The 47,439-nt window shown below is 40.2% G+C and carries 39 protein-coding genes; 21 read left to right on the top strand and 18 right to left on the bottom strand.

Annotated features, from left to right (window positions below; all coding sequences use genetic code 11):
• The first annotated feature begins 410 nt into the window (after positions 1–410).
• From J5X91_RS13620 to cobU, 4 genes are all read left to right on the top strand, one after another.
• Positions 411–1,031 (top strand): histidine phosphatase family protein, encoded by a 621-nt coding sequence (locus J5X91_RS13620; RefSeq protein ID WP_225741021.1) that lies wholly within the window; start codon positions 411–413, stop codon positions 1,029–1,031.
• A 90-nt stretch (positions 1,032–1,121) separates the two neighbouring features.
• A complete protein-coding gene (cobT, locus tag J5X91_RS13615; protein WP_208835022.1) occupies positions 1,122–2,183 on the top strand; it encodes a nicotinate-nucleotide--dimethylbenzimidazole phosphoribosyltransferase in 1,062 nt (353 codons plus the stop codon).
• Between the two features lies 1 nt (position 2,184).
• Positions 2,185–3,009: an adenosylcobinamide-GDP ribazoletransferase gene (locus J5X91_RS13610; RefSeq protein ID WP_208835021.1), complete on the top strand. Its 825-nt coding sequence runs from the start codon at positions 2,185–2,187 to the stop codon at positions 3,007–3,009.
• The gene (cobU, locus tag J5X91_RS13605; protein ID WP_208835020.1) at positions 3,006–3,533 is read left to right on the top strand and encodes a bifunctional adenosylcobinamide kinase/adenosylcobinamide-phosphate guanylyltransferase; all 528 of its coding nucleotides are present in this window, start codon (positions 3,006–3,008) and stop codon (positions 3,531–3,533) included. Before J5X91_RS13610 ends, cobU begins: the two co-directional genes overlap by 4 nt.
• An 87-nt stretch (positions 3,534–3,620) precedes the next feature.
• Here cobU and J5X91_RS13600 read toward each other — a convergent pair whose 3' ends face one another.
• Complete coding sequence (locus J5X91_RS13600) at positions 3,621–4,148, bottom strand: sugar O-acetyltransferase (protein WP_011329619.1); 528 nt, start codon at positions 4,146–4,148, stop codon at positions 3,621–3,623.
• 158 nt (positions 4,149–4,306) lie between these two features.
• Here J5X91_RS13600 and J5X91_RS13595 point away from each other — a divergent pair, with 158 nt between their 5' ends.
• From J5X91_RS13595 to J5X91_RS13585, 3 genes are all read left to right on the top strand, one after another.
• Complete coding sequence (locus J5X91_RS13595; RefSeq protein ID WP_086993160.1) at positions 4,307–5,071, top strand: DeoR family transcriptional regulator; 765 nt, start codon at positions 4,307–4,309, stop codon at positions 5,069–5,071.
• 60 nt (positions 5,072–5,131) lie between these two features.
• Complete coding sequence (glmS, locus tag J5X91_RS13590) at positions 5,132–6,952, top strand: glutamine--fructose-6-phosphate transaminase (isomerizing) (RefSeq protein ID WP_208835019.1); 1,821 nt, start codon at positions 5,132–5,134, stop codon at positions 6,950–6,952.
• A 149-nt stretch (positions 6,953–7,101) separates the two neighbouring features.
• Positions 7,102–8,406 carry a DEAD/DEAH box helicase gene (locus J5X91_RS13585; protein WP_089368909.1) on the top strand — a complete coding sequence of 435 codons (1,305 nt, stop codon included), beginning with the start codon at positions 7,102–7,104 and terminating at the stop codon, positions 8,404–8,406.
• Positions 8,407–8,489: 83 nt separating this feature from the next.
• On the opposite strand, the gene J5X91_RS13580 is transcribed toward J5X91_RS13585, so the two are convergent.
• From J5X91_RS13580 to J5X91_RS13565, 4 genes are all read right to left on the bottom strand, one after another.
• Complete coding sequence (locus J5X91_RS13580; protein WP_172459242.1) at positions 8,490–8,735, bottom strand: DUF3297 family protein; 246 nt, start codon at positions 8,733–8,735, stop codon at positions 8,490–8,492.
• Between the two features lie 157 nt (positions 8,736–8,892).
• On the bottom strand, positions 8,893–11,142 hold the full coding sequence (gene rnr / locus J5X91_RS13575) for a ribonuclease R (RefSeq protein ID WP_208835018.1): 2,250 nt from the start codon (positions 11,140–11,142) through the stop codon (positions 8,893–8,895).
• Between the two features lie 271 nt (positions 11,143–11,413).
• Positions 11,414–11,623 (bottom strand): cold-shock protein, encoded by a 210-nt coding sequence (locus J5X91_RS13570; RefSeq protein ID WP_007377377.1) that lies wholly within the window; start codon positions 11,621–11,623, stop codon positions 11,414–11,416.
• Positions 11,624–11,810: 187 nt separating this feature from the next.
• Positions 11,811–12,020, bottom strand: coding sequence for a cold-shock protein (locus J5X91_RS13565; protein WP_011329603.1), 210 nt, complete (start codon positions 12,018–12,020; stop codon positions 11,811–11,813).
• Between the two features lie 439 nt (positions 12,021–12,459).
• On the opposite strand from J5X91_RS13565, the gene J5X91_RS13560 reads away from it, so the two are divergent.
• From J5X91_RS13560 to J5X91_RS13550, 3 genes are all read left to right on the top strand, one after another.
• A complete protein-coding gene (locus J5X91_RS13560; RefSeq protein WP_011329602.1) occupies positions 12,460–14,049 on the top strand; it encodes an alkaline phosphatase in 1,590 nt (529 codons plus the stop codon).
• A gap of 11 nt (positions 14,050–14,060) precedes the next feature.
• Complete coding sequence (locus tag J5X91_RS13555) at positions 14,061–15,854, top strand: alkaline phosphatase (RefSeq protein WP_197182236.1); 1,794 nt, start codon at positions 14,061–14,063, stop codon at positions 15,852–15,854.
• 134 nt (positions 15,855–15,988) lie between these two features.
• Positions 15,989–16,702 (top strand): hypothetical protein, encoded by a 714-nt coding sequence (locus J5X91_RS13550; protein WP_208835017.1) that lies wholly within the window; start codon positions 15,989–15,991, stop codon positions 16,700–16,702.
• Here the strand turns inward: J5X91_RS13550 and J5X91_RS13545 are convergent.
• The 8 genes from J5X91_RS13545 to J5X91_RS13510 form a co-directional block, all read right to left on the bottom strand.
• Entirely contained in the window at positions 16,677–18,569 is a 1,893-nt protein-coding gene (locus tag J5X91_RS13545) for a monovalent cation:proton antiporter-2 (CPA2) family protein (protein ID WP_192531613.1), read from the bottom strand. The genes J5X91_RS13550 and J5X91_RS13545 overlap by 26 nt on opposite strands.
• 283 nt (positions 18,570–18,852) lie before the next feature.
• Entirely contained in the window at positions 18,853–21,384 is a 2,532-nt protein-coding gene (locus J5X91_RS13540; RefSeq protein ID WP_208835016.1) for a TonB-dependent receptor, read from the bottom strand.
• Between the two features lie 291 nt (positions 21,385–21,675).
• Positions 21,676–22,518, bottom strand: a complete 843-nt coding sequence (locus J5X91_RS13535; protein ID WP_011329597.1) for a DUF4198 domain-containing protein — start codon at positions 22,516–22,518, stop codon at positions 21,676–21,678.
• Between the two features lie 51 nt (positions 22,519–22,569).
• Positions 22,570–23,079, bottom strand: coding sequence for a DUF2271 domain-containing protein (locus J5X91_RS13530; RefSeq protein ID WP_208835015.1), 510 nt, complete (start codon positions 23,077–23,079; stop codon positions 22,570–22,572).
• The gene (locus J5X91_RS13525; protein ID WP_208835014.1) at positions 23,079–23,711 is read right to left on the bottom strand and encodes a PepSY-associated TM helix domain-containing protein; all 633 of its coding nucleotides are present in this window, start codon (positions 23,709–23,711) and stop codon (positions 23,079–23,081) included. Before J5X91_RS13525 ends, J5X91_RS13530 begins: the two co-directional genes overlap by 1 nt.
• Before the next feature lie 127 nt (positions 23,712–23,838).
• On the bottom strand, positions 23,839–24,234 hold the full coding sequence (locus J5X91_RS13520; RefSeq protein WP_041454623.1) for a YbaN family protein: 396 nt from the start codon (positions 24,232–24,234) through the stop codon (positions 23,839–23,841).
• 183 nt (positions 24,235–24,417) lie between these two features.
• Entirely contained in the window at positions 24,418–25,737 is a 1,320-nt protein-coding gene (locus J5X91_RS13515; protein WP_182684139.1) for a porin, read from the bottom strand.
• Positions 25,738–25,799: 62 nt separating this feature from the next.
• Positions 25,800–26,279 carry a MarR family transcriptional regulator gene (locus tag J5X91_RS13510; protein WP_011329592.1) on the bottom strand — a complete coding sequence of 160 codons (480 nt, stop codon included), beginning with the start codon at positions 26,277–26,279 and terminating at the stop codon, positions 25,800–25,802.
• 451 nt (positions 26,280–26,730) lie between these two features.
• Here J5X91_RS13510 and J5X91_RS13505 point away from each other — a divergent pair, with 451 nt between their 5' ends.
• From J5X91_RS13505 to J5X91_RS13490, 4 genes are all read left to right on the top strand, one after another.
• Entirely contained in the window at positions 26,731–27,585 is an 855-nt protein-coding gene (locus J5X91_RS13505; RefSeq protein WP_197108499.1) for a D-hexose-6-phosphate mutarotase, read from the top strand.
• A gap of 44 nt (positions 27,586–27,629) precedes the next feature.
• Complete coding sequence (locus tag J5X91_RS13500; RefSeq protein WP_086993164.1) at positions 27,630–28,163, top strand: PH domain-containing protein; 534 nt, start codon at positions 27,630–27,632, stop codon at positions 28,161–28,163.
• Positions 28,156–29,691 carry a PH domain-containing protein gene (locus tag J5X91_RS13495; protein ID WP_011329589.1) on the top strand — a complete coding sequence of 512 codons (1,536 nt, stop codon included), beginning with the start codon at positions 28,156–28,158 and terminating at the stop codon, positions 29,689–29,691. The genes J5X91_RS13500 and J5X91_RS13495 overlap by 8 nt, the downstream gene beginning before the upstream one ends.
• A gap of 118 nt (positions 29,692–29,809) precedes the next feature.
• Positions 29,810–32,641, top strand: a complete 2,832-nt coding sequence (locus J5X91_RS13490; protein WP_208835013.1) for a hypothetical protein — start codon at positions 29,810–29,812, stop codon at positions 32,639–32,641.
• Between the two features lie 74 nt (positions 32,642–32,715).
• Here the strand turns inward: J5X91_RS13490 and J5X91_RS13485 are convergent, their stop codons facing one another.
• Entirely contained in the window at positions 32,716–33,891 is a 1,176-nt protein-coding gene (locus J5X91_RS13485) for a hypothetical protein (RefSeq protein ID WP_208835012.1), read from the bottom strand.
• 86 nt (positions 33,892–33,977) lie between these two features.
• The gene (locus J5X91_RS13480) at positions 33,978–35,111 is read right to left on the bottom strand and encodes a PepSY-associated TM helix domain-containing protein (protein WP_208835011.1); all 1,134 of its coding nucleotides are present in this window, start codon (positions 35,109–35,111) and stop codon (positions 33,978–33,980) included.
• Between the two features lie 283 nt (positions 35,112–35,394).
• Here J5X91_RS13480 and J5X91_RS13475 point away from each other — a divergent pair, with 283 nt between their 5' ends.
• From J5X91_RS13475 to J5X91_RS13450, 6 genes are all read left to right on the top strand, one after another.
• Positions 35,395–36,009, top strand: coding sequence for a PQ-loop domain-containing transporter (locus tag J5X91_RS13475; RefSeq protein WP_011329585.1), 615 nt, complete (start codon positions 35,395–35,397; stop codon positions 36,007–36,009).
• 73 nt (positions 36,010–36,082) lie between these two features.
• Positions 36,083–36,871: a PhzF family phenazine biosynthesis protein gene (locus J5X91_RS13470; protein WP_182678578.1), complete on the top strand. Its 789-nt coding sequence runs from the start codon at positions 36,083–36,085 to the stop codon at positions 36,869–36,871.
• A 346-nt stretch (positions 36,872–37,217) separates the two neighbouring features.
• Entirely contained in the window at positions 37,218–38,402 is a 1,185-nt protein-coding gene (locus J5X91_RS13465; RefSeq protein ID WP_208835010.1) for an efflux RND transporter periplasmic adaptor subunit, read from the top strand.
• 11 nt (positions 38,403–38,413) lie between these two features.
• Positions 38,414–41,539: an efflux RND transporter permease subunit gene (locus tag J5X91_RS13460; protein ID WP_208835009.1), complete on the top strand. Its 3,126-nt coding sequence runs from the start codon at positions 38,414–38,416 to the stop codon at positions 41,537–41,539.
• A 265-nt stretch (positions 41,540–41,804) separates the two neighbouring features.
• Positions 41,805–42,371 (top strand): chitin-binding protein, encoded by a 567-nt coding sequence (locus J5X91_RS13455; RefSeq protein WP_193038791.1) that lies wholly within the window; start codon positions 41,805–41,807, stop codon positions 42,369–42,371.
• A gap of 234 nt (positions 42,372–42,605) precedes the next feature.
• Positions 42,606–44,684 (top strand): S9 family peptidase, encoded by a 2,079-nt coding sequence (locus J5X91_RS13450; RefSeq protein WP_208835008.1) that lies wholly within the window; start codon positions 42,606–42,608, stop codon positions 44,682–44,684.
• Positions 44,685–44,788: 104 nt separating this feature from the next.
• Here J5X91_RS13450 and J5X91_RS13445 read toward each other — a convergent pair whose 3' ends face one another.
• The gene (locus tag J5X91_RS13445) at positions 44,789–45,262 is read right to left on the bottom strand and encodes a Dps family protein (protein WP_011329579.1); all 474 of its coding nucleotides are present in this window, start codon (positions 45,260–45,262) and stop codon (positions 44,789–44,791) included.
• Between the two features lie 340 nt (positions 45,263–45,602).
• On the opposite strand from J5X91_RS13445, the gene J5X91_RS13440 reads away from it, so the two are divergent.
• Positions 45,603–45,812, top strand: coding sequence for a hypothetical protein (locus J5X91_RS13440; RefSeq protein ID WP_011329578.1), 210 nt, complete (start codon positions 45,603–45,605; stop codon positions 45,810–45,812).
• Here the strand turns inward: J5X91_RS13440 and J5X91_RS13435 are convergent.
• Positions 45,809–46,414 (bottom strand): alpha/beta hydrolase, encoded by a 606-nt coding sequence (locus J5X91_RS13435; RefSeq protein ID WP_197182242.1) that lies wholly within the window; start codon positions 46,412–46,414, stop codon positions 45,809–45,811. The genes J5X91_RS13440 and J5X91_RS13435 overlap by 4 nt on opposite strands.
• A gap of 21 nt (positions 46,415–46,435) precedes the next feature.
• Complete coding sequence (locus tag J5X91_RS13430; RefSeq protein ID WP_058374423.1) at positions 46,436–46,972, bottom strand: YaeQ family protein; 537 nt, start codon at positions 46,970–46,972, stop codon at positions 46,436–46,438.
• Positions 46,973–47,439: the final 467 nt, after the last annotated feature.

Genomic DNA, 47,439 nt, shown 5'->3' with positions numbered 1-47,439 from the left:
ATGTGAAAGTAGGACATTGCCAGGCTCCAAATTGTAGAAAGCCCGACTAGAAATAGTCGGGCTTTTTTACGTCTGCAGAAAAGTGAAATGTGGGTGAATAATGTACACAAGTCTCCCGCGTAGGTTGGGCGAGCGTAGCGACACCCGACACTCAAATCATAAAAACATCACCACTAGCCAATGAATGTGGTGCATTTGCACTGTGATTTTCTACCGCTGTGGGCACTACGACATTTTACAGCGTTGTCGCTACGAAGTAGCGCGCCGACTCCAAATCGAGATAGCCCGATTGAAAATAATCGGTTTTTTTACGTCTGCAGAAAAGTAAAATTCAAGTCATTAATAAGTAAAACTCAAAGATAAAAAAATACTATGCTGATAAACTCAAAGTACATTTATTTTAGACTTGTATGAGCATGACAGCATTTTCTAGCCGAGTTTATTTACTGCGACATGGTGAGCTTACGACTAAAGATGTTTTAGCGGGGCATACCGATTTTATATTGAGTAAAAAAGGGTTTGAGCAGTTAAATATCGCCTGTGGCAGGTTAGCAAATATTGATTTAGTTACCTCATCGTCTTTAAAGCGCTGTAGTGAGTTTGCTCGGCAATTTTGTGATTTTAATAAAATACCACTGAATATAACCGACGATATTAAAGAGTTTAACTTTGGTGATTGGGATGGCCAAAGCTATGATGAACTGTGGCAGCATACTAAAACACCGACAATTGGTGACTTTTGGCAAAGCCCTTGGCTCGTGACGCCACCTAACGGTGAAAGCATGGCTCATTTTTATCAGCGCATAACAACGTGGTGGCAGCAATTATTAGTTAATACTATTTGCCAAGGTACTCGCTCACAACTTGTAATTACGCATGCAGGAGTAATAAAGCAATTACTCGCTATTATTTGTCAGGTGCCAAAACAGTTAAATTATCAAAATATATTTACTGTGGGTTATGGCAAGGTTATTTGTATCGATATATTTTTTGATGAAAATGGCCAAGCTTGGCCTAAAATTATTTTTTAAAAACGCCTGATCCTCTTTTATCACAACGATATCAGTTGTGGGATTTAGCAGTTATCTTTTTACTTTTTTGAAAACGTGAGTTGCTACACAATGTTTAAAATAGCCCCTTTGAATAATCAATTTGACCACCTTATTCACAATAAAATAAATAATAAAACCAAACCCCTAGGGGCACTAGGTCAGCTTGAACTGATTGCATTACAGTTAGTAAAAATACTATCTCAAACGATAAAGAGTGACGTTGAATTTACTGCATTTAAAGCTGAGATTTGTACCCCTACTTTAGTTGTTTTTGCTGGAGATCATGGGATTGCAGCGCAAGGAGTATCAATTGCACCGAGTGAAGTAACTGCACAAATGGTCGCTAACTTTGTCGCTGGCGGCGCTGCTATAAATATATTTTGTCAGCAACTTGGCTGGCAACTTGAGGTTGTTGATTGCGGTATATTAGAAAAAAGCCCTGCTAGCAAGGTACATGATTGCCGACTTGGTAATATAACCGCCCCGCTTAACTTACACATGGCCATGAGCACTGCGCAAGTAAAGCAAGGGTTTAGTAATGCTAAGTCACTGGTTTTACAGCTTAAACAACAAGGCTGTAATACATTGGCTATGGGGGAGATGGGAATTGGCAATACCACGAGTGCCGCAGCTATTATGGCAGCAATATTAAATTTACCTGTGACGCAATGTGTGGGTAGAGGCACTGGCGTGAGTGACGAATTAATTGCGCGTAAAATCAATGTTGTTGAGCAAGCATTACAACTGCATAAAGCACACTTGGCTGATCCAATAGCGCTGCTTGCTGCAGTGGGTGGCTTTGAAATTGTGCATATTACCGGTGCAATGCTAGCGGCGGCAGAGCAAGGTATGGCCGTTATTGTTGATGGCTTTATTTGTAGTGCTGCGGCTATGGTTGCGATTAAAATTAACCCTATAGTAAAAGAGTATTTAATTTTTGCTCATTGTTCTAATGAACAAGGCCATCAACAAATGTTAAGCAAGCTTGAAGTTAAACCCTTGCTACAATTAGATTTACGCTTAGGTGAAGGCACTGGCGCAGCATTGAGCTTACCTTTGCTACAAGCCGCTCTTGGCTTTTATAACCACATGGCAAGCTTTGCAGATGCCGGTGTTGAGCAGGTTGTATAATATGAGTGACAGTTCACTTTTAGATACCCCAAATAATAAATTACAAACCAAGGTCACGCAGTGGCAGTTAGTATTATTGGCGATTAGCTTTTTAACCCGCATTCCGGTTGCTTTGCGTTTTAATGTTACTAATACTCACCTTAATCAAGCCAGTCGCTATTTTGCATTAGTAGGTGTGTTACTTGGTGGGTTGTTGGCACTTAGTTACTGTGTTTTTCAGCTGTTGTTACCGCCGTCTTTAAGTGTGTTATTAATGATGGCTTTTGGCTTGCTATTAACTGGCGCGTTTCATGAAGATGGCTGGGCTGATGTGTGGGATGGCTTTGGCGGCGGTTGGCAGGTAGAGCAAAAATTAACTATCATGAAAGATAGCCGTTTGGGTACTTATGGAGCTGCGGCATTATTTATAATATTACTGATTAAGTTTCAGAGTCTAGTATTACTTAGTACTTCGCTCACAGCCATTATAACTGCGATATTGCTGGGTCAGTGTTTAAGTCGGGTAATAGCAACCAGTTTAATTGTGAGCATGGATTACGTGAGTGAGGATGCCACCTCAAAAGTTAAGCCTATAGCTATGCATTTGTCGTTTAACAGCTTAGCTATTTTAACGCTCACTGCAGTCATTTTATTACTGAGTTTAATTTTCTTAAATATTATTGTATGGCAAACAGCGGTGATTATTATTGCCGTGTTGCTCATTTTACGCAGTGTATTAGTACGCTGGTTTAAGCACCAGCTAGGTGGTTATACTGGAGATTGTTTAGGCGCGGCGCAGCAGTTATCTGAGGTGATTATTTACTTAACCTTAGTGGGCTTATTATGAGCAACAACCATGCACTTATTTTAGGCGGTGCCCGCAGTGGTAAAAGTCGTTTTGCTGAACAATTGGCAATGAAGAGTAATAAATCGGTGATTTATCTTGCCACTGCACAGCCTAATGACGATGAAATGCAAGCACGTATAACGCGCCATCAAAAAGACCGCCCAGCAAACTGGCAATTAGTTGAAGAGCCCATAGCGCTTGCCAAACTACTTAAAGCCCATAGTAAAGCTGATAACTGCATATTGGTAGATTGTTTAACGCTATGGCTTACAAACTGTTTATGCCATAGCGACAAGCATTGCTGGCAAACGCAAAAAGCTGAGTTATTAGCTCAACTTAATAGCTTACCAGGGCGAGTTATTTTTGTAAGTAACGAAGTGGGGCACGGTATAGTTCCGCTTGGCGAATTAAGCCGTACATTTGTAGACGAATCTGGCTGGTTACATCAAGCATTAGCTGCGCAGGTTTCCCAAGTTGAGTTTATTATGGCGGGTTTAGCGCTTACATTAAAAAATAAACAATAAACCCCTCCCTTAGAAACACACTGCTTAGTTATATATTGTACAACCTGCAGAGTAGGCTTTGTAGGTTGTTTTTAACGAATTACTGCTTCAAATATCTTTAACTTTAACCGCAGGATTTCCAACCACCACGGTGTTGGCTGCCACATTTTTTGTTACTATCGAGCCCGCTCCAATAACGGCATTATCGCCAATAGTTATTCCAGCTAAAATTATTACGCCTGCACCAACCCATACATTATTACCTATACTAATTGGCTGGCTAAAGTTTTCTTTACTTAATCTTTGCTGTGGATCTAGCGCGTGAGATACAGCTAGCAATTGTACATTAGGGCCTATTAAACAGTCGTTACCAATACTAATGGCCGACTCAGGTAGCGGAGAATCTAAAATGGTGCAGTTAATATTTATAAAGGTACGATCACCAATAATAAGTGTACTACCATAATCGCAGTGAAACCCTGCTTCAATAATTACCTCTTCACCGCAATCAAAAAATAAGCTTTTAATACGCTTTAAATTGCCCTTACTGGGGCTTTTATTAAATAAACGGCAGATATCGCCGGCGAGCTTACGCTGAGTTAAATATTCTTTACTGATACTATTAAATAATTGCATATACTTTACTTTATTCGGCTATTACCCCTAGCTTACCGTATTTTAAGTTTTATTATAATTTGATTAAATTGCTTTATTTTTGCTCGTTCACTTGCCATTTAACTAGTTTCGTTTAAAATTGCGCATCTTTCGAAACGAAACTTAATTGCATATCACTTATGACCAAACGAAACACCCAGCAACGACGTCACAATATATTGGCTCAGGTTAATGAGCTTGGTGAAGTGGTCGTGGAAAAATTAGCTGAGCAGTTTCAAACCTCAGAAGTGACCATTCGAAAAGATTTAACTGCGCTTGAAAAAAGTGGCCTGTTACTGCGCCGTTATGGTGGAGCTATTGCATTACCAAAAGAGATAGTAAGCGATGAGATTGATTCTAAGCGTAAAGTGGCTATAGCCAAGGCTGCAGCCGCACTGATCAAAGATCATAACCGCATTATTATTGATAGCGGGCGCACTACAGCAGCAATGATCCCAGAGCTTGCAAGTAAACAAGGCCTAGTTGTAATGACGAATGCTATTAAAGTTGCTAATCGCTTGCTAGCGCTCGAAAACGAGCCAACATTATTGATGACCGGTGGGACATGGGATCCGCATTCAGAATCGTTTCAGGGGCAAGTTGCAGAAAGCGTACTATGCTCTTACGACTTTGATCAGCTATTTATTGGTGCCGATGGCATAGACGTAAAGCGCGGTACTACTACCTTTAACGAACTAGTTGGCTTAAGCCAAGTAATGGCAAAAGCAGCACGTGAAGTTATAGTGATGGTTGAATCAGATAAAATTGGCCGAAAAATCCCAAATTTAGAATTACCGTGGCAAATAGTAACCACCTTAATAACCGACAATGGCTTAGCAGACGATAAACGCAAAGCAATTGAGGCATGTGGTGTAAAACTAATTTGTGCAGAGATTATGGAATAGCCCGTTAACTTGAATTCAGGTTATAAGCGGGCAAATATTTAAAAAATTAATGGAGACACTATGTGTGGAATAGTTGGGGCAGTTGCAGAACGTCCAGTAAATAAAATTTTAGTTGAAGGCCTTAAACGCCTTGAGTACCGTGGTTACGATTCAGCAGGCGTAGCACTGCTTGATGGCAACACCCTTAAAACTGTAAAAGCAGTTGGTAAAGTAGTAAACCTAGAATCGGCACTTGAGCAATCAGGTGTTAGCGGCCATACAGGTATTGCACACACTCGCTGGGCTACTCACGGTAGTGTAACTGAAGCCAATGCACATCCACATGTTTCAAGCGGCCAGCTAGCACTAGTACACAATGGCATCATCGAAAATCACGTAAGCTTGCGCGCCGCATTAAAAGGCGACGGTTACGAATTTTTATCAGACACCGACACCGAAGTTATGGTGCACTTAATTCACCAACTTCGTCAGCAACACAAAACCTTACTCGCATCAGTACAAGCTGCCGTTAAGCAATTTGAAGGTGCATTTGGTACAGTTGTATTTGATAAAGACAACAGCAACGAAATTATTGTAGCGCGCTCAGGCAGCCCACTTGTTATAGGTTTAGGGCTTGGCGAAAACTTTATTGCCTCTGATCAATTGGCACTACTACCGGTTACTCGCAGCTTTATATTTTTAGAAGAAGGCGACGTAGCACGTATTACACGTGACACAGTAGAAATTTTTGATGCCGATGGCAACGCTGTAGAGCGTGAAGTGGTTGAATCAAACATCACTCAAGATGCATCAGGCAAAGGCGATTACCGCCATTACATGCTAAAAGAAATTTACGAGCAGCCACTTGCTGTACGTAATACCCTTGAAGGGCGTTTAAACAACGACCGCGTATCAATTGACGCTTTTGGCGACAGTGCACAACAAATATTTAAAGATGTAAAACACGTACAAATTATTGCCTGTGGTACGTCTTACCATTCGGGTATGGTTGCACGTTACTGGCTTGAGCAATTTGCAGGCGTAAGCTGTAATGTAGAAATTGCCTCAGAATTTCGCTACCGCCAGTCGTTTGTACACGAAAAAAGCCTACTAGTAACTATTTCACAATCAGGCGAAACAGCCGATACACTTGCTGCACTGCGTTTAGCAAAGCAACAAGGTTACATGGCGTCAATGACCATTTGTAACGTACCTGGCTCATCACTTGTTCGCGAATCAGACCTTGCCTTTATGACCAAAGCCGGCGCCGAAATTGGCGTAGCATCTACTAAAGCGTTTACTACGCAATTAGTTGGTTTGTTAATGCTTACTGCGTCTATAGCACAAGAAAAAGGCCTTGATCAAAGCGCAATTGTTAATGCAATTAAAGTATTACCTGCGAAATTAGAAGAAACTTTACAGCTTGCAGATAGCATTGCCGAGTTAGCAGAAGAGTTTGCCGACAAGCAGCATTCACTATTTTTAGGCCGTGGTTCACAATACCCAATTGCAATGGAAGGCGCGCTTAAGCTTAAAGAAATTTCGTACATTCACGCAGAAGCCTACGCTGCAGGCGAGCTTAAACATGGTCCACTCGCGCTTATTGACGCCGACATGCCGATTATTGTTGTAGCACCTAATAACGAACTGCTAGAAAAACTTAAATCAAACGTAGAAGAAGTACGTGCTCGTGGTGGTATTATTTACGTATTCGCAGATAAAGATTCTCACTTTGAATCTGACAACACCATGCGTGTTATCAACGTAAATCACACTGACGATATTATTGCGCCAATTGTTTACACCTTACCATTACAGCTACTGTCGTACTACGTAGCGGTAATTAAAGGTACTGATGTTGACCAACCACGTAACTTAGCTAAATCTGTTACTGTTGAATAACAAGAAGTTAGTGTTATAAGATAAAAAAGACGCGAAAGCGTCTTTTTTTTGCCAGTAACTAAATGCGATTTAAATCACTAACCCCTACTTAATAAGCGTTAAATACGCTAAAATTGCAGGCTAATTTTTAGCAATGAGCCCACACCTTTATGACCTCAGCCACAAGCCCTAGCACTTTTAACGAACTTGGCCTTATTCCAGAGCTACTCGCTCGTTTAACCGATTTGGAATATACCCAACCTACGCCAATTCAAGCTAAGGCTATACCTAGTGTACTTGCAGGCAGTGATTTAATTGCTGGGGCAAATACAGGCTCAGGTAAAACAGCAACGTTTGCGCTGCCAATGCTACAAAAAATGTTCCTTGAACAAGGTAGTAAAAGCGCAGCCAGCAAAGGTAATTTTGTAACGGGGCTTATTTTAGTACCTACTCGTGAGCTTGCTACTCAAGTAGCCGATAGCGTTAAATCGTATTCTGCTAACTTTAATGGCGCAATTAAAACGATTGCTGTGTTTGGTGGTGTATCGGTTAATACACAAATGCAGGCACTTCGTGGTGGCGCTGATATTATAGTGGCAACACCAGGGCGCTTACTCGATTTAATCTCAAGCAATGCTATTAAGCTCGATAAACTAAATACACTCGTGCTTGATGAAGCCGACCGTATGCTAAGCCTTGGCTTTACCGAAGAGCTTGCTGAGTTATTAGCGTTAATGCCTGCTAAAAAACAAACTATGTTATTTTCAGCAACTTTCCCAGAGCAAGTTAAGCTATTAACACAAGATTTATTAAACGACCCTGTTGAAATACAAGTTCAAAGCAAAGACGAAAGCACTTTAGTACAGCGTGTATTTAGCGTTAATAAAGGCGAGAAAACCACTGTTTTAGCGCATTTAATTAAAACCCATAAATGGCGCCAAGCACTGATTTTTGTTAATGCTAAAAAAGATTGTGAACACTTAGCGCAAAAGCTTGAAAAGCGCGGTGTTAATGCACAAGTTTTTCATGGCGATAAAGGCCAAAGTGAACGTACCCGCGTAATAGAAAAGTTTAAAGCAGGCGAAATTGAAGTGCTAATAGCAACTGATATTGCAGCACGTGGTTTAGATATTGAAAAGCTGCCAGTGGTTATTAACTTTAATCTACCACGCAGCCCTGCTGATTATATGCACCGTATTGGCCGCAGCGGCCGTGCAGGTGAAGTGGGTTTAGCGCTTTCATTAGTTGATTATGAAGATTTACATCACTTTAAAATAATTGAGAAGAAAAACAAACTACGTCTTGAGCGCGAGCAAGTGGCAGGCTTTGCAGTGAACCAAGCGAATGTTGATGCCGCACAGGCGCTTAAAAACGAAAAGCCAATGGCAAAACCCGAAGGCACGGGCAAGAAAAAGAATAAAAAAGCAGATCTTGAAGACGATGTTTGGGCTGGTTGGCGAGGTAAATCTAAGTAACCGGAGTTCAAGTTAAGTAATTAGAGTAAACATTGATCTAAAAAGCCGACGTTACGTCGGCTTCTTTGTGCTGCATCAGTATTTTATTTATAAAATACGTCTACAGTACCTTTTACTTTTATAAGTAATGGTTGGCCACGACGATCTAGCGCTTTAGGTGCGGCAACTTTGATCCAGCTTTCGCTGATGCAGTATTCTTCAACGTCAAAACGCTCTTTGCCGTTCAGAGTTACACCAATTTCATGTTCGAATACTTCTTCTACATAAAACTTGCTGCGTGGATTAATCGAAAGTTGGTCTGGTAACTCTGGTTTATTTGTATCAGTCATAATTGTGATCTGCATTGAATAGATAGTGCGCTATTGTAGGCAATACAGGTGTTATGCTCAAGCACGACAACAATAAATGCTAATAAAGTTAGCTATTAAATTTCACAGTTAAGCGCGGCGGTTTAAATTAATAACTAACAGTGCAGCTTGTCTGCAATTAATGAAACGTTAAACTAGCCAGTGAAAAGCTCATTTTACGTTGGCGTAAGTCAATACTTTTTAAGGTCACATTCACACGCTCACCAATAGTAAATTTTTGTTTGCTGTTGCTCCACTGTTGTTTGGCAGCATTAAATACAAACTCACCTTGGCTGAAGCTACTCACCGCTACTAAACCCTCAACGCCTGTGCAGTCTAGCTCAACAAAAAAACCAGCGCTTGATACACCACTAATAGTGGCGGTAAATGTATCGCCAAGGTATTTTTCCATATAGCTACATTTTAAGGCGCTTTCTACTTCACGGCTAATATCGTTGGCTTTGCGCGATTGTGCTGAGCAATGCAAGCTTAATGTTTCTATACTTTCAAGGTTATAAGGGTATGCCTTTTTAGCTAACTTGCTAACGTTAGACGCTTTATTAGCAAACACATTTAAGAAGCTTATCGCCCGCTGTAAACCATTTTGCTGCTTAGCCTGAATTTTGGCGCGAATTGCACGATGGGTTACTAAATCTGCATAGCGACGAATTGGCGAGGTAAAGTGAGCGTAAGCATCGTATGCTAGGCCAAAGTGACCTTGGTTATTAGCCGAGTATTCGGCTTGCGATTGTGAGCGCAGTAATAAAGTACGGATCACGCTGGCATCGCTGCGCTGACTAATGTTATTTAGTAGTTTATTGTAATCGGCTGGCGTTGGCTTATCACCGCCGCCAAGCTGCAGTCTTTTTTCGGCCAGTAGCGCCCGTAGCGTTTGTAGCTTTTTCTGTTGTGGCCCTGCATGTACTCTAAATAATCCGGGGATTTGGTGTTTATCTAAAAACTGTGCGGTACACACGTTAGCGCACAGCATAAATTCTTCAATCATGCGGTGTGCGTCATTGCGCTCTATTGGATCAATACTGGTAATTTTTTGATTTTTATTCAGATTAAGCTTGAGCTCTTGCGTATCAAAGTCAATAGCGCCGCGAAGTTTGCGCGCTGCGCTTAAATCTAAATAAAGATAATGCAAATTTTTAATCAGTGGCGACACATCAGCATTCAATTCGGCTAATTGTTTAGCTGAGCTAGAACTAGGTTTAGCGATGACAGCATGTGCTTGTGTGTAGGTTAGCCTTGCATGTGAGTGGATCAGCCCCTCTGTAAAATTAGCTTGAGTCACTTGACCATCTTGGCTAATGGTCATATCACACACTAATACCAGGCGATCTTCATGTGGGTTTAACGAGCACAGGCCATTTGATAATGCTTCTGGCAGCATAGGAACAACTTGTCCCGGGCAATAAATAGAGGTGGCGCGTTGTTGCGCTTCTATATCTAACACATCATTGGATTTTACATAATGCGACACATCGGCAATAGCGACCAGTAAACGCCAGTTTCCTTGCTCTGTTCTTTCGCAGTATACGGCGTCGTCAAAATCTTTTGCGTCTTCGCCATCAATAGTAACAAACGGAAACAAGCGGTAATCTACACGCGCTAATTTATCTTGCTCGGTTACTTCATTACCAAGTGAACTTGCTTGTGCTAGTAAATCCTTGCTCCAGCTATCTGCAACACCATGACGACGCAGCGCAAGCTTTGTTTCCATACCTGCAGAGTGAGGCAGACCAAGTACTTCGGTTATTTGCACTTGAGTTGCATGGCGAAAAGTAGGGTACTGGGTAATTTTAGTGTTTACATACTGGCCCACACTGGTGTTTGCTAATTGGCACTGCGCTACTTGCACTTTTTGTGGGCATTTAGTGTTATTGGCTACTAGCACGTAGTCTGTGCCTTGGCGCTTTAATATACCGGCTAAATGGGTGGTTTTATGCTCAATAATTTTTATTAATTTATTGTTTGAGCGTTTATGACTAGCGGCTTCTTGTAGTATTTGTACTATATCGCCTTCAAATACGTGAGCTAACTGGTTCTTAGCGATAAATAAATCTTTTTCGCTGGCGCTATAATTAACGAAACCAAAGCCATCTGCATGTAGGGTAATTACACCACTCACAAGTAAGGCTTGATCAATAACTTGGTAACCTTTGTGTTGGCTAAACATAAGTTGGCCATCGCGTTCCATGGCGCGTAAACGCCTTCTGAGGGCTTCTTTTTGCTCAGCATTTTTTAGCTCTAAGGCATGCGCGATTTGTTCACGGTTAAGGTTTTTTTTCATTTTGCCAAAAAGGCTTAAAATAAATTCACGACCCGGGATCGGGTTGTCATAAATTGGTGATGATAATGGTGCGGTTGGGTTCAAATTCATAAAACTCTCTTAAATTCGCCCAGCGCTTTTACTGTGTATCTACAAACTAGGAATATAAAAGACTTAAGATTGATAAAGATAAGGTGGAATAAAGCATAAGGCGAGACTGACTCGAACAGTGAGTCGAAAATAAATTAAGCTGCATAGTACATACTCAATTTTAAATGTTTAGTAATACCAATTACTTAATGTAAGTGGTAAAAAATTAGCTCACAGACAAATTAATTATATGTGAGCTGTTAATACACTAAAGCGTATTATTTAACAGTGTTTATATACAAACAATGTTTTCGGCTTGTGGGCCTTTTTGACCTTGAGTAACAGTAAACTGTACACGTTGGCCTTCAGCTAAAGTTTTGAAACCGTCGCCAGAGATTGCACTGAAATGTGCAAACACGTCTGCGCCAGATTCTTGCTCGATAAAGCCAAAACCTTTTGCTTCGTTAAACCATTTTACTGAACCAGTAGTTGTATTAGACATAATATGTATCCTAAAAAATTAATATAAGTGTGCCTGAAAAGAGGCGATTGAGCCGGAAAAAATAGTTAACTTGAGGATAACGCGTAGGATTATTACTAAAACAACTCGGTACTAACAAATAAAACAGAACTTCTTTCAAACTAGTATTCTAAATGGGTTATTGCTAACCCATTAAATTGTTATGCAATTAGATGCAAACAATGTTTTCGGCTTGTGGGCCTTTTTGACCTTGAGTAACAGTAAACTGTACACGTTGGCCTTCAGCTAAAGTTTTGAAACCGTCGCCTGAAATTGCACTGAAATGTGCAAACACGTCTGCGCCAGATTCTTGCTCGATAAAGCCAAAACCTTTTGCTTCGTTAAAAAATTTTACTGTACCAGTTGTAGTATTAGACATAATAGTATCCTAAGAATTAATAAAAGTGTGCCTTAAAATAGGCAATTTAACAGGGAGAAAACAAGCATATAACTGAGGATAACGCGCAGGATTATTACTAATAACAACGTGGTACTTACAAATAAGCTGGGTTTTCAATCAACCCGATGCAGGCATGTTAGAGTAAGTTAAAACATGTAGCAAGCTTTATATAATTAAAAGTTATATAAAACGGCATGATTATTTTATATCCTTTTGTAAATTAAGGGTTTTATTTTTTAACTTTGTTTTGCATTTTTGATGTGTTTTGATTTTATAGTAGTTACATTCATAAATTTAGTCATTTAACTTTCATAAAAATTACCTTTATTAGTCATATCTATTTTTTATAGTGCAGCGGTTGATCTTTTTGTGGTCACACATTTTTTAAAAAATAATCACTAAATAATGGGAATTATGGATGAAAATTAAAAAAGTTGCTGCGGCAATAGCGCTAACATTTGCGTTTAACGCAGCTAGTTATGCCAATGTATTACCGCAAAGCCAAAAAGACAGCAGTTGGTATAGTGCTGCGCAAACAAAATTAACAACAAAAACTACCCAAGCGCAGAGTGTTAAAGCCACCAAAGCTAAAAACGTAATTTTATTTGTTGGTGATGGTATGGGGGTATCAACGCTAACCGCCGCACGTATTTTACAAGGACAACGCAATAACCAATCGGGGGAGGAGGGTTACTTAAGCTTTGAGGCATTTCCGTATTCCGCACAAGTTAAAACCTATAACGTAGATGCACAAACTCCCGATTCTGCGGGCACTATGACTGCGATGATCTCGGGTGTAAAAACCGATGTTGGCGTAATAGGTGTTGACGAAAATATAGAGCGTGGGATGTGTTCAACAGTTGCGGGCAACGAGTTACTAACAGCAACAGAGCTGGCAGAAATTAAAGGCCTAGCAACTGGGGTTATTTCAACAGCGCGAATTACCCATGCAACGCCTGCAGCAACGTATGCTAAATCGGCCGATCGTAACTGGGAAGATATTTCAGACATGCCAGAGGATGCAATTGCAGCTGGCTGTGAAGATATTGCCTCGCAACTAATTAACTTTGAAAAAAACCTAGAGGCGCGTTTTGTTGGTACTGATATAGATGGCCTTGATGTTGTTATGGGCGGCGGACGTCGGCACTTTTTACCCAAAAACGTAGCAGCTAATTCAACAGACGCAGTAAGCGCAATAGAAGGGGATCGTACCGATAATCGTAATTTGATTAGTGAATGGCAAGCGCAATACCCTACTGCAACGTATGTTATGGACCAAACCGGCTTTGATAATATTGCCGATGACGCTACTAAAGTATTTGGCTTATTTAACGAATCCCACATGCAATACGAAGCAGACCGCGCAAACGATATTGCTGGCGAGCCTTCACTTACCGATATGACTACTAAAGCAATTGAAGTGCTGGGCAAAAACGACAAAGGCTTTTTCTTAACCGTTGAATCGGGTCGTATTGATCACGCGCACCATGCGGGCAATGCCTATAATGCACTTAACGACACAATAGAGTTGGCCAAAGCGGTACAAGCTGCGGTTGATAACACCAATCCAGAAGAAACCCTCATTTTAGTCACTGCCGATCACAGTCATGTATTTACTATTGCGGGCTATCCCAAACGCGGCAACCCTATTTTAGGTCAAGTTGTGGCCGTGGGCGAAACAGCCCCCAGCCTAGCTGCCGATAACAAGCCCTATACCACAGTTGGTTACGCCAATGGTTTAGGGTTTAGAAACTTAGGTGATGAAACAGATGCCGATGCAAGCTATGCAAGTGCTGCTGTGGCAGGGCGCGTTGAGTTACAAGGGATTGATACAACAACCCCTGGTTTTCATCAAGAAACAACAGTGCCATTGGCCTCGGAAACACACGCAGGTGAAGACATTTCATTGCATGCAACAGGCCCCGGTGCTCAGCTTGCACAAGGCGTAATTGAGCAAAATGTAGTGTTTCATATAATTAATCAAGCTCTTGAACTAACTCAGCAATAATGGCGGCTAACATGAAAAAATTAACGGTACTTTCTTTAGCAGTAACTCTTGCACTAACGGGTTGCTCAAGTGACAGCGATAAAAACCAAAATAGTATATTAACTGTCAATAACGTAATTGCTGTCGGGTCTGAGCAATGTGTTAACGGCGGAGTAACAACACAAACAGGCGAAGATACCAACGGTAATGGAATATTAGAAAGCAGTGAGGCTACATCAAGTAACTTAGTATGTAATGCACCAGCTACGTCGCTTAGCAGCGAGCAGTTAGCATCGCTTACTAGTAATGCTTGGTTTAGCGATGCACAAACCAAGTTAGCAACCACAAAAACAGCAAATGCGAGCATAGTGACTGAGTCAGGCAAGGCTAAAAATATTATTTTATTTGTTGGCGATGGTATGGGAATTTCGACAATAACTGCAGCGCGTATTTTAGCCGGGCAGTTAGAAGGTGAAATGGGTGAGGAGCATCAATTAAGCTTTGAAACTATGCCGTATTCAGGTTTTGTAAAAACCTATAACGTAGATGCACAAACGCCCGATTCGGCCGGCACTATGACCGCAATGGCCTCAGGGGTTAAAACCGATGTGGGTGTTATTGGTATTGATGAAGCGGTTGAGCGTGGTAATTGTGTGTCGGGCAAAGGACATGAGCTAGTTACCTCACTAGAGCTTGCTGAAATTGCGGGTAAAGCGACCGGTATTATTTCAACTGCCCGCATTACTCATGCAACACCTGCGGCTATGTACGCAAAATCGGCCGATCGTAACTGGGAAGATATTTCTGATATGCCCGCGAGCGAGTCAGCTAATTGTGAAGATATTGCATCGCAACTGGTTAACTTTGAGGCCAACCTAAAAGCGCGCTTTAATGGTGTTGATGTAGATGGCATTGATGTTGTTATGGGTGGCGGGCGTCGTCATTTTTTACCAAAAGATGCTGCGTTTAATTCAGCCGATGCAGTAAGTGCAGTTGAAGGGGATCGTACTGATAATCGTAATTTAATTAGTGAATGGAAAACGCAATATCCAAATGGTACTTACGTAATGGATCAAACCGGTTTTGATGCAATTAGCGATGATGCTACTAAAGTATTTGGGCTGTTTAACGAATCTCACATGCAGTACGAAGCAGACCGCGCAAATGATATTGCTGGCGAGCCTTCGCTTTCACAAATGACCGAAAAAGCCATAAATGTACTGGGCAAAAACGACAAAGGGTTTTTCTTAACCGTTGAGTCGGGTCGTATTGATCACGCGCACCATGCGGGTAATGCATATAACGCTTTAAACGACACCATTGAATTGGCAAAAGCAGTTAAAGTTGCGGTTGATAACACCAATCCAGAGGAAACGCTTATTGTTGTAACAGCCGATCACAGCCATGTATTTACCATTGCGGGTTACCCTAAACGCGGTAATCCTATTTTAGGTAAAGTGGTGGGCGTAGGCGAAACAACGCCAAGCCTAGCGGCCGATGATATGCCATATACAACGCTAGGTTATACCAATGGTGGTGGTTTTAGAAACCTCGGTAGCGAAACAGATGCTGACGTAGGTTATAACTTTGCACCAGTAACAGGGCGGGTTGATTTAACCAATGTTGATACTACTACCCCTGGTTTTCATCAAGAAGCGCTGGTACCAATGAGCTCAGAAACACACGCAGGTGAAGATGTTGGCGTATATGCTATAGGCCCTGGTGCGCACTTAGTGACAGGCACTAATGAGCAAAGCTTTTTATTTCATGTAATGGACTTTGCCGCAGATTTAGTTAAAACAGCAAACGACAAAGTGGCGCAGTAGTAAGTTTATAATTTGTGTGTGCAAAACAACTCGTACTCTGTGCGGGTTGTTTTTATATTATATTTTGTCATAAAACAGCCATTATTTTTAGCTATGTTAAAAGCATAAATTAGAGCATTTAAAAAGAGTACCCAATGAAAAAAGCATTATTAATGATGACCGTATTATTCAGTAGCAGCGCTTTTTCCCAGCAATGCAATGTTAACCCAGCGCTATTAAAAGCAACTTACACTGTAACCAACAATAAAAATAACGAGCCAACAACTCAAGCGCTAACCCTGTGGCGAAACCAGCAACAAGTAGCGCATCAAAACGAAATAACGACCGAACTGTGGCAGCATTTAACTAATAAGCAAATACGGCCAATTCGTTACTTTAATGCTCAGCAGCGGGGTATTGAATACCAACCGTCAGAAGTACGTGGAGTACAAAACTGGAGTGCAAAAAACCAGCTGGTGGATGCGCATTTAATAGCAAAAATGACGTTAGTAAATACTCAGGGTACAGGTTGTGATGAAGTAAAAAACTATGTGTTAAACGAAGCTGAAACTGAGTATAAGCTGGCTTTATTTACACAGTCAAAGTTGGTTAAAACATTTAGTGTCAGCAGTAAAAAAGGCCAAGTAAGCACCTTACTCAGCCTTAATAATGTAAGCCGTAACGAGCAAGCGATAGTTGCTCAGTTTGCTAAATGGGATAACTTTCAAACTACTGACTATGCCGATATAGGCGACAACGAAAACGATCCCTTTTTAGCTAAAATGATTAACCTTGGTTTTATTGAGCATAGCGCCACTGGCTTTTATAACCAGCAGGGGCAAGCTATCCAAGGTGAGCATTATCATTAGATTTTTTGGGCTTGGCAGCGTCCTCTGTTAAGCCCGCAATATAGTCGTTGTCGTCGCAGGTATTTAAATCTTCTTGTGCTTGTTTGTCTTGTTGCAGTACTTGTTTTAAATCTTCCATACGCTGGCGTACAGCTACACCGTAGCTAATATCGTCGCCCCATAATTTTGCTAACTGTAATACACTGGCGCGGTCGTGATCTCTAAATAGCTTACCAGCTCGCTCGGCATCGGGTTTATTGTTACCTAATAACTCGAGCGCTTTAACTGCAAGGCTGATGGCAGAATCAACAGTTTCACGATTAAAGGCATCTACTTTTAAACTAAGTAATTGATAAGCGTGACGACGGTCGATAGCACGTGCAACAATTTTTAACTGCGGGTAGTTTTTTTGCGCAAGCTTAATAATTTCTAATGTTTTATCGGGGTTATCTATAGCCACTACCAGCATTTGCGCTGTTTTTGCGCCTGCGGCTTCAAGTAACTCCTGACGCCCAGCATCACCATAAAATACCGTTTTACCAAAGCGGCGTAATAATTCAATTTGCGTAGGGCTATGATCAAGTACTGTTATTTCGTAACCCTGGGCATGCAGTAAACGCCCCATTACTTGGCCAAAGCGACCGTAGCCCGCAATAATGACATGTTTAGCGCTGCTAATATGCTCGGGTTTATCAAATTCAGGCTTTACGCTGCTATCGCGTTTTTGCAGTTGCTCGTAAAACATTAATAATAAAGGGGCTATTAACATAGAAATAGCCACCACTAAGGTTGTTAATGCGGTTTGTTCGGGCGTTAAAATGCTTAGCGTACTAGTTACACTTAATAATACAAAAGCAAATTCGCCTCCTTGTGCCAAAGCCAGTGTAAATAATAGTTGCTGCTTTTTATTTATTTTAAAGGTAAAAGCCAGCGCAAATAAAATACAGGCTTTAATTACTATCAATAAAACAACTAAGCTAATCACAGTGCTAAATTGATTAAAAAACAGTTCAAAGTTAATCGACGCGCCCACAGTAATAAAAAATAGCCCTAATAGCAGACCTTTAAAAGGCTCTATGTCGGCCTCTAACTCGTGCCTAAATTCACTTTCGGCAAGTACTACGCCAGCTAAAAAGGTACCCAGCGCAGGTGATAAGCCAATACTTTGCATAACTAATGCAATAGCAACCACTAAAAAAAGCGCAAAAATGGTAAATATTTCACGTATATGTGTTTGCGCTATATATCTAAAAATGGGGGCCGATATATATTTACCGCAAACAATAATGGCGGCAATAACAGCAATCGATGCACCTACTTGTTGCCAAACCGGCCAGTTGGCAATAATTGAATCACTAATCTCGGCGTTGCCACTCAGTGGTGCAAATGCGAGTAAGGGTAATAACGCTAAAATAGGAATAATAGCGATATCTTGAAATAGCAGTACAGAAAAAGCATTTTGCCCAGCTTCTTGTTTTAGCCAGCCTTTTTCTTCTAGGCTTTGCAGTACAATAGCGGTAGAGGAAAGCGCCAGCATTAAACCAATGGCAAGGGCTGTTTGCCAATGCATGGCAAACAGCCAATAACAAGATGCAAAAATAACGGCTGCGGTTAACACTACTTGTAAACCACCTAACCCTAAAATTGAGTGGCGTAATGTCCATAAACGTGAAGGTTGCAGCTCTAAACCAACTAAAAATAGCATCATTACTACGCCAAATTCGGCAAAGTGCATTACATCGGTTTGATCGCCAACCATAGCTAAGGCATAAGGGCCAATAAGTATGCCTGCGATTAAATAACCCAGCACCGATCCGAGTCCTACTCGTTTGGCAATAGGCACAGCTACAATTGCTGCCGCTAAGTAAATTAAAGCTATTTCTAACACGTGTTTTTCCTAGGTGAGTTTTTAAACCCAAGTGGTTTGCGTATAAATAGAATGACTGACACGCTTATAAAATACAATAATTTAAGTGGCTAAAAATGCTGTTTTTTTTAAAATTTTACAGCCTTCAAAGTATTATTAACGCTGACATACCCTAGCTCTGCTTTAATCATAATGAGATTTTTTTCAGGATTAACGCGAATGTTACTTAGATCAATCGTTAAGCAGCAAAAAAAGGATGCGTAATGCATCCTTTATAACTTTCAACTTTTAGCTAGCACTTTTATTAAAAGCGGTAAGTAATATTACCGTATAAAAAGCGGCCATCTAAACTGTATGGCACGTAGGGGGTGTACGGGAATATTTGACCAAAGTTAGAGTAACCAATGTTATCTACAGTTGCTTGTGGGTACTGATCAAACAGGTTGTTAGCGCCTACGGCAAATTTCCATTCATCGTTAGGGCTATAAGCCACTTCAAGATCGGTTATCCATTTTGCATCTAGGTATTCATCTCGGTCGCTGCTTGTAGAAATATCAGCAACTTCGCCATAACGCGTGGCACGCAGTGTAGTTTGCCATTCGTTAAAGCTCCAAACAGCCGATAAGTTTAGTTTGCTATCTGGTGTGCCTTCTTCAAAACGGCCCACTTCACGCCGAGCAAATACAACATAGTCATCACCTAACGAATTGAGTTCTTCAGGGTTGTCGTCTATATGGGTGACTTTAGTGTCGTTAAAGTTAACCGCTGCGTTTAAGCGTACGTCGCCTAGGTTATCTAGTTCCAGTAAATAAGTTGCAACTATGTCTACACCTTGCGTACGTGAGTCTATTGCATTGGTAAAGTAGCGTACGCTTTCGGTGTTTAGCTCACCAGCGTTTGCTAAAATTTGCGCAACTGCTGCACCGGCTAGGTTTTCAGAGAGTACAATCCGGTCATCAATATCAATACGATATGCATCAACCGTTAGGCTAAAATTACCTTGAGTGTAGACAAAGCCAGCGGTTAAGTTTACAGAGTCTTCAGCGTCTAGTTTTTTAGCGCCTAATGCTTGTGCTGCTGGAGAGTCACTTGGAAATAAACCTACTTCAAACGCTTGGTTGTTTTCAAGTATGGTTGATATTTGACGATACGAGCTTTGTGCTAGCGATGGCGCGCGAAAGCCGGTACTTGCTGCACCACGTAACGATAAGTTATCAGTAATACTGTAACGCGTTGCTATTTTTGAGGTGAATGTGTCGCCAAAGTCGCTGTAATCTTCATAACGGCTGGCTAAAACCACATTCCACTTTTCTGTTAGGTAGGTATCAAATTCAACAAAAAGTGCTACGTTGTGGCGGCTTTCGTCGGTAACACTTTGCGGACCAAAACCAGATAGTACCTGTGCACCACCTGCTGCAATTGGGTTGCCGTTACTATCAAGCGCGGTAATATAAGAAGCTTCTTCGCCTTGTTCTATTTTGTAGCTTTCGTGGCGGTATTCAGCACCTATAGTAAAAAATACGTCATCTGGTAAACCTAAATCAAATGCTGTGCTGGCATCTCCATTAACAATAAATTGGTCATAAACCAATGCGCCGTTATCAAATTCGGTTTGGCTGGTGGCACCTAAAGATGTATTTAAGCTATTTACTACGCCTAATGCAAAGTCGTTGCGGCCGTAGTTGGTACTTACATCCCATGCCCAGTCGCCTGTTTCACCTTGTAAACCAAGAGCGAGAGAGTAATCTTCTACGTCGGTTTCAATTTGTGGCAAAAAGCCATTAGGGTAAACGTCTAAAATGTTATTTTTATCTACAGCTCGGCGATAAAATCCGCCTGAGTTGCCTTCACGCTTAGAGTAGCTACCAAAAGAGTATAAGTTTAAGCCGTTATCAAAGTCGTAGCCCATGTTGTAAAACAGTGCATAGTCTTCAAGCTCTGCTTTACCAAAGCGGTGATTGTAACGATCGATAGTGAACTCGCGTGGATCTAGGCTACCATCATCAAGGCGGCTATATTGCTCGCGAGGGTCAAAACCAGAGCGCTGGGTAGAGTCGTTATCACGATATTCAATAGACACGTTTACAAAACCGTTATCAGCTAACGAAAAACCAGAATTAGCACTAATAGTACGCGTTGCGCCATCGCTCATTTTACGATCGTCGCCAGTATTAAATGCTAAGTTGCCGTTTGCATCTGCGTACACGCTTTCAAGCTGAGGTACTCCGGCCATTTGAGTATCATATTGTCCGTAAGTTACGCTTACACTGCCGCCCTGCGCTGCATCTTTAAGAATTATATTAATAACCCCTGCAATAGCATCTGAGCCGTATTGCGCTGCGGCACCGTCGCGTAATACTTCTACGCGCTTAATTGCCGATGTTGGGATCATATTTAAATCAACAGCTGTTGAACCACGCCCAACTACGCCAGCTAAGTTTAATAGCGCACCTGAATGACGACGCTTACCATTAATAAGCACTAGGGTGTGATCGGGGGCTAAACCACGCAAAACTGCAGGTTTAGCATGGTCTGTACCATCGCCCATTGTTGCGCTTGGGTAGTTAAAGCTTGGCACTTGGTTTGCAAGTACTTGGCTGATTTCAAGCTGGCCTGTACTGGCCATATCGCGACTGGTAATAATATCAACAGGTACTGAACTTTCAGCAATACTGCGTAAGCTGCGACGAGTACCCGTTACCGAAATTACTTCGATATTTTCTTGTGCTTGACTATCTGGCTCTGCGGCTACAGCTACTGAATAAGGCGTGCTCAATGCAGTAGTAACGGCCAAGCTAAGTGCTAATTTTTTCGCTGAAAAGCGCTGTATGGTCATGTGATCCCCCAAGGGCTGCTATTGTTGAGTCTAAAAGCGCCGCATCTTAAAGAAGCTAATAGGATAGTGCAAAGATCAAAACAAACTAAGTTATGCAAATAGCTAAGGCTGGTGTTTACTTTGCGCTGAACGTACTAATTTAAATAGGTGTGCTTGTGTTGAGTAGTTGCAACCACAGGGTGAATTGAGGTGTTTTTTAATACAATTAATTTAGTAAATGTAAATAAAAAAGGCCAAGTAAATTACTTGGCCTCTTTATTGTTTTTAATGTTTTAATTCAAGAATTAAGTATTACTCTGGCGCAACGTCTAATGTAGTAAATAACGAGTAACGCACGTTATCTATGCCTTTTTCAGACGACTCTTCGCTCACGCTTGCTTCAATTAAGTATAAACCCGGGTGCTGCCACGTTGTGCTAAAAAAGCCGTTTTTGTCAGTGGTTACTTTAACTTCGCCACGTTCGTTACGGTAGCGTGTATCACCTTTTAATATTGCCAGCTCAACGTTTGCTGCCGGCTTACCAGCTTTGAGCAACTGAAAACGCGCTTGTTCACCAACAAATAAATCGTTAGGGTGAGTTGGGCCGCTAATCTCTAAACCTTTACCAAGTAGTGCAGGCTTAGATGTGCCGTTACGACTTACAAACGTATCAACGGTAGAAAATGCTTTGGTTGTTTTAATATCTGTAGCGTCTGCTGGAATATCTTTACTGTTTTTGCCACCAAAAACACGACGACGCTCACCTTTTGCATCTTTATAAAAGGTCATTAAACGTGGTTCACGTTTCATTGCAATATGGTAAGTCCCTTCGTTGGTTAATTTAACTGCCGCAGAGTTTTTACGCTGTAAAAAGTAAGCGCGAATATTATCGCTAATAGGTTTGCCGTCAGGGCCGATAGCCATCAGTAAATTGTCGTCGTATTGTGCGTCTTTCTCAGTTGGGCGGTATGCTTTGTCGGGAGCAAAAATTTCATTAGAAATACTCGCGTCAATCATTACATAATGCGCTTTATCGCCAGATAAAGAAGTATGCGATGGTACTAACCATTGTGCATGGGCGTTAGCATAGCTTGATGCAAGTGCAGTGACTGTAAGTGCGCCAATTAATGCACTTTTAAGTAAATTGATTTTCATAATCGTTCCTTTTTAAATGGTTTTAGCGGATGCTTTATTTGCTGCTATGTATTACTTGGCAATAATAGTGACGAAGCTTTGTGAAAATTCATTGGTACCATCAATCGTGATTTTACCCTCTTGTGTTAGGTCTATTTCGACACGGCTGTAATCTCGGCCGCCTTCTTCGCGTACCACTTCAATATTAAGTAAGTATTTACCCGGTTTTACTGGGTTACCGTCTAAATCATTGCCCTGCCAATTAATGGTGTAAGATCCAGCTCGTTTGGTTGCGCTGCTTATGCCATCGAAGTTAAGGTTACTTTTACCGGCTTTACGCCACCATTGGCGTAAGTCTTTAAACCATTCGGCTTTTTGTACCCAAAGTGCCAGCGTAGTAACGTGTTTGCGCTCGCTTGTTTCTAGCCAAACTGCAACATAAGGGCGGTGATACGGTTGTACGTCTAATTCGGGTAGGTTTAATTCAATTTCTAATTGTGCAGTTTGTGCATGCGCAGTCGCTTGAAAAAACGTCGCAACTAGCAGTAATGCTGCGCTTATAAACACTTTAAATTTAATCATTAATACACTCCTTTTAATTGTGGAACCCAACATAAATAAATAACGACAGGCGTTGCTATGCCTAACACCGTTATCCATATTCCTGCTAAGCGTTTTTTTTTGTTTTGAAATAAAATAATCATGCCGGTAATGGCAAATAAGATCATTAATACAGCTGAGATATCTATTACCCAACTCCATGCTTCGCCACTATGTCGGCCTTTATGTAGATCGCCAATTAGGCTTAAAAAACCACCTGTTTGGTAATCAAGGTTTAGTGTGCCACTTATAAAGTCGAGCTCGGCGTAGGCAAACCCCGCGGGTAATGGGTAGTCGAGCATTACCAGTGCGTCCTCTTTTTCCCATTCAATGCATTTTACGTTAGTGAGCGCATATTGCTTAGCTAAGTAAGCTTCTATTTCGGGGTAGAGTGTAGGTAAGGCACTTAACTGCGCATTTGCTTTGGCAGCCAATGCACTTGGAATTGGAGTTGATATTTGGCCATTATTTTTATCATTTTTAAGCCAGTCAACATGGTTAAGTACTATGCCGCTAACACAAAATAAAATAAGCAAAAAAAATAGCGCTGTAGAAATATAAATGTGTAAAGCCCGGCTGGTGCTATATAAAGCTCGTTTGTTAATAAACGCCATAATAACTGTAAACTAATCAATATTTACCACATGATAATGATTTGTATTAGCTATTACAAATATACTTACTAAACTTTACATTAAGTTTTTATAAACAGCGGGTATTTACGTTGTTAAAGCGGGATATTCAACTTTTTGGTATGGAAGAGGGTCTTAAAATTAAATAAATCATTACAGCCACTTCAATTATGGCAACTAAAAAAATAACCCAAACAGCAGGAGATGAAGCCAGTAAAAATATAAAACCAACCAGCATACCCAAAGCGGCGCAATATTTGGCTTTAACAGGCACTACTTTATGTGCTTGCCACTGGTGCAGGGTAGTGCCGTATCGTGGATGATTTAAAAGCCAATGCTCAAGTGCAGGCGATGAGCGAGTAAAGCAGGCCAGAGCTAAAATAAAAAAGATGGTGGTGGGCATAACCGGCAGTACTATACCTATAATTCCAAGTACAACTAGCATTAAGCCAAGTACTTTAAACCATACCTTTTTGTAATATATATAGGTTGTTTTTATATTCACTTAGGTTAGTTTTATTAAATTATAGTTAGTTTGATTATAGAGTAATTAATGCCGTAATTTAAGCGCAATTGCAGTTACTTAATACGTGGACATAAAGGAATAAGTAAAATTAGCGCAGCAAAAAGGGCAAACAAAGTTGCCCTTTATAAGTAACTAATTAACTAGCTAATTAACTTACTTGGCTTAAAAGTAATAACCAAGGTTAATATTAAAGCGGCTTTCTGTTTCGCCGTTACCCGCGATAGAACCGCCTACAAATGGCTGATTACGCGCATGTACATAATCGATGTAAGTAAATAGTCCACCGGCGGCAATCGATACACCCGTTACGTTCATCCAGGTATTTGCGCTGTTGTCTGATTTATTGTAAATAATACCGTAGTCGTTATAAAACTGTAGGTTGCTTACCGGTCCCCACTGTACTGGTACGCTATATGCTACGTTAAAGGTGCTGGTAGTAGCATCGGCGGCAATTGAATCATAAAACCCGTATGCGCCTACAGCCATGCGATCTATATTATCAACATTGTAGTTATACTCACCGTGTTGTAGTTGAATATTCCAGTTATTAATATGGCTATTTAAGTGCAGTGCCCAAGCATTGTAATCACCCGCACGATCGGTCCCATCATGTAAGCCACCCGCAAGTGCTGAAATACCTACTTCAGTGGTTATGCCTTCGCCGTGTTCAAAATGGTATGCATAACGACCTGTAAAGGTATTGTATTCGCCAAGCTGTTTTGCAGGCTCTGCGTAAATACCTTCACCGACAGGGCGGCTTCCAACAATATCGTACGAATAACGATGGCTACGATCTTCTACATAACCGTCAACACCACCAAGTTCATCATTTTTGAAAAAGCCAAGGTCTAGTTGCCAGTTATCGCTAACTTTACGTTTAAACATAATACCTAGATCGTGATCATCCTCTAGGCCAATATAATAGTTAGTACTAAAAAAGTAATTATGTGAGTTATACGGGTCGTTACCAAATGGTACTTTAGTAATACCTGCTTGTACTTGCCACTCATCATTAAGTTGATAACCAGCCCACGCCGACTTTATAACGGTCATGTAATCAAAAAAGCGAATTTCACCGCCTAAAAGTACACCACCAACTTCACCTGAGAGGTTTAAACGAAAAATATCAAAATCAAAGTCACCAAGGCGGTCTTCATTACCTTCACTATACGAGGTAACACTGTAGTTAGTACGAATAGCACCACCTACGGTTATACCAGCAGATTCTTTCTCTTCAGCTTTAGTGGCAGCAACCACAGTTGTTTGTTCCGCTTTTTTACTTATTTGAGCAACTTGTTGTTCGTGTTGCTCATTAATTTTCTGTTGTTTGGTTTTTTCAGCTGCTAATTGCTGCTCTAGCATCTGCATTTGCTGTTTAAGTTGCTTAAGCTGAGTTTGAAGCGTGTCTAGATCTGCGGCGAATACATTGCTCGACGCACCAGCTAGCATGAGGGCAAGTGTTAATTTCGAAAGTTTAGTCATAAATTGCTGCTCAGATTTTGATTGAAAATTTAAGATGTAAAAGCACATCCTGTGTAAATTTATTATTTAGGAGCTTGAGTAAGCGCACCCACTTCTAACAGAGGCGATGCATCAAGTTTATCTGCATCCATCATTGCGGCAATGCGCTGCATTGACGACAGTAATAGGCTCTGCTCCCACTCTGCAAGTGCCGAAAACTTAGCAATAAAATGCTCTTGTAGTGGTTGCGGTGCTTTATCAAGTAACTCCTTTCCTTTATCGGTGAGGTATAAACTCACTCGACGCTTATCCATTTGGCTACGTACCCGAGTTACTAAGTCTCTACCTTCTATCCTATCAAGAATATTAGTAACGGTTGCCGGGCTTAAATTTACATTTTGAGCTATACGGCTTGCTGTTATCCCATCTGTATGGGAAACCTCTTGCATTATAAGCAGTTGTGGCCCAGTTAAGCCTGAAGTTTTATTCAGTTGCTTAGAGTGTAAATCGATCGCACGAATCACTTTACGTAAAGAAACCAATAACTCGTTATGTTTTTGCATTTAGCTAATCTCGTTAAAAGGGCGCAATGGTTTGCCATAATCGCGAAATGTTACACATCAAGTAAATTGAATTCAAATGATATATTGCATTTTAGCCTGCTTTTTGTGGTTTTTATTAGTTTGAGCAGTAATTAAAATTTGTGTTTTTTAATTTTTAATCTATGTCTGTAGTGTTTTATTCGCCAATGGCTGTAGTATACCTTTAAGCCTATAGAGTATAGATAATGAGTTTTTTTTATCAATTTATAAGTATTGCTAATTTACTGAGGGTGACATTTATAAATAAGTATTAGTACAAAGTAATTATTTATAAATACCTCGCAGGTATTACCGAGTGAAAATAAAGCGATCGATATTTAAATTATTTCGCTTATCATGTAGATGATTTATAAGCTTACTTGACTATTTAGGTGCACATTTAACACTACGTGCCAGCATTATAGGAAATAATATGAAGTTATCACCTTCCGTTAGTATTTGTCATACTGATACCGGTTTAGAATTTATTAATATAAATAGCAGCCATTGCGATGCAAAAATATTTTTGCAAGGCGGGCAAATTACCGAGTTTACCCCAAAAGGTAAGCAGCCATTGTTATGGGTATCTCAAGAAGAAACATTCCAAGAAAATGCCAGTATTCGCGGCGGTATCCCAATTTGTTGGCCTTGGTTTGGAGCACACGATAACAATGATTTTCCGGCGCATGGTTTTGCTCGAACGAGTTTGTGGCAGGCCGATGAAGTGCATGAAACCGAATACGAAGTTATTGTTAGCCTTAAATTACCCATGAAACTAGTTAATCTTGATTATTGGCCGCATCAATCAAGCTTACGAGTTGAGTTTGTACTAAACGAGCAGTTACAAGTGCGCTTAACAACCACAAATTTAAGCAATACACCGTTTAGCTTTTCGCAAGCGCTGCATACTTATTTTCCAACATCAGATATTAACAATACCAGCGTTGATGGTTTGCAAGGTGCGCAATATACTGAATTTGGCGAAGCTCCAGTAATGCAAAGTGATGTGGTTAGTTTTGCCCGCGAAACCGACATGGTTTATACCCAAGCAGCGCCAGTGCAAACCATTAATACTCCCGAGGGTATAATTAGTGTGGGCCGAGAAAATTCCAGCTCTTGCGTATTGTGGAATCCATGGATAGAAAAATCAAAGCGTTTATCTAACTTTGCTAATACTGAATATAACAACATGCTTTGCCTTGAAGCAGCCAACGTATTAAATGATGCCGTTACGCTCGCGCCAAAACAAAGCCATACCTTAATTACCATCATTAAATGGCTGAGTTGAGCCTTGTATTTATATAAGTAATAGTGAGTTTAAACAATAATATGGTGTTTAATAATCAACAAATAACCAACTTACCACAACATAGTAATATTGAGTTTAAGCCATTGGCGGCTAACGCTTTGCTGCATGTGCAACTTAATTGGCTGGCGTTTTATATCCCTTTAATAACCGGCTTAGTGGTGGCGTGTTACTTAAATGCTGCTTTTGCTAATCTAGCGCAAACGTATTTGTTGATTGGCATGCCAATAATTATCATATTATCAATGTTTTATAATGTAGTGAGTATAAAGCTGCAAGGGGTAGCAATGCGCACCCACGATATCGCGTTTAAAAAGGGAATTATTTGGCAGCAAATAGTTATTTTGCCGCTAGCGCGAGTACAGCATATTGAGGTGCACCGCGGGCCAATTGAGCGCAAACTCGGCTTAGCGAGTTTAAAGCTATACAGCGCTGGTGGCATGAGCGCCGACCTGCAAATTAGCGGCTTAACTCACGACGATTGTAAAAATATGCGCCAGTTTGTACAAAACTACCGCAACGACGATAACATCGCACAAGTAACCCCTGCAGATGAGTAACGCTGGTAGCGCAAGTAGTTTACATTGGCAAGCTGTATCGCCTTGGGCGTTAGTGTATTTTGTTGTCCATTTTATGGTGCGAGTTATAAGAGATGGCATATTTAATTTGCTACCTATTACGATTGTGTTTGTAACTCAAGTTGAAAACAAACTATTTTGGGGACAAATTGCCGGAGCCGTCGCGCTTGTTGCTTTGCTTATTTACTCTTTTTTATATTATAAAAGCTTTCGTTTTTGTATTTCTGAAGAACACGAAATTTTACTCAAAAAAGGCGTATTTAAAAAAGAGCGTTTAACCCTTAAATTTGCTCGCGTACAAAACGTAAATATTGCTGAGCCGTTTTATTTTACCCCTATTAACTTAGTAAATTGTATTTTTGATGCCGCAGGTAGCGTAGCGCAAGAAGTGGTACTGCCGGGAATAACCAAAGAACACGCACAACAAATGCGTAAACAAATTTTTGCTTACAAAGCCCAGCAACAAGATACTGTAACTGACAATGTAGATCACCAAGTAACAGCACAAAGCAGTCTATTTATTAGCAATAAAGAAATTGCTAAGTTTGGTTTAATATCAAATATGGCTATTTTAGCCTTTGCAGCTATTGCGCCATTTATAAATGTTGTTATCGATTTTTTAGAGCAAAAGCTGATTGCTAAAATGGAGGGCTTTTACCAGCAAGAGCTAGGTATAGTGGCCAATGCTGCCATGTTTGCGGTGATCACCTTAATTGTTTTGTTGGTTATTATTGCGGTGTTGTTGTCGGTTGGCATGTCGTTGATTCGGTTTTATAACTACGAGCTGTATTTTAAAGGACAAAAGTTTAAACGCATTGCTGGCTTATTAGAGCGCCATCAGTTATCTATGAGCTTAGATAAGGTGCAATCAATTGTTATAAAACAAAACTTAGTTGCCCGACTATTAAAACGCTTTACCGTTGAATGCTTGCAAGCGAGCAGTGGTGGTATGGTAGCAGGCGTTGCTGCTAAAAATAATAAACAAACCTTGCTCTTACCGGTATTAAACGCGGCACAAGTAAACAGTGTTTGCCAATGGATTTATCCTTGGTTTAATAGCAAAAACCTCGCATTTACAGGCGCAGAGCGCGCACTACTATATAAAAACTTAGTTTTTTATGCGCTTTTACCGAGCATATTAGTATTTGTTTTTTGCTTAGTAGCTGAGTTTAATATGTGGCTTAGTTTAGGTGTATTTGTTGCATTTGCTGGTTTAGTTACCTTGTCGTATCAGCGTTATGGCTATTACTTACATGAAGATAATGGCCGATATTATATGGTGGTGCGCAAAGGCTTGATTGGCGTACATTATCGGGTGTTTGAACTGTATAAAACACAAAGTGCCCGTAGTATAAGTACCTACTTAATGCGTCGCTCAGGGTTAAAAAGTGTGTATATACAACTCGCCTCAGGTTACGCTTTTATGCCCTATATAAAGCAGCAAGATGCTGACTTTATAATTGATTTTACACTTATGCAGGTTGAATCTGATCCCCGTAGCTGGATGTAGCTCTACTAAAAGCATGTGTAGTTTATAGTTGCACATGTTTTATTACACTTTATTACTGCCAACTAAAAGTAATTAGTAATAACCTAGGTGCAGTTAAGGGATCATCTAAGGGACTATAATGAAAAAAACACTTATCGCAGCGGCTTTATTACTTACCGCGCCGAGCTATGGCAACGACTGGCAAACCATTCATACCGAGCACTTTAATGTGCATTACAGTATTGAGCATACCGACTTTGCCAAATCGACTGCTGTAGAGCTCGAAATAGTACGTACCAAAGTGCTTGAGCAACAAAACCGCGCACTCGATAAAACTGTAGATGTAGTGGTGTTTGATCCCTTAAATGCAGCGAATGGTTTTGCGCTACCTACCTCAAATAACCCGATAATGGCACTTTTTACCACGCCGCCACAATCAGATACTGTTATATCAAATACCTCAGGTTGGCAGCAGTTATTGGTATTGCACGAGTACATTCACTTAGTGCATTTAGCGCAGCCAACACGTAATAACTGGCAGCAAAAAATACGCAGTCTATGGGATCTATACGATTTAACTTACAGCAATACCCCTCGTTGGGTTGCCGAAGGTTATGCCACGTTAATTGAATCTAAAATGACCGGTCGTGGGCGCTTATTTGATAACTACTCAGAAGCAATATTAGTAGAGTTTGCCCAGCAAGGAGCGTTGCCCAGCTACTCACAGTTAAATAGTGCCGAAGGTGGCTTTATGGCCAGCTCCATGGCGTATTTAATTGGTAGCCGTTTTTTAAATTGGTTAGAGCAAAACTATTCAGAGCAAACGCTCGATAGCGTTTGGACACGCATGCAAGGCGTAAAAGTGCGTGATTTTGATCAAGCATTTAGCGGCGTGTTTGGGCAAAGTGCCGCTAAGCTGTACCGCCGTTTTGTAGCTGAATACACTTACAAAGCTATGGCCAAAGAGCAATTAGAACCTAAGCTTAATAGTGAGCTGTGGCTACAGCTTAGTTTATATGCAAGCAACCCTGCGCTTGCAAAAGATGGCAGTAAGCTGGCCATTGTAGAGCGTGATAAAAACGATAACACTAAGCTTATTGTGTACAGCACAGAGCAAAATACTAAAGCCGAAAATAGCTTTAATAAAGCACAAAAAAAGCTATTAGAAAATGATCCCCTAGATATTGCTGACACTGCACCTGGTGTATTTAAGCGTGAGCAAAAACAAGTGCTTAACCAAATTAACCGAGCAGGCATAGCTAACCCACAATGGATTAATAATACCACGCTTTACTTTAGTGCTTTTAGTACTGAGGAATCGGGGAGTTATAATCGTGTTTCTGATGTTTTTAGCTACAACACTGAAACCGGCAATATAGAGCAGCTTACCGAGCTTGCAGGTATTCGCCGTTTTAGCGTAACCAGCGATGGTGAAACCTTATATGCTGAGCAAGTAAGAGGTGGTTACTCAGAATTAGTGAAAGTAAATTTAACCACTAAAGTCGTCACTGAGTTATTTAGTAAAAGTTTAAAAACGGCGTATGACTACCCAATATTAAACCCTGATGAAACTAAATTAGCTTACTTATCAGCATCTTTAAACGAAAATTGGCAATTATATATACAAAATACGGATGGTGAGCACCGTCAATCAGTGGCTATGCCAAACGGGTATCAATATTTAAGCCAACCAAGTTTTAGCCAAAATGGAGAGTCGCTTTACTTTATTGCTGGCTTAAATAGCGCTACCGATATTTATAGTTATCATATTGCAAGCAAAACACTCACTAAACTAACTCAAGGGCAAGAAGCGGTTGCACATCCCATTGAAATGACTGATGGCTCATTACTTTATTTCTCGATTAGCGCAGATGGCCCCAATGTAAAACAACTAGCGAAAACACACCAAGGGAATATGGTTAGTGATATTGCAACCACTAAACATGCGCCACTGCTTATGGTTAATCAACACACACTTCCAAAAGCTAACATTTACACTAACCAAGTAGGCACACAAAGTAGCTACAATGCACTTGAGCAACAAGCCACTTTTGCACTAGGCGCGCAGTATTATTCGGCTGCAACCAGTTTGTTGAATTTAGGGGTTAAAAGTAGCGATTTATTAAAACAGCTCGACTTACAGGCAGGGTATAGCGCCGACTTGCACAATGGTGCTTTGCATGGTGGTTTTGTGCAGGCAAAATACAGTGCATTACCAGTAAAATTCAAACTTAGCGTGTTTGATTATAATTTAAATACAGCACGCCAATATAAATCCTTAAATCAAACAAGCTTAAGCGCCGATATTACTGCGCGCGGTGGTTTTGCTGCAATAAGTTACCCTCTTAAATTTGGGCAGTTAAACTTAACGCCAGAGCTTGCTTATAATTACACTGACTACAAACAAAACCATAAAAACTGGACGCGCTTAGGCGTTACTCAAAGCTGGCAATATGACCGCCAAGACTTTGTTATAGGCCAAAGTACTTATGCGAGCTGGTACGATGGCAGCAGCAAAAGTAATAATTGGCAAGGTTACGATTTAGCCGCCCAAATTTTTGGTAAAGCATTTGGTATTCCTCTTTATGCAAGCCTTGAGCAAAAGCAACGTGATGATGGCAGCCTTGCATTAGGTGGCTTTGGCTCAAACCTGATTAATCAGCAACAAAGTAGCGAATTTGTACTTTCATCTGAGCTGCCTTTTTACAGTGCAACTGCAAAGCGTTATCAAGGTTATGGTGCTGGGTTTAGCTTTAAAGAGGGGTTACCTTGGCTTTATTACAAGCAACACCAACTTGATAGCATGGTATATGCACAAAGTTACGGCTTAAAATATCAAGGTGATCTTAGCTTTGGGATGGGGCCTGCAGGTGTAAACGATTTAACGTTTAATTTGGGCTTATCGCGCGTAGAAGGCGATAGCTTTGCAGATGAAATGCGCGCGTGGTTAAGTTTTTATTATTCGCTTTAGCGTTTTTAAAAGCAAAGGTAAAAATAATTAATAACGGGGTTTGAGCGGCGATTTAAGTGCCGTAAAACCCACATTTACTTTGTCATACTTAACGACAGTAACTTAGCTTGATACACATTAAGCTTTTGTTTGTCGCGTTCAAGTTCGATGGCTTTTTCAAGTAAGCTTTGTGTTTGTTGAGTTTTACCTTGCTGAAAGCGTATTTTCGCCAGCTCTAAATACAGATCGGCTATATACGGTGCTTTTACTATTGCTTGCTCAACATGTTTGTTAGCGCTATAAATATTTCCTGTTTGTAACTCATTTTTAGCCAGTACTAATAACTCATAAGGATCTTTTTCTATATTTATTAGTTGTAAAGATAACTGCTGCGCAAGCTGAGTATCACCAAGCTGTTGAGCTAATAATTGATAGTTACTAATTAAATTTATGCTCGCATAATTGTTATTTAATGCTGCTTGATAAATATTTTTCGCGCTTTGTAAGTCGCCAGCATGGCGGTGTAATATGCCTGCTAAGTTAAATAGCTCAGGATCTTTAGGGGTGTAGTTATTAGCTTGCAAAATAAGAGAATATGCCATGTTTAATTGTTTGTTTGCTAATGCGCTAGCGGCTAAATTGCTATAAAACTTAGCGAGTAAGTCATTATGGTTAGCACTACCTGAGTAAACACTGTCTCGAGTTGGGAAGTAGTCGATTAACGTACCTGCGCGGGTTGTTATTGTGCTTATTGGATTTATGTTTTTAGCGGTACCTATTTCTTTAGGGGCATAAACCATAGTTCTAAAATGGTTAGCTACATACACTAAGTTACTTTCTTTTGCGTAAACAGGCTCGCTGGTCATTTCTTGAAAACTCGTATCTAAACCAAGAATGCGAGCATAGCTTTGGGTAAGCACCGCTAGGCTAATACAGTTTCCTTGCGCTCGATTAACTGTTTGTGTAGAAGTGAGTGTATCGCCGTGATATGTAAAGTTAGTTAGTTGGTTTTCAAGGTAATTATAAACAACTCTATCGGTACGAATCCCAGATAATAGCTGTTTTTTGGCATACGCTAAAAACTGCTCTGTCTCGACCTCAGACAGCTCAAAAATAGCTTGTTCAGATAAAGTGGGTTGCTGGCTAAATAAAGCATGATTAATTACTTGTGTAAGCGGTATAGTTTGCAGTATTTGCTTTTGATTGTTAGTACTGCTGCAGCCGGTTATTAATGAAAAAATAGTAATTATCACAAGCGTATAAAATTTCATAAACTCACTCCATTGATACAAAAGTAAGTAGCTTAAATAGAGTTAATTACTACTTTACCTAACATTATAATGAGTTTGTTTTTTAATCAAGGGTTTGCTGTGCGGCGTTTATTTAAACGGTTTTGTCGTGACTGCTTTTTGCGTGCACGTCGGGTAAGCCATAAATAAAAGCCAGTACCTGCAAGCCATACAGGGCTTAAGCCAATAACAGCCCACAGCACCTTACTTACAAGCCCTGCAAAGTAGCCAAAGTGGAGCTTTCTAAAGCTATCAATTACTTGCCAGCCAATCCCTACTTCGCGAATATCCCAGTTAGCCATGTGTTCGCCAGTTAGCTTACTGTAAGTAATTGTATTGGCGTATTCACTAGCCAGCGGATTGGTTGTGCTTACTTCACCAAATAAGGTAATGTTTTCGTCTGGCTCTAATGGCAAAACTAAAAAAGTACCGTTAAAAGTAGAGATTTGTTTTTTGCTGTCATCGAGTATTTGCTGCAACGAAGTGTCGTGACTGTATAAGGGGTTGGTTAGTACATAATGCTCTTCTTGTGCGTGTTCTATCACTTCGTGATACCACACAGCCCAGTTAAAGTAGCCGCCAGTAATGGCTAAAATAATAATAATGGGTGAGCCTAACACGCCGGTCATTTTATGAATGTCGCTAAGCACTATTTGTAGTGTTGCACGCCAGCGTACGCTAAATAAGCGTCGCCAAAATTTGCGATAAATAATCAGGCCGCTAATACCCAATACGAGTAAAAACACCGCAAAAAAGAACCCTAATACAGTGCCCGTTTGCCCTGGTAAATTTTTAAAATCGTTAAGTAAAAAGGTGTAATGCAGCTCTAAAAACCAATCGGTGAAATAATGGCTGGTACCCACAGGCTCTGACAAAATATCACCTGTGTATTGGTTTAAATGTAACTTAGCCCATTGCTCTGTACCGCGCTTTATTAAGTAAACCCGATCAGCAGTATCATCGTTAAATATTTCCCAACTAGCTACTATATAATTAGGGTAAGTACGCTCTGTTTTAGCGATTAACTTATCAATAGGTAGTCGCTCAGGTAATGCTTTTACCACAAAGTGGCTATTTGGCATTAGCAGGCCATCTATTTCGCTTTTAAATACTAAAACACTCCCTGTAATGCTAATAACAATAAGGGGGATGATAGCAATAAGGGCAACCCAGCTATGAATTTTAAACAGTGTTTTTCGCATATATAAAACAAGAAAAGATGATAAGTATTGCGCATGATAACAATTATCAATTGCAATTCAAGTTTTGCAGATGGTTATGCTAAAAACAGCAAAAGCGTGAACTCAAGCTAACGATTTTTGTATAGCTAAGTTGCCAGCTGCTAAAAAAATATTTTCAATTTAGTTGAGTAAAATCTAGTCGCCACTACAATGCCGCTATAATATAAAATCCTTTAAAAACATATGTTTATTATATGTTTCCATTTTAATTCCTATTAACACTTACGTAACGAGCGAGGTTGCTTTGGCACATTTTCTGCCTGTATTGTCTTCATTTATTTTAGTCTTTAGTTTTTTACCACTGCTAAATAAAATTCGTAAAAATCGCAGCGTGTCGGGTTTATCGCTGTTGATGATGACCTTTGGTGTTGCACAAAGTACGTACTTTATTGCCTTTAATCTGTATTTTGAGCGCTTTTATATGGCGCTGCCATTTATAGTAACAGGTATATTAAGTGGTTCTATTTTATACTATTTTGCGCGTTATAATGCTGAACGAAAAGAGCGTGTTCAGTTACTGTGTATGTTGGCTTTTTCGCTTATTCCATTTACGTTATTAGCTAACCCAGTACTTGATACAGCTAAGGTACTAACGTGGTTAACCTTTGTTGGTTTGGTAATGAGCTCGGTGCGTGTAATGCCACAAACGTATAAAACTATTCGCAGTGGTGATATTAGTAATTTAAGTGCACGTTATTTTAGCTTGCAGTTTGTGGCGGGTATTTGTGGTTTATTTGCCGAGTTTGCTATGGCTACGCAAAGTATTGCGCATATTTTAACGTTTGTGATGATTTTACTCACCAACGCTGCGCAGCTTGGTTGCATTCAATATTATAAAATGCGCCCTAATACGGTATAACGTTTAAAATAGTAGTGATAATTTAATTTAACTGTGGCAGGTTTAAGCTATTCGTAATTATAAAGTTTAAACCATGCAATTAACTATTCATCAAATAGATGCGTTTACTAATGAATTATTTAAAGGCAATTATGCCGCAGTGATCCCCCTTGATACGTGGTTAAACGACGATTTAATGCTAAAAATTGGCGCAGAAAACAACGTGTCCGAAACCGCTTTTACTTGCCAGCAAAGCGATGGCAGCTTTGCTATTCGCTGGTTCTCACCTTTGATGGAAATTGACTTTTGTGGCCATGCCACACTGGCAGCTGCTTATGTGCTTTGTGAGCAGCATAATTTAGCGCAAGTGCGTTTTTATGCTGCTGCCGTGGGCGAGTTAGTCGTTAATAAAAATAGCGATGGTAGCTTTGCCATGACCTTTCCAAAACAAGCACCGGTTGTTGTATTAAATGCCCCTTCTGCACTGCTAAATGGTTTATCAAAAGCACCCACAAAAGTGCTAAAAAACCGCCAAGCTTACTTTGCTATTTACGATAATGAGCAAGATGTAACTCAGCTTAAAACCGATTCGCAGTTACTAAAAACATTATTTCCGCTCGATGTGGTTGCCAGTGCACCTGGAGATGAATACGACTTTGTGTCTCGCTACTTTTGGCCTGCAAGCGGTGGCGATGAAGATTATGTAACAGGCTCTATTCATACCGGCCTTGCCCCTTATTGGGCTCAGCAATTGGGTAAAACTACGTTAAGCGCTTATCAGGCTTCGAGCCGCGGCGGGCAGTTACTATGCGATGTTGGTGATACATATGTAACGATCACAGGGCATGCGGTAAGGTATTTAACCGGCACTATTTTTATTTAGCAAAGCGCTGCATACTTTCTAAATTGTGTATAAATAAACCATGCTATTACTCTTGCGCTGCGAATAAAACGCTTTTATTTAAAAATATAATTTTTGAAAGTTAGCACAGGCGACGCAGCCGCCACTATATACTTATTACTCCAAACCGCGCCTCTATTATTTATTCTTGTTTAAAGTTATTGATTTATAAACTTAAAAATTACAGCTTTAATTTCTCTATAGTATTACTTGTTATTCTTTTTATTAATTGAGAGTTATTTTAGAAATAGTTACTTACAAATGCGTCGTTAATATTTGGTTAAGCTCTGTTATTATGTTGTTAGTGAGTTTTTGAGGTAATTAAGTTATGCAAACAAGAATACTTAAATGGGTTTTTCCTTTTGTTGCACTTGCCATTGGCATAGTGAGCTTTATGGGAATTAACGCTATTGCAGAAGAATCAGCAGAAAAAAAACCAGTAGATACACGCCCTACCGTTAAAGTGGAAAGTGCTTTGGCAAATAATCATCAGGTTATTATTAATAGTTACGGTGAAGTAAAGCCGCTTGAAAATACCCAATTGTCGGCGCAGGTGTCGGGTGAGGTATTAAGTTGGCATCCTAACTTTATTGCCGGTGGTGTAGTTGGCCGTGGCGAAACCCTATTTACTATTGAAAAAGATAATTACCAAGCAGCCGTTTTAATGGCTGAAGCTGAGCTTGCACGCGCACAAGCAGGCTTAATTGAAGAACAAGCACAAGCGCAAGTAGCAGCAGACGAAGCAACACGCTTTCCTGGTAAGGCCCGTACAGATTTATTTTTACGTAAACCACAAGTTTTGAGTGCACAAGCGTCGGTTAAATCGGCGCAAGCTGCCTTAAAACGTGCGCAACGTGACTTAGAAAATTGCGAAATAACTGCGCCATACGATGCGCTCGTTATTAGTCGTAATATTGGTGTGGGTCAGTTTGTATCTATGGGTTCGCAAGTGGCCGAAATTAATAACATAGAAACCGCAGAGGTGATCATTCCTATTGCCGGCTTTGATAGTATTTTTTTACCAGAGCGAATTAAAGGTATTACTGCAACAGTGATTCAAAAAGGACTAAATAGCTTTACTCGTGAAGCAGTAATAGACCGCGATTTAGGTATTGTAGATAGTGCTACCCGCATGAGTAGTTTAGTAGTGCGAATTGACGACCCTTACGGTTTAAAAAGCAAACAACCAGCAATTAAATTTGGCAGCTACGTACAGGTAAGTTTTGCAGGCGCTATGCTCAGTAACATTTACCGTTTACCGCAAGCATTAGTGAATAATCAAACGGTATGGATAGTAAATGAGCAGCAGCAACTTGAGCCGCGCAAAGTAACGGTTATTAGAGAAGAAGGTGAGTTTTTTTATATTAACAGCGGTTTAAATGCAGACGATAAACTCGTTGTTACCTTGCCAGAGTATCCGCAAAAGGGCATGGAAGTAAAAGTGGCTGGTACTAGTACTAACAGCGCAACTGAAAGCTCAGAGACAAGCAACTCTAATACTCAGCAGTTGTAAGGCAGCAAAATATGAATGAACCAATAGAGCAAAAACAAACGGGTATTATTGCCTACTTTGCAAAGAATTCGGTAGCTGCCAATTTAATGATGTTTTTTATCATTGTAATGGGGATTATTAGTTACTTTACTATTCAGCGCCAAATGTTTCCTAATGTAGAAATTAACTACATTAATATTGAAGCTAACTATCCAGGTGCATCGCCACAAGAAATAGAAGAAAGCATTCTCATAAAAATAGAAGAGTCGCTTAAGGATGTAACCGAAATTAAAAAAGGCGTGTATCGTGCGTTTCGTAATGGTGGCCGTGCGAGCTTAGAAATAAATACTGACGTTAAACTTACCGACGTGCTCGATAAAGTAAAACTTCGCGTAGATGGTATAGCCACGTTTCCTGGCGGTATGGAGCCGGTAACAATTAGCCAAGTAGAGTTTAGACAAGACGTAATAGGCATGACCTTAGTAGCCGACCTGCCACTGAGCGAGCTTAAGCCAATTGCAAACCAAATAGAGAGTGAGTTATTGCAGCTTTCTAATGTATCGCTAGTTGTTAACGATGTGCCACTTGATGAAATAGCCATTGAAATTGAACCCGATACGCTGCGCCAATATAACTTAACCTTAAGCGATGTAATGAATGCAGTACGCAGATATTCAGCTAACTTTTCGGCAGGGCAGCTAAAAACTGACTCGGGGGTTATTTCGGTACGCGTAGAAAATCAATTTTATAGCGGCGAAGAGTTTCGAAAAATACCGGTAAAAATTGGCGAGTACGGCGCAAAAGTATTATTGCAAGATATTGCCATAATTAAAGACCAATTTACTGAAGGTGAGCGCTACTTTAAGTTTAATGGGCAAAATGCGGTGTACCTTTCGGTTAAAGCAACCCAAGAGCAAAACATGATCCCGGTTGCCGAGTCGGTTAAAGCATTTATAGAACAAAAAAATAATCAGCTGCCGCCCAGTATACGGTTAGAGCCATTAATGGATATGACTTACTATCTAAATGCTCGCCTTGATATGATGAAAGCTAACTTGTTTCAGGGCGCTATTTTAGTGGCAATTATGTTGTCGTTATTTTTGCGTTTTAAACTGGCGTTGTGGGTAATGCTAGGGCTGCCAGTGTGCTTTTTAGGTGCAATGATGATGATGCCGGTATTTGGTATTAGCATTAATATTATTTCGTTATTTGCGTTTATTATGGTGCTGGGAATAGTGGTGGACGACGCCATAGTCATAGGAGAGAGCGCCTACACCGAAATAGAAAGAAGTGGTGGTGGTGTTGAAAGCGTAGTGCGCGGCGCTAATCGTGTTGCAACGCCTGCGACCTTTGGCGTATTAACCACAATTGCAGTGTTTGCACCATTTACCTTATCGAGCGGCCCAGAAAGCGCGTTTTTTTACGGTATAGCGGTAGTGGTAATGCTGTGCTTAGTATTTAGTTTGGTTGAATCAAAACTAATTTTACCGGCGCATATTGCTCATACGCACTTTGCACCTATTAAAAAAGGCAGTTGGCGCGATCGCTTTAATACTCGTTTTTTTGGCTTTGTAAATGGCCCGTATAAACGCTTTATAGTGCGCTGCGTAGAATGGCGCTGGACGGTGATGTTTGCATTTATAGCAATGCTTATTCTTAGCGTTGGGTTAATTACCTCAAACAAAGTACGTACTGTACCCACCCCTAAAGTACCGCACGACTTTCCACAAATACGCGTAGAAATGAATGATAATGTTTCAGACATACAAACCATTGCAGCTATTCGCGACATTGAAGCTATGGTGCTGCAAGTTGATGAAGCAACCGAGCGTGAATTTGGTAAAAAAATGATCCGCGATATCTTGGTATTTAACCAAGGTAGAACAGAGTCACAGTTATTAGCGCCATTAGTTGATGAAGACTTGCGTCCGTATAACGCCTTTGAGTTATCGCGTCGTTGGCGTGAGGCTATGCCAACCATAGCTGGCGTTAAGTCGTTAACTATTCAAGATGATGCTGGCGGCGGCGGTGCCAACGGTAATGGTGAGTTTGGCTATTTATTGTATGGCTCAGACATAGACACGCTAAATAATGCAGGGCGTCGTTTTATTCAATTACTGCAGCAACAAAAAGGTTTGTTTGATATTAGCTCGACCATTGATCCTGCTAGTAAAGAAGTGCAAATGAGCTTAAAACCGGTTGCTTACGACTTAGGTTTAGATCTTTCGAGTGTTGCCACCCAAGTAGGTGCTAGCTTTTATGGTGGTGAAGCGCAGCGCGTGATCAGAAACGGCGAAGAAGTACGTGTAATGGTTCGTTACCCTAAGCTTACTCGCGAAGCATTTTCATCACTTAAACATGCAGTGATCACCACACCACAAGGGCGTGAGGTATTACTCGGTGATGTAGTTGAGCTAACCGAAACACCAGGCATTAGTTATATTCGCCGTGAAGGAGGCTATCGTACAGTTTATGTATATGGCAACATCGACGAAGAACAAATAGAGCCAGGCGAAGTAGTTAAACAAGTTAAAGAGAACTTATTACCGCAGCTTAAAGATGAGTTCCCTACAGTTAAATCTGAGCTTGGTGGCGCAATAGAGGAGCAACAAGCGCAAGCAAGTGAGCAAATGATGTTTTTTATTGGCGGCATGATCCTCGTTTATATTTTACTGGCCGTGCCATTAAAAAGTTACTCGCAACCGCTTATTGTTATGTCGGTTATTCCGTTTAGCTTAACGGGGGCTATTTGGGGGCATTATTGGTTTGGTTTAGATATTAGTTTAATGTCGGGCTTTGGTTTAATAGCCGCCGCAGGGGTAGTAATAAACGACTCCCTAGTTATGACCGATTATGTAAACCAAGTGCGCCGTAACGGCGTAAGTATTAAAGATGCCGTTATTGAGGCAGGCTGTGCGCGTTTTAGAGCTATATTACTCACCTCAATTACTACCTTTGCAGGGGTATTACCTATTATGTTTGAAACCAGCCTACAAGCTAAATTTGTTACCCCAATGGCAGTGGCGCTGGGCTTTGCTGTCATGTTTGCTACTTTAATAACACTGATTTTAGTACCGTGTTTATATATTATTTTAACGGATATAGGCGCGTTATTTAAACGCCCGTTTAGTAAAAAAACCACTAAAGCTACAATTTAAAATAGCATTGTTAGTAAGCAGCAAAGTAAAAAGCCAACCGAATTAGGTTGGCTTTTTTGTTTTATATAGAGCTTAAGTATTAGATTTAAATTCTGGTTACATTCTTTTGTTTGATTGTTGCAAGCTTGCGAATTATAATCTTCATCTTATTAATAAACTGAGCTAATATTTAGTTTACATTTGTTTGTTTATTGCTCTAAATGTCTTGACTGTGTATTTGTGTATTACCAATGCAAGGTTTGGATTTTAAGGTGTTGCTGTGTTTATGCATACGTCATTGGTCTGTGGAAAATGGACACCAATAGGTTGCTTAAATCAGGATGTCCAATTATCTATTGGCGATTCTGTAGTAGTAACCTTTTATGACATGCAAGGAGAGCTAGTCGATTTATCATTTAGTTATGAAGTGACGGTATCTGAGCAGGGAGGGCCTAATGCGTGGCCGCGCCTAATAGCAGAATATATTAATGTGCATGTTCCCTTAGTTAGCGCAGGGCGCATGACCGATACAGGGCTAGTAGTTGCTTATCGTTATAATCAAATATTTGCACTAGAATCAAGCGGTATTTGTAAAGCGGATGTTAGTTTTAATTGTTTGACTAAACGCAATGTGTCGGTAATAGAAAATAGCGCAGAATACGATAGCGTTTATCCCGCTGGTGGCGATAACTATAATGCGGGCATAAAAGTATTGCAGCCCAAAACAGGGCATATTTATCAGTGTAAAGCATGGCCATTTAGTGAATATTGCCGTGTTAATGGTGAGCAAAGTGCCATGTTTGAACCCGGTGTGGGTAAAAGCTGGGCTATGGCTTGGCAGCAAGTAAAATAAATAGCTTGTATACAGTTTTGAATTGGAATTATTTCTCAAGGTGTTTTTCTTAAGATATTCTTCTTGAGGTACTCTCTTCCCAAGGTGCTCTCTTCCCAAGGTATAAAGACAACAATAAAAATTGCAGAAATTTTAGTAATTGTACTTATACCGTTTAGCCCGCTCAGCAATGAGTGGGCTTTTTTATTTTTATGGTAAACTGGCAAATATTGTTATTTTTTAATCGGTTTATTTGTGTCTACTTCTGATTTTTCTTTGGCCTTGCTGCCAAGCTCCCCTATTGCTGAAAAGCAAGCCTATACCCTTAACACACACGATAAAACACGTATCGATAATTACTATTGGATGCGTGATGACGAACGTCAAAATAAAGATGTATTAGCGCATTTACATGCTGAAAACAGCTATTGTGAAGCGCAATTAGCGCCAATGCAGCCATTGCAAAACACTCTTTTTGAAGAGCTAAAGGGCCGTATTGTAAAAGACGACAATACAGTACCGGTTAAAGATGGCAAATACTGGTATCACTCTGAAGTGCGTGGCGATGACGAATATTCTCGTCATTATCGCAGTAGTGATATGAGTACTAGCGATAAGCAAATTTTATTAGATGTAAATAAGCTAGCGGCCGGATTTGAATTTTTTGAGCTAGGCGAAGTAGCACTGAGCCCGTGTGAGCAATTAATGGCGTACTCAGAAGATACTGAAGGGCGTCGTATTTATACCGTGCACTTTAAAAATATAACCACTGACGAAATGCTCACCGATAAGTTAGAAAACACCGAAGGCCAAGTGGTTTGGGCTAACGACAATAAAACAGTTTTTTATGTTAAAAAAGATCTAAAAACATTATTAGGTTACCAAGTATTTAGGCACGTGCTGGGTACAGAGCAAAGCCAAGATGTAATGGTGTACGAAGAGCAAGACAGCAGCTTTTTTATGGGGCTGGGCAAAAGTCGCGACGAAAGCCTTATTATTATTGATTTAGCCAGCACCGAAACTAACGACACTTGGGTACTTGATGCTGACCAGCCAAACGGCGAGTTCAACGCATTAATGCCACGCGAAGAAGGCCATGAATTTGACGTTGATAAGCTTGGCGATACTTTTTACATAGTGACGAATTGGCAAGCCAAAAACTTTCGCTTAATGACCGCAACCAGTCAAACTATTGCCGATAAAACCCAGTGGCAGCAGCACACAGCTCATCGCGATGATGTACTGCTTGAAGGTGTTGAGTTATTTAACGACTTTTTAGTATTAAGTGAGCGCGAGCAAGGGCAAGCCCGTTTTGTGGTTGTTAATAAACAAGGTGAACGCATGACATTAGCGTTTGAAGATCCTTGCTACTACGCCGCCATAGCAATGAATCCAGAGCCAGAATCACGCAGTGCCCGTATTTACTACTCAAGCTTAACTACGCCTGGCTCGCTATACGATGTTGATTTAACTACAGGCGAAAAAACCTTACTAAAACAACAGCAAATATTAGGAGACTTTAACGCCGATAATTATCAGTCAGAACGCCTAATGATAACTGCACGCGATGGCGTAAAAGTACCTGTATCTGTTGTTTACCGTAAAGAGAGTTTTAAAAAGGACGGTACTAATCCGTTGTTTCAATATGGCTATGGTGCTTATGGCTATACTATTGATCCTAGTTTTTCGAGTACATCATTAAGCTTACTCGATCGCGGCTTTGTGTACGTTATTGCGCATGTGCGCGGCTCAGAAATGTTAGGCAGGCAGTGGTACGAGCAAGGTAAAAAACAACATAAACAAAACAGTTTTAACGACTTTATAGACGTTACTAAAGCGCTGGTTGAGCAAGGTTACGGCGATAAAAATAAAGTATTTGCATCGGGTGGCAGTGCGGGTGGTTTATTAATGGGAGCCGTGGTAAACCAAGCACCTGAGCTTTATTGTGGCGTTGGTTGTCATGTGCCATTTTTAGATGTGCTAACCACTATGTTAGATGAAAGTATTCCGCTAACCACCAACGAATACGACGAGTGGGGTAACCCTAACGATGCGCAATTTTATGATGTAATTGCAACCTATTCGCCGTACGATAATATTTGCGCGCAAGAGTATCCGCATATGCTAATAACCACAGGGCTGCACGACTCACAGGTACAATATTGGGAACCGATGAAGTGGGTAGCTAAAATGCGCGAGCTAAAAACCGATAATAATATTTTAGTATTTAAAACCGATATGGATGCCGGACACGGTGGCGCATCTGGGCGTTTTAAAAGCTTAGAAGAAAGAGCGCTCGAAATGGCCTTTTTTATCGCCTTACTAAATAATTAGGCAACAATTAAAAAGTGCACAAATAAAAACATCGCCACTGTAAAGTAGGCGATGTTTTTATTTTATAGCTGCTTAAATACAGCGGTTAATGCATTTAACTTTTATTAATCTAAGTAAGCTTTTAACATCCAAACAAGTTTTTCTTGCTCTGAAATATAATCACTCATTAGCGCGGCTGTACCTTCGTCGTTTGCATCGGCTGCTTGGCTTAAAATTTCGCGCTGCATTTTAATCAACACACTGTAACCTGCAAGTAAGTTCTCTACTGCAGCTACACCGTCGCTAATACCTTTAGCTTCTTTAATTTTACTTACTTCTAGGTAATCTGAAAACGCATGCAGTGGCGCACCATCTAGCGTTAAAATACGCTCAGCAACTTCATCTACTTTTAAAAGCAATAAGTTATAAATTTCTTCAAACTTAATGTGTAGTTCAAAAAAGTTACGGCCTTTAATATTCCAATGAAACCCACGTGCGTTCATGTACTGAATTTGATAGCTGCTCAGTAGCGAGTTTAATGACTTAATAATGTCTTCACTTTTTGCACTGTTTAAACCAATAGCATTTACCTGTGACATAGCTTGTTCCTTAAATAACCGTTAATAACGTTAACTGCTAATGAGTATTGCCTATCATCAGCCGTTAGTAAAATAATTTAAATAGATGGGATTAATAGCTTAAATAAATCGTGTACTTACATTACTTATAAAAATAATAAATAGATCATTAATAGTAATGGGTCGGATTAATTAAAATACCACCCCTGAAGGGAAAATATATCTTCAACACTACAAATCATGATCCAAAACAAGCTTTAAACAAGTTAAGTGCGCCGCTGTCGCATTAATTGATTTAGGTCAAAAATCATTCGACTTGATAACGCATAATAAGGAGGTAGCAATCATTAGGAGAAATAAAGTGAGCACAAAAACAGCTAAACAACATAAAGCTGAATTGATCGTAACGGGTATCGCCGTGGTAGTGTTTTTAATTGGCGTAATAGCGCATTTAGCCAGTGCCAGCTTTGCTAACTTTGATACTTTTGGTTATATAGCCGCACCTATACCACTAGTATTAGGTATTATATTTTTAATTAGTTATAAAATTGCAGCAGCGGCAGAAGATTAATCGTCTTCGTTTAAGCGCTCTAAAATATAATCGAGTACTTGGCGAGAGTAAATCATACTGGTATGGCTTAAATGAAACACTTTATGTTCGGCCATACCTTTGAGCTTGGTTTCATCAAGTAATACAGTGCCATCAGAGCAACTGCCTTTAACAATAAGCGGCATAAGCCCTATGGGTAAATCACCAGCAATACTGTAAAGTTTGGCTTTAAAAGGCCAATTACCGTTTTTAGAAAGTAAAAACTCTACGCTATTTTTTAAAAAAGATTCAAACCCTTTTTGCTGCATTTTTTGCGCAATATGGCTGCCTTTATGTGGGGTGCCTAAAGTAATTACTTTTTCAACATGTTGGCTTGCAGGCGAGTTCGCCTCAAGATACGCACGAGCAACAAGCCCGCCCATAGAATGGCAAACAAAAGCCGAAGGCTGATCGCCTATAAACTCATCTATTTGCGCAAAAATAGTATCGCGATTAGGAGTGAGCGTATTGTAAGTTAGGTTTAACACTTTTACGCCAGAACTTTTTAAGCGAGAGCACAACGGGCGCATCACAAAGCCAGACATATATAAGCCGTGTAAAACAATAACCTGCTTAACCTTCATACGCCCCTCACCTTGGTGTTATCACATTAACTGCTGTGGTTTTATTTCAATATTGGTCGTGTCGGTATTAACCCACATCTCGCCATCTTGAATAGTAATAGCAAGCTTTATATTACGATCAACCAAATTGGCCAAAGCTTGGGTAACACCATAATCTAAACTAAATATACTAAGATTTTTAAAATCACGTAATTTAGGCTGCTGTTTTTGCCACCAAATAGCTTGGTTGTTTTCGCCATAAGTGTAAAGCACCACTTTTTTAGCTTTATTACAGGCTTTTTTAAGGCGCTTTTCGTCAGGTAAACCCAGCTCTATCCACAGCTCTATTTCTTCACTGTAGTTTTTATGCCACAGCTCGGGCTCATCGTCAGAACTTAACCCTTTGGTAAATTCTAAACCATCACAGCTATTGAGTGCAAAAGCGAGTAAGCGGATCATCAAACGTTGTTCGGTTTCTGAAGGATGCTGGGCCAAGGTTAAATTAAAATCTTGGTAAACGTGACGGTCCATATCGCTAAGCGACAACTGCACTTTCATAATGGTGGATTTAAGAGCCATAACTACTTATTTGAAAAAATTTGCGCCAGTATAGCGCAATTAAATGAATTGCCTGTGAAAATAGCAAGAAATTTACAATAGTGTTTAACTGCTGCCATATCAATTTACTGAGTAAGATTAATAATTGTTAGTTATGTTTTATAGAGGTTGATTGGGTTTTATTCATGGGATTGAATTTTTTGTTTTTAGTTTGTATTGGGCATGAGGTTATTTTATTAGTTGTATACCTTATAGGCTGAAAAATAAAGAAAATTTGCTCAATGTAGCCACATACTTTTTATCCGAGCGTAAATAAGATATTTTTCTATCAAAGCTTAAGCGCGATAGCATGATTAAAATTTCAACGGCTAGTTTATTTTAAGAAGAATTAAATCCTCTTTGTGTAGTAAAGTAAGCGCGTAATTAGCCCCACATACCAATGTTAATGGCACCTATGCATAATTTACTCAGCATATTAACCTGAGGTA

Origin of the sequence: Pseudoalteromonas sp. K222D, assembly GCF_017653575.1 — a bacterium.
Lineage (GTDB): Bacteria > Pseudomonadota > Gammaproteobacteria > Enterobacterales > Alteromonadaceae > Pseudoalteromonas > Pseudoalteromonas nigrifaciens.
This window is presented reverse-complemented; position numbering and strand designations above follow the sequence as displayed.

Excerpts from the sequence above, each read along its gene's own strand:
- J5X91_RS13620 (WP_225741021.1), top strand. The coding sequence starts at position 411 with ATGAGCATGACAGCATTTTCTAGCCGAGTTTATTTACTGCGACATGGT.
- cobT (WP_208835022.1), top strand. The coding sequence starts at position 1,122 with ATGTTTAAAATAGCCCCTTTGAATAATCAATTTGACCACCTTATTCAC.
- J5X91_RS13610 (WP_208835021.1), top strand. The coding sequence starts at position 2,185 with ATGAGTGACAGTTCACTTTTAGATACCCCAAATAATAAATTACAAACC.
- cobU (WP_208835020.1), top strand. The coding sequence starts at position 3,006 with ATGAGCAACAACCATGCACTTATTTTAGGCGGTGCCCGCAGTGGTAAA.
- J5X91_RS13600 (WP_011329619.1), bottom strand. The coding sequence starts at position 4,148 with ATGCAATTATTTAATAGTATCAGTAAAGAATATTTAACTCAGCGTAAG.
- J5X91_RS13595 (WP_086993160.1), top strand. The coding sequence starts at position 4,307 with ATGACCAAACGAAACACCCAGCAACGACGTCACAATATATTGGCTCAG.
- glmS (WP_208835019.1), top strand. The coding sequence starts at position 5,132 with ATGTGTGGAATAGTTGGGGCAGTTGCAGAACGTCCAGTAAATAAAATT.
- J5X91_RS13585 (WP_089368909.1), top strand. The coding sequence starts at position 7,102 with ATGACCTCAGCCACAAGCCCTAGCACTTTTAACGAACTTGGCCTTATT.
- J5X91_RS13580 (WP_172459242.1), bottom strand. The coding sequence starts at position 8,735 with ATGACTGATACAAATAAACCAGAGTTACCAGACCAACTTTCGATTAAT.
- rnr (WP_208835018.1), bottom strand. The coding sequence starts at position 11,142 with ATGAATTTGAACCCAACCGCACCATTATCATCACCAATTTATGACAAC.
- J5X91_RS13570 (WP_007377377.1), bottom strand. The coding sequence starts at position 11,623 with ATGTCTAATACAACTACTGGTTCAGTAAAATGGTTTAACGAAGCAAAA.
- J5X91_RS13565 (WP_011329603.1), bottom strand. The coding sequence starts at position 12,020 with ATGTCTAATACTACAACTGGTACAGTAAAATTTTTTAACGAAGCAAAA.
- J5X91_RS13560 (WP_011329602.1), top strand. The coding sequence starts at position 12,460 with ATGAAAATTAAAAAAGTTGCTGCGGCAATAGCGCTAACATTTGCGTTT.
- J5X91_RS13555 (WP_197182236.1), top strand. The coding sequence starts at position 14,061 with ATGAAAAAATTAACGGTACTTTCTTTAGCAGTAACTCTTGCACTAACG.
- J5X91_RS13550 (WP_208835017.1), top strand. The coding sequence starts at position 15,989 with ATGAAAAAAGCATTATTAATGATGACCGTATTATTCAGTAGCAGCGCT.
- J5X91_RS13540 (WP_208835016.1), bottom strand. The coding sequence starts at position 21,384 with ATGACCATACAGCGCTTTTCAGCGAAAAAATTAGCACTTAGCTTGGCC.
- J5X91_RS13535 (WP_011329597.1), bottom strand. The coding sequence starts at position 22,518 with ATGAAAATCAATTTACTTAAAAGTGCATTAATTGGCGCACTTACAGTC.
- J5X91_RS13530 (WP_208835015.1), bottom strand. The coding sequence starts at position 23,079 with ATGATTAAATTTAAAGTGTTTATAAGCGCAGCATTACTGCTAGTTGCG.
- J5X91_RS13525 (WP_208835014.1), bottom strand. The coding sequence starts at position 23,711 with ATGGCGTTTATTAACAAACGAGCTTTATATAGCACCAGCCGGGCTTTA.
- J5X91_RS13515 (WP_182684139.1), bottom strand. The coding sequence starts at position 25,737 with ATGACTAAACTTTCGAAATTAACACTTGCCCTCATGCTAGCTGGTGCG.
- J5X91_RS13510 (WP_011329592.1), bottom strand. The coding sequence starts at position 26,279 with ATGCAAAAACATAACGAGTTATTGGTTTCTTTACGTAAAGTGATTCGT.
- J5X91_RS13505 (WP_197108499.1), top strand. The coding sequence starts at position 26,731 with ATGAAGTTATCACCTTCCGTTAGTATTTGTCATACTGATACCGGTTTA.
- J5X91_RS13495 (WP_011329589.1), top strand. The coding sequence starts at position 28,156 with ATGAGTAACGCTGGTAGCGCAAGTAGTTTACATTGGCAAGCTGTATCG.
- J5X91_RS13490 (WP_208835013.1), top strand. The coding sequence starts at position 29,810 with ATGAAAAAAACACTTATCGCAGCGGCTTTATTACTTACCGCGCCGAGC.
- J5X91_RS13485 (WP_208835012.1), bottom strand. The coding sequence starts at position 33,891 with ATGAAATTTTATACGCTTGTGATAATTACTATTTTTTCATTAATAACC.
- J5X91_RS13480 (WP_208835011.1), bottom strand. The coding sequence starts at position 35,111 with ATGCGAAAAACACTGTTTAAAATTCATAGCTGGGTTGCCCTTATTGCT.
- J5X91_RS13470 (WP_182678578.1), top strand. The coding sequence starts at position 36,083 with ATGCAATTAACTATTCATCAAATAGATGCGTTTACTAATGAATTATTT.
- J5X91_RS13465 (WP_208835010.1), top strand. The coding sequence starts at position 37,218 with ATGCAAACAAGAATACTTAAATGGGTTTTTCCTTTTGTTGCACTTGCC.
- J5X91_RS13460 (WP_208835009.1), top strand. The coding sequence starts at position 38,414 with ATGAATGAACCAATAGAGCAAAAACAAACGGGTATTATTGCCTACTTT.
- J5X91_RS13455 (WP_193038791.1), top strand. The coding sequence starts at position 41,805 with ATGCATACGTCATTGGTCTGTGGAAAATGGACACCAATAGGTTGCTTA.
- J5X91_RS13445 (WP_011329579.1), bottom strand. The coding sequence starts at position 45,262 with ATGTCACAGGTAAATGCTATTGGTTTAAACAGTGCAAAAAGTGAAGAC.
- J5X91_RS13435 (WP_197182242.1), bottom strand. The coding sequence starts at position 46,414 with ATGAAGGTTAAGCAGGTTATTGTTTTACACGGCTTATATATGTCTGGC.
- J5X91_RS13430 (WP_058374423.1), bottom strand. The coding sequence starts at position 46,972 with ATGGCTCTTAAATCCACCATTATGAAAGTGCAGTTGTCGCTTAGCGAT.